56 protein-coding genes and 1 other RNA gene (2 of these 57 only partly in view) are annotated in these 54,421 nt (G+C 67.4%); 28 read left to right on the top strand and 29 right to left on the bottom strand.

The window, feature by feature from the left end; translation table 11 throughout:
* Nucleotides 1-802 carry the 3' portion of a type I glyceraldehyde-3-phosphate dehydrogenase gene (gene gap, locus DV704_RS02225; protein WP_114797908.1) on the top strand. It extends 191 nt beyond the left edge of the window, so 802 of the gene's 993 nt are visible here — the last part of the coding sequence; its start codon lies off the left edge, out of view; it ends in the stop codon at nucleotides 800-802.
* A gap of 9 nt (nucleotides 803-811) precedes the next feature.
* Nucleotides 812-1,999, top strand: a complete 1,188-nt coding sequence (gene pgk, locus DV704_RS02220) for a phosphoglycerate kinase (RefSeq protein WP_114797907.1) — start codon at nucleotides 812-814, stop codon at nucleotides 1,997-1,999.
* Here pgk and DV704_RS02215 read toward each other — a convergent pair.
* The gene (locus DV704_RS02215; RefSeq protein WP_114797906.1) at nucleotides 1,996-2,379 is read right to left on the bottom strand and encodes a metallopeptidase family protein; all 384 of its coding nucleotides are present in this window, start codon (nucleotides 2,377-2,379) and stop codon (nucleotides 1,996-1,998) included. The two genes, pgk and DV704_RS02215, sit on opposite strands and share 4 nt — an antisense overlap.
* Before the next feature lie 155 nt (nucleotides 2,380-2,534).
* On the opposite strand from DV704_RS02215, the gene pheS reads away from it, so the two are divergent.
* From pheS to DV704_RS02200, 3 genes are read left to right on the top strand one after another with little or no spacing between them, the layout of a single operon-like run.
* Complete coding sequence (gene pheS / locus DV704_RS02210) at nucleotides 2,535-3,599, top strand: phenylalanine--tRNA ligase subunit alpha (protein ID WP_114797905.1); 1,065 nt, start codon at nucleotides 2,535-2,537, stop codon at nucleotides 3,597-3,599.
* 3 nt (nucleotides 3,600-3,602) lie between these two features.
* On the top strand, nucleotides 3,603-5,957 hold the full coding sequence (gene pheT / locus DV704_RS02205; RefSeq protein ID WP_114797904.1) for a phenylalanine--tRNA ligase subunit beta: 2,355 nt from the start codon (nucleotides 3,603-3,605) through the stop codon (nucleotides 5,955-5,957).
* Between the two features lie 46 nt (nucleotides 5,958-6,003).
* Complete coding sequence (locus DV704_RS02200; RefSeq protein WP_114797903.1) at nucleotides 6,004-6,492, top strand: hypothetical protein; 489 nt, start codon at nucleotides 6,004-6,006, stop codon at nucleotides 6,490-6,492.
* On the opposite strand, the gene DV704_RS02195 is transcribed toward DV704_RS02200, so the two are convergent.
* Nucleotides 6,489-8,705, bottom strand: coding sequence for a DEAD/DEAH box helicase (locus DV704_RS02195; RefSeq protein WP_114797902.1), 2,217 nt, complete (start codon nucleotides 8,703-8,705; stop codon nucleotides 6,489-6,491). The two genes, DV704_RS02200 and DV704_RS02195, sit on opposite strands and share 4 nt — an antisense overlap.
* 4 nt (nucleotides 8,706-8,709) lie before the next feature.
* Complete coding sequence (locus DV704_RS02190; RefSeq protein WP_233498208.1) at nucleotides 8,710-9,921, bottom strand: MFS transporter; 1,212 nt, start codon at nucleotides 9,919-9,921, stop codon at nucleotides 8,710-8,712.
* Between the two features lie 31 nt (nucleotides 9,922-9,952).
* On the opposite strand from DV704_RS02190, the gene DV704_RS02185 reads away from it, so the two are divergent.
* Nucleotides 9,953-10,447, top strand: a complete 495-nt coding sequence (locus DV704_RS02185; RefSeq protein ID WP_233498207.1) for a TlpA disulfide reductase family protein — start codon at nucleotides 9,953-9,955, stop codon at nucleotides 10,445-10,447.
* A 46-nt stretch (nucleotides 10,448-10,493) separates the two neighbouring features.
* Here the strand turns inward: DV704_RS02185 and DV704_RS02180 are convergent, their stop codons facing one another.
* A complete protein-coding gene (locus DV704_RS02180) occupies nucleotides 10,494-12,701 on the bottom strand; it encodes an ATP-dependent Clp protease ATP-binding subunit (protein ID WP_114797900.1) in 2,208 nt (735 codons plus the stop codon).
* 376 nt (nucleotides 12,702-13,077) lie between these two features.
* On the opposite strand from DV704_RS02180, the gene DV704_RS02175 reads away from it, so the two are divergent.
* Nucleotides 13,078-14,604, top strand: coding sequence for a glycine--tRNA ligase (locus DV704_RS02175; protein WP_114797899.1), 1,527 nt, complete (start codon nucleotides 13,078-13,080; stop codon nucleotides 14,602-14,604).
* A gap of 2 nt (nucleotides 14,605-14,606) precedes the next feature.
* On the opposite strand, the gene prfB is transcribed toward DV704_RS02175, so the two are convergent.
* A protein-coding gene (prfB, locus tag DV704_RS02170) for a peptide chain release factor 2 (RefSeq protein ID WP_114797898.1) occupies nucleotides 14,607-15,705 on the bottom strand; the annotation gives its coding sequence in 2 pieces (ribosomal slippage) (nucleotides 14,607-15,653 and nucleotides 15,655-15,705; 1,098 coding nt in all).
* A gap of 33 nt (nucleotides 15,706-15,738) precedes the next feature.
* Nucleotides 15,739-17,112, bottom strand: coding sequence for a 16S rRNA (cytosine(1407)-C(5))-methyltransferase RsmF (rsmF, locus tag DV704_RS02165; protein ID WP_114797897.1), 1,374 nt, complete (start codon nucleotides 17,110-17,112; stop codon nucleotides 15,739-15,741).
* Nucleotides 17,113-17,132: 20 nt separating this feature from the next.
* Between rsmF and acpS the strand changes: the two genes are divergently transcribed.
* Together acpS and DV704_RS02155 are read left to right on the top strand one after the other, a co-directional pair.
* Entirely contained in the window at nucleotides 17,133-17,498 is a 366-nt protein-coding gene (gene acpS / locus DV704_RS02160) for a holo-ACP synthase (protein ID WP_114797896.1), read from the top strand.
* Nucleotides 17,499-17,632: 134 nt separating this feature from the next.
* Nucleotides 17,633-18,826 carry a maltose ABC transporter substrate-binding protein gene (locus DV704_RS02155; protein WP_114797895.1) on the top strand — a complete coding sequence of 398 codons (1,194 nt, stop codon included), beginning with the start codon at nucleotides 17,633-17,635 and terminating at the stop codon, nucleotides 18,824-18,826.
* Nucleotides 18,827-18,866: 40 nt separating this feature from the next.
* On the opposite strand, the gene DV704_RS02150 is transcribed toward DV704_RS02155, so the two are convergent.
* Genes DV704_RS02150 through DV704_RS02135 form a run of 4 tightly spaced genes read right to left on the bottom strand, consistent with a single transcriptional unit; the run spans nucleotide 18,867 to nucleotide 23,434 of the window.
* Complete coding sequence (locus DV704_RS02150; RefSeq protein ID WP_114797894.1) at nucleotides 18,867-19,997, bottom strand: zinc-dependent alcohol dehydrogenase family protein; 1,131 nt, start codon at nucleotides 19,995-19,997, stop codon at nucleotides 18,867-18,869.
* Nucleotides 19,994-20,908 carry an oxaloacetate decarboxylase gene (locus DV704_RS02145; RefSeq protein WP_114797893.1) on the bottom strand — a complete coding sequence of 305 codons (915 nt, stop codon included), beginning with the start codon at nucleotides 20,906-20,908 and terminating at the stop codon, nucleotides 19,994-19,996. The genes DV704_RS02150 and DV704_RS02145 overlap by 4 nt, the downstream gene beginning before the upstream one ends.
* A 2-nt stretch (nucleotides 20,909-20,910) precedes the next feature.
* Nucleotides 20,911-22,329: a bifunctional 2-methylcitrate dehydratase/aconitate hydratase gene (locus DV704_RS02140; RefSeq protein WP_233498206.1), complete on the bottom strand. Its 1,419-nt coding sequence runs from the start codon at nucleotides 22,327-22,329 to the stop codon at nucleotides 20,911-20,913.
* Between the two features lie 10 nt (nucleotides 22,330-22,339).
* A complete protein-coding gene (locus DV704_RS02135) occupies nucleotides 22,340-23,434 on the bottom strand; it encodes a citrate/2-methylcitrate synthase (protein ID WP_114797891.1) in 1,095 nt (364 codons plus the stop codon).
* Between the two features lie 111 nt (nucleotides 23,435-23,545).
* Between DV704_RS02135 and DV704_RS02130 the strand changes: the two genes are divergently transcribed.
* The 4 genes from DV704_RS02130 to DV704_RS02115 all read left to right on the top strand — a co-directional run bounded on the left by DV704_RS02130 (nucleotide 23,546) and on the right by DV704_RS02115 (nucleotide 27,951).
* Nucleotides 23,546-24,568, top strand: a complete 1,023-nt coding sequence (locus DV704_RS02130) for a S1C family serine protease (RefSeq protein WP_114797890.1) — start codon at nucleotides 23,546-23,548, stop codon at nucleotides 24,566-24,568.
* Nucleotides 24,569-24,683: 115 nt separating this feature from the next.
* Nucleotides 24,684-26,024: an aminotransferase class III-fold pyridoxal phosphate-dependent enzyme gene (locus DV704_RS02125; RefSeq protein WP_114797889.1), complete on the top strand. Its 1,341-nt coding sequence runs from the start codon at nucleotides 24,684-24,686 to the stop codon at nucleotides 26,022-26,024.
* A gap of 25 nt (nucleotides 26,025-26,049) precedes the next feature.
* Entirely contained in the window at nucleotides 26,050-27,549 is a 1,500-nt protein-coding gene (gene malQ / locus DV704_RS02120) for a 4-alpha-glucanotransferase (protein ID WP_114797888.1), read from the top strand.
* Between the two features lie 12 nt (nucleotides 27,550-27,561).
* Nucleotides 27,562-27,951 carry a VOC family protein gene (locus tag DV704_RS02115; RefSeq protein ID WP_114797887.1) on the top strand — a complete coding sequence of 130 codons (390 nt, stop codon included), beginning with the start codon at nucleotides 27,562-27,564 and terminating at the stop codon, nucleotides 27,949-27,951.
* A 2-nt stretch (nucleotides 27,952-27,953) separates the two neighbouring features.
* Here DV704_RS02115 and DV704_RS02110 read toward each other — a convergent pair whose 3' ends face one another.
* The 5 genes from DV704_RS02110 to miaB are packed head-to-tail and all read right to left on the bottom strand — an operon-like array spanning nucleotide 27,954 to nucleotide 31,852.
* Entirely contained in the window at nucleotides 27,954-28,337 is a 384-nt protein-coding gene (locus DV704_RS02110; protein ID WP_114797886.1) for a Mov34/MPN/PAD-1 family protein, read from the bottom strand.
* On the bottom strand, nucleotides 28,337-28,825 hold the full coding sequence (locus DV704_RS02105; RefSeq protein WP_114797885.1) for a dihydrofolate reductase: 489 nt from the start codon (nucleotides 28,823-28,825) through the stop codon (nucleotides 28,337-28,339). The genes DV704_RS02110 and DV704_RS02105 overlap by 1 nt, the downstream gene beginning before the upstream one ends.
* A 3-nt stretch (nucleotides 28,826-28,828) precedes the next feature.
* Entirely contained in the window at nucleotides 28,829-29,623 is a 795-nt protein-coding gene (locus DV704_RS02100) for a thymidylate synthase (RefSeq protein WP_114797884.1), read from the bottom strand.
* Nucleotides 29,624-29,633: 10 nt separating this feature from the next.
* Nucleotides 29,634-30,533, bottom strand: coding sequence for an FAD-dependent oxidoreductase (locus tag DV704_RS02095; protein WP_114797883.1), 900 nt, complete (start codon nucleotides 30,531-30,533; stop codon nucleotides 29,634-29,636).
* The gene (gene miaB / locus DV704_RS02090) at nucleotides 30,530-31,852 is read right to left on the bottom strand and encodes a tRNA (N6-isopentenyl adenosine(37)-C2)-methylthiotransferase MiaB (protein WP_114797882.1); all 1,323 of its coding nucleotides are present in this window, start codon (nucleotides 31,850-31,852) and stop codon (nucleotides 30,530-30,532) included. The genes DV704_RS02095 and miaB overlap by 4 nt, the downstream gene beginning before the upstream one ends.
* 97 nt (nucleotides 31,853-31,949) lie before the next feature.
* Between miaB and DV704_RS02085 the strand changes: the two genes are divergently transcribed.
* Genes DV704_RS02085 through DV704_RS02070 form a run of 4 tightly spaced genes read left to right on the top strand, consistent with a single transcriptional unit; the run spans nucleotide 31,950 to nucleotide 35,150 of the window.
* Nucleotides 31,950-32,558 carry an NAD(P)H-dependent oxidoreductase gene (locus DV704_RS02085; RefSeq protein WP_114797881.1) on the top strand — a complete coding sequence of 203 codons (609 nt, stop codon included), beginning with the start codon at nucleotides 31,950-31,952 and terminating at the stop codon, nucleotides 32,556-32,558.
* Complete coding sequence (locus DV704_RS02080; RefSeq protein ID WP_114797880.1) at nucleotides 32,555-33,115, top strand: 5-formyltetrahydrofolate cyclo-ligase; 561 nt, start codon at nucleotides 32,555-32,557, stop codon at nucleotides 33,113-33,115. The genes DV704_RS02085 and DV704_RS02080 overlap by 4 nt, the downstream gene beginning before the upstream one ends.
* Nucleotides 33,116-33,159: 44 nt before the next feature.
* Nucleotides 33,160-33,960 (top strand): molybdopterin-synthase adenylyltransferase MoeB, encoded by an 801-nt coding sequence (locus DV704_RS02075; protein ID WP_114797879.1) that lies wholly within the window; start codon nucleotides 33,160-33,162, stop codon nucleotides 33,958-33,960.
* 47 nt (nucleotides 33,961-34,007) lie between these two features.
* Nucleotides 34,008-35,150, top strand: a complete 1,143-nt coding sequence (locus DV704_RS02070; protein ID WP_114797878.1) for a citrate synthase/methylcitrate synthase — start codon at nucleotides 34,008-34,010, stop codon at nucleotides 35,148-35,150.
* 36 nt (nucleotides 35,151-35,186) lie between these two features.
* Here the strand turns inward: DV704_RS02070 and DV704_RS02065 are convergent, their stop codons facing one another.
* Complete coding sequence (locus DV704_RS02065) at nucleotides 35,187-35,624, bottom strand: DUF420 domain-containing protein (RefSeq protein WP_114797877.1); 438 nt, start codon at nucleotides 35,622-35,624, stop codon at nucleotides 35,187-35,189.
* Between the two features lie 47 nt (nucleotides 35,625-35,671).
* Entirely contained in the window at nucleotides 35,672-35,983 is a 312-nt protein-coding gene (locus DV704_RS02060; protein ID WP_114797876.1) for a hypothetical protein, read from the bottom strand.
* A gap of 68 nt (nucleotides 35,984-36,051) precedes the next feature.
* On the opposite strand from DV704_RS02060, the gene DV704_RS02055 reads away from it, so the two are divergent.
* Nucleotides 36,052-36,381, top strand: coding sequence for a tRNA-binding protein (locus DV704_RS02055; protein WP_114797875.1), 330 nt, complete (start codon nucleotides 36,052-36,054; stop codon nucleotides 36,379-36,381).
* 55 nt (nucleotides 36,382-36,436) lie between these two features.
* Entirely contained in the window at nucleotides 36,437-36,868 is a 432-nt protein-coding gene (locus tag DV704_RS02050; RefSeq protein WP_114797874.1) for a CBS domain-containing protein, read from the top strand.
* Nucleotide 36,869: 1 nt separating this feature from the next.
* On the opposite strand, the gene DV704_RS02045 is transcribed toward DV704_RS02050, so the two are convergent.
* The 7 genes from DV704_RS02045 to DV704_RS02015 are packed head-to-tail and all read right to left on the bottom strand — an operon-like array spanning nucleotide 36,870 to nucleotide 42,637.
* Nucleotides 36,870-38,480 (bottom strand): helix-hairpin-helix domain-containing protein, encoded by a 1,611-nt coding sequence (locus DV704_RS02045; protein WP_114797873.1) that lies wholly within the window; start codon nucleotides 38,478-38,480, stop codon nucleotides 36,870-36,872.
* Nucleotides 38,477-39,274, bottom strand: coding sequence for a histidinol-phosphatase (locus tag DV704_RS02040; RefSeq protein ID WP_114797872.1), 798 nt, complete (start codon nucleotides 39,272-39,274; stop codon nucleotides 38,477-38,479). Before DV704_RS02040 ends, DV704_RS02045 begins: the two co-directional genes overlap by 4 nt.
* A gap of 15 nt (nucleotides 39,275-39,289) precedes the next feature.
* Nucleotides 39,290-39,868, bottom strand: coding sequence for a hypothetical protein (locus tag DV704_RS02035; protein ID WP_114798014.1), 579 nt, complete (start codon nucleotides 39,866-39,868; stop codon nucleotides 39,290-39,292).
* A complete protein-coding gene (locus tag DV704_RS02030) occupies nucleotides 39,865-40,413 on the bottom strand; it encodes a DNA-3-methyladenine glycosylase (protein ID WP_114797871.1) in 549 nt (182 codons plus the stop codon). Before DV704_RS02030 ends, DV704_RS02035 begins: the two co-directional genes overlap by 4 nt.
* Before the next feature lie 10 nt (nucleotides 40,414-40,423).
* Nucleotides 40,424-40,915 carry a cyclic pyranopterin monophosphate synthase MoaC gene (gene moaC, locus DV704_RS02025; protein ID WP_114797870.1) on the bottom strand — a complete coding sequence of 164 codons (492 nt, stop codon included), beginning with the start codon at nucleotides 40,913-40,915 and terminating at the stop codon, nucleotides 40,424-40,426.
* 39 nt (nucleotides 40,916-40,954) lie between these two features.
* Nucleotides 40,955-41,728 carry an ABC transporter permease gene (locus DV704_RS02020; protein WP_114797869.1) on the bottom strand — a complete coding sequence of 258 codons (774 nt, stop codon included), beginning with the start codon at nucleotides 41,726-41,728 and terminating at the stop codon, nucleotides 40,955-40,957.
* 15 nt (nucleotides 41,729-41,743) lie between these two features.
* Nucleotides 41,744-42,637, bottom strand: coding sequence for an ABC transporter ATP-binding protein (locus DV704_RS02015; RefSeq protein WP_114797868.1), 894 nt, complete (start codon nucleotides 42,635-42,637; stop codon nucleotides 41,744-41,746).
* 138 nt (nucleotides 42,638-42,775) lie between these two features.
* Between DV704_RS02015 and DV704_RS02010 the strand changes: the two genes are divergently transcribed.
* The 8 genes from DV704_RS02010 to DV704_RS01975 all read left to right on the top strand — a co-directional run bounded on the left by DV704_RS02010 (nucleotide 42,776) and on the right by DV704_RS01975 (nucleotide 50,976).
* Nucleotides 42,776-43,219 (top strand): hypothetical protein, encoded by a 444-nt coding sequence (locus DV704_RS02010; protein ID WP_114797867.1) that lies wholly within the window; start codon nucleotides 42,776-42,778, stop codon nucleotides 43,217-43,219.
* A gap of 185 nt (nucleotides 43,220-43,404) precedes the next feature.
* An RNA gene (gene ffs, locus DV704_RS02005) (signal recognition particle sRNA small type) lies at nucleotides 43,405-43,498 on the top strand.
* 27 nt (nucleotides 43,499-43,525) lie between these two features.
* Entirely contained in the window at nucleotides 43,526-44,455 is a 930-nt protein-coding gene (locus DV704_RS02000) for an alpha/beta hydrolase (RefSeq protein WP_114797866.1), read from the top strand.
* A 148-nt stretch (nucleotides 44,456-44,603) separates the two neighbouring features.
* Entirely contained in the window at nucleotides 44,604-45,611 is a 1,008-nt protein-coding gene (locus tag DV704_RS01995) for an LptF/LptG family permease (protein WP_114797865.1), read from the top strand.
* Nucleotides 45,608-46,645, top strand: coding sequence for an LptF/LptG family permease (locus DV704_RS01990; RefSeq protein WP_114797864.1), 1,038 nt, complete (start codon nucleotides 45,608-45,610; stop codon nucleotides 46,643-46,645). Before DV704_RS01995 ends, DV704_RS01990 begins: the two co-directional genes overlap by 4 nt.
* Complete coding sequence (locus DV704_RS01985) at nucleotides 46,642-49,473, top strand: LPS-assembly protein LptD (protein WP_233498205.1); 2,832 nt, start codon at nucleotides 46,642-46,644, stop codon at nucleotides 49,471-49,473. The genes DV704_RS01990 and DV704_RS01985 overlap by 4 nt, the downstream gene beginning before the upstream one ends.
* Complete coding sequence (locus tag DV704_RS01980; RefSeq protein ID WP_114797863.1) at nucleotides 49,473-50,576, top strand: hypothetical protein; 1,104 nt, start codon at nucleotides 49,473-49,475, stop codon at nucleotides 50,574-50,576. The genes DV704_RS01985 and DV704_RS01980 overlap by 1 nt, the downstream gene beginning before the upstream one ends.
* 13 nt (nucleotides 50,577-50,589) lie before the next feature.
* Nucleotides 50,590-50,976 (top strand): VOC family protein, encoded by a 387-nt coding sequence (locus DV704_RS01975; protein ID WP_114797862.1) that lies wholly within the window; start codon nucleotides 50,590-50,592, stop codon nucleotides 50,974-50,976.
* Here DV704_RS01975 and DV704_RS01970 read toward each other — a convergent pair.
* Nucleotides 50,918-51,541 carry a DedA family protein gene (locus DV704_RS01970; protein WP_114797861.1) on the bottom strand — a complete coding sequence of 208 codons (624 nt, stop codon included), beginning with the start codon at nucleotides 51,539-51,541 and terminating at the stop codon, nucleotides 50,918-50,920. The genes DV704_RS01975 and DV704_RS01970 overlap by 59 nt on opposite strands.
* A gap of 124 nt (nucleotides 51,542-51,665) precedes the next feature.
* Nucleotides 51,666-52,403 (bottom strand): SDR family oxidoreductase, encoded by a 738-nt coding sequence (locus DV704_RS01965; protein ID WP_233498204.1) that lies wholly within the window; start codon nucleotides 52,401-52,403, stop codon nucleotides 51,666-51,668.
* A gap of 86 nt (nucleotides 52,404-52,489) precedes the next feature.
* Between DV704_RS01965 and DV704_RS01960 the strand changes: the two genes are divergently transcribed.
* Nucleotides 52,490-52,900 (top strand): OsmC family protein, encoded by a 411-nt coding sequence (locus tag DV704_RS01960; RefSeq protein ID WP_114797859.1) that lies wholly within the window; start codon nucleotides 52,490-52,492, stop codon nucleotides 52,898-52,900.
* On the opposite strand, the gene DV704_RS01955 is transcribed toward DV704_RS01960, so the two are convergent.
* From DV704_RS01955 to DV704_RS01945, 3 genes are all read right to left on the bottom strand, one after another.
* A complete protein-coding gene (locus DV704_RS01955; RefSeq protein ID WP_114797858.1) occupies nucleotides 52,897-53,280 on the bottom strand; it encodes a hypothetical protein in 384 nt (127 codons plus the stop codon). The genes DV704_RS01960 and DV704_RS01955 overlap by 4 nt on opposite strands.
* 17 nt (nucleotides 53,281-53,297) lie before the next feature.
* The gene (gene hspR, locus DV704_RS01950) at nucleotides 53,298-54,002 is read right to left on the bottom strand and encodes a heat shock protein transcriptional repressor HspR, fused homodimer type (protein ID WP_114797857.1); all 705 of its coding nucleotides are present in this window, start codon (nucleotides 54,000-54,002) and stop codon (nucleotides 53,298-53,300) included.
* Nucleotides 54,003-54,072: 70 nt separating this feature from the next.
* A protein-coding gene (locus DV704_RS01945; protein WP_114797856.1) for an NAD-dependent malic enzyme crosses the window boundary here: on the bottom strand, nucleotides 54,073-54,421 show its final stretch. 1,382 nt of this gene lie beyond the right edge of the window; 349 of the gene's 1,731 nt are visible here — the last part of the coding sequence; its start codon lies off the right edge, out of view; it ends in the stop codon at nucleotides 54,073-54,075.

Here is a 54,421-nt window from a genome sequence, read left to right as displayed (position 1 = left end):
CAACGGCAAGCGCATCCGGGTCTACGAGGAAAAAGACCCAGCCAAGCTGCCCTGGGGTGAGATTGGGGTCGACATCGTGATTGAGTCCACCGGCCGCTTCACCAAGCTCGAGGCCGCCGAGGCCCACCTTCAGGCCGGTGCCAAAAAGGTCATCATCAGCGCCCCCGGCAAGGGCGATATGCTCACCGTGGTGATGGGGGTCAACGAGCACATGTATGACCCCGCCAAGCACCACGTGGTCTCCAATGCGAGCTGCACCACCAACGGCCTAGCCCCGGTAGCCAAGGTTTTGAACGACAACTTTGGCATCGAGAAGGGGCTCCTCACCACGGTTCACGCCTACACCGCCAGCCAGAGCCTGGTGGACGCCGTGAAGGATGACCCCCGCGACGCCCGCGCGGCTGCCCTCAACATCGTGCCCAGCGAGACCGGGGCGGCCAAGGCGGTGGGGCTGGTCATCCCCGAGCTCAAGGGCAAGTTCGGCGGGATGGCCTTCCGCGTGCCCACCAGCACCGTCTCGGTGGTGGACTTCACTGCCGTGCTGGGCCGCGAGGTGACCAAAGAAGAGGTCAATGCGGCCATGAAGGCCGCCGCCGAGGGACCCCTCAAGGGCATCCTGGCCTACACCGAGGAACCCCTGGTCTCGATTGACCTAAAAGGCGACCCCCACTCCTCCATCTTCAGCGCCCTGGATACCCTGGTGGTGGGCAACCTGGTCAAGGTGGTGGCCTGGTACGACAACGAGTGGGGCTATAGCTGCCGGGTGGCCGACCTGACAGAGTACATCGGCAAGCGGCTCTAGGAGGCCCCCATGCGCACCCTCAACGAGCTGAACGCCAGCGGCCAGCGGGTGCTGGTGCGGGTGGACTTCAACGTGCCCCTCAAGGACGGGGCGGTCCAGGACGAGACCCGCATTGCAGCGGCGGTGCCCACCCTGAAGCACCTCTTGGAGCAGGGGGCCACCCTGGTGCTCTTCTCCCACCTGGGCCGGCCCAAGGGCTTCGACCCCGCCCAGAGCCTGGCCCCGGTGGCCCCGGTGCTGGAAAAGCACCTGGGCCGGCCGGTGACCTTCATCGGGGGCACACCCGAGCTCACCCCAGCCAGCGAGGCCACGCTGGAACGGGTGGAGGCAGCCCCGCCGGGGTCGGTAATACTGCTGGACAACGTGCGCTTTGAGGCAGGCGAGGAGAAGAACGACCCCCAGCTCGCGCAAAAATACGCCCGGCTGGGCCAGGTCTTCGTGCTCGATGCCTTCGGTTCGGCCCACCGGGCCCACGCCTCGGTCACTGGGGTGGCCCGGATTTTGCCGAGCTACGCGGGCTTCTTGATGGAAAAAGAGGTCGAAAGCCTGGGCAGGGTGCTCCACAACCCCGAGAAGCCCTACTGGGTGGTGCTGGGGGGGGCCAAGGTCTCCGACAAGATCGGGGTGATTGAGAACCTGCTGCCCAGGGTGACGGGAATGATCATCGGGGGCGCCATGGCCTTCACCTTCATCAAGGCCCAGGGCGGCCAGGTGGGCAAGAGCCTGGTGGAGGACGACCGGCTCGAGCTGGCCCGCGACCTGATGCGGCGGGCCGGCGAGATGGGGGTGCGGCTCCTTCTTCCGGTGGACGTGGTGGCCGCCCAAAAGATAGAGGCCGGAACCCCCACCCGCATCATGCCGGCCAACGCCATTGAAGAGGGCTGGATGGGCCTCGATATTGGCCCTGAGAGCGCAAAAGCCTTCGCCGAAGCCCTCCAAGGGGCTAAAACCGTGCTCTGGAACGGGCCCATGGGGGTCTTTGAGATGGACGACTTCGCCCAGGGCACCCTGGCCGTGGGCGAGGCCATCGCCCGGCTGGAGGGGGCCTTCACCGTGATTGGCGGGGGCGACTCGGTGGCCGCGGCCAACAAGCTAGGCATGGCCGATAAGTTCAGCCATGTCTCCACTGGCGGGGGGGCCAGCCTGGAACTACTGGAGCTCGGCACCCTGCCCGGCATCGAGGCCTTGAATAGCTAACGCCCTTCCCGGTAGCGGCGCAGGGCCTCCAGGTCCTCCTGTACCAGGTCGTCGCGCCAGGCCAGCGACTCCAGGTGGTGCCTGAGTTCGTGCAGCAGGGTCTCCCAGATCTCCCCCTCCCAGTCGAACCCGGGGTCCTCGGCCGCAAGGGCGGCAAACGAGCCGTAGAAGAGGGCGATGTGCCGCCCGATGCCCTCAAACCCCCCCAGCACCGAGGGGAAGCCCGGGTCGTGGTACTCGCCCAGGCGCAGCAGCTCGGGCGCCTCGGGGTCGGGTTTGGCTGCCTCCAGGATGTGAAGCCCCTGCAGTCCCCGCTTGAACTCGTCCGGAATCTCGGCCCAAAGGCGCTCAGCGGTCTCGACGAAGGTCTCGTAGGTCATGGGTCTATTCTGGCAGAGCCACCGCTTGTGTTCTGAGGGAGCCGTCGCTTAGACTTGGGGCCATGGCCAGGGGGTGGTTTTTTGGGTAGCCCGCGGGGGAGGGTTCCTCTCTCGCGGGCGGCCTCTTGGCCGCCCCAAGCCTTGATGGAGGCCAGATGGAGCTGAGCGCGGCGCTGGAAGAGATTGAGAAAGCAGAAAACCTCGAGGCCCTGCAGGGGGTAAAGGTCCGCTACCTGGGGCGCAACGGCCTGCTTACCCAGGCCATGAAGACCCTGGGCCAGCTTCCCCTGGAGGAAAGGCGGGAGCGGGGGCGGGTGCTCAACGAGTGGAAGGGAACCATCGAGAAGGCCCTGGAGGAGCGCGAGGCCGCGCTTAGGGCAAGGGCGCTGGAGGAACGGCTCTCGCGCGAGTCGGTGGACGTGACCCTGCCCGGCTACGCCTTTCCCTCGGGTGGGCTGCACCTCACCAGCCTGATCCTGGGGGAGCTTCTGCGGATTTTCCGCCGCCTGGGCTTCAGCGTGGTGGAGGGCCCCGAGGTGGAGAGCGAGTACTTCAACTTCGATGCCCTCAACATGCCTGAGTGGCACCCCGCGCGAGACATGCAGGACACCTTCTGGGTGGAGTTCAGGGGCCCCACGCCCTTCACCATCCAAGGGCCCTTCGGGGAAAGCGTCAACCACCGGGGGGGCGCGGTGCTGCGCACCCACACCTCGGGAATGCAGATTCGCTACATGATTGCCCACACCCCGCCCTTCCGCATCGTGGTGCCGGGCCGGGTCTTCCGCTACGAGGAGACCGACGCCTCCCACGAGGCCATGTTCCACCAGCTAGAAGGGCTGGTGGTGGGCCAGGGCATCACCATGGCCGACCTCAAGGGGGCCATCGAGGAGCTGGCCCGGGGGCTTTTCGGCAAGGAGGGCAAGGCCCGTTTCCAGCCCACCTTCTTCCCCTTTGTGGAGCCTGGGGTACAGTTCGCCATGTGGTGGCCCGAGCGGGGGAAGTGGCTCGAGCTGGGCGGGGCCGGCATGGTGCACCCCTATCTTTTCCGCGCGGTCGACGACTACCGAGAAGAGCGGGGGCTGCCCAGGGTCTACGAGGGAATGACCGGCTGGGCCTTTGGCATGGGGGTCGAGCGGCTGGCCATTCTGCGCTACGGCATCCCCGACATCCGCTACTTCTACCAAAACCGGCTAAGCTTCCTACGGCAGTTCAGGGGGTAAGCGGTGAGGATTGTCTATAGCTGGCTCAAGGAGTTCCTGCCTGAAGCCCCGGGCCCCGAGCGCCTGGAGGTGCTCCTGGCCGGGCTGGGCCTCGAGGTCGAGCGCATCATGCCCCTGGCCGTGCCCCACCGCCAGGTGGTCTTCGCCCGGGTGCTGGCCGTGGAGCCGCTGGAGGGCCGGGAGGTGCGCCGGCTCGTGCTGGACGCCGGGCAGGAGGTGCAGGTGGTCTCCGGTGATCCCAACGCCCAGCCCGGCATGGGGGTGGCCCTGGCCCTGCCGGGGGCCGTGCTGCCGGAGGGCAGCGTTGGGGTGCGCCGGGTGGCCGGGGTGGAGTCCTACGGCATGGTCCTCTCAGCCCGCGAGCTGGGGCTGGGCGAGTACGGAGGGGGGCTCCTGGAGTTCCCACCCGAGGCCCTGCCCCCCGGCACCCCCCTGGCCGAGGTCTTCGGCCCCGACGAGGTAATCGAGGTGGAGATCACCCCCAACCGCCCGGACTGGCTCTCGGTCTATGGGGTGGCCCGCGACCTGGCTACGCTGGGGTTCCACCTCATCGAGCCCCGCCCCCAGCCCAAGACCACCCCCCTCCCCCTGCCCTTCGGGCTCACGATCGAGGAGCCCCGGGCCTGCGACCGCTTCACCCTCTCCTATGCCCGGGGCATCCGCATAGGACCCAGCCCCCTCCAGGTCCAGCGCCGCCTCTTTGCCGCGGGGATGCGCCCCATCTCCAACGTGGTGGACGCCACCAACTACGCCATGCTCGAGCTGGGCAACCCCATGCACGCCTACGACGCGGCCTTCGTGGGGGAGGGGCTTTGGGTGCGTTTCGCCCGGCCTGGGGAACGGCTCGTCACCCTGGACGGGGTGGAGCGCACCCTGGGGGCAGGCGACCTGCTCATCGCCGTAAAAACAGGCGAGGAGACCCGGCCCGCCGGCCTCGCAGGGGTGATGGGGGGGGCCGAGGACGAGATTCGCGCCACCACCACCGCGGTGGCGCTGGAGGTGGCCCACTTCGACCCGGTGACGATTCGCCGCACAGCCCGGCGGCACGGCCTCAGGACCGAGGCCTCCTACCGCTTCGAGCGGGGGGTGGACCCGGAAGGCGTGCACCGGGCCGCCGACCGTTTCTTCGAGCTGCTGCAGGCCTGGGGGGGTGAGGGGGTAGAGGTGGCCCAGGCCCGGCTCGACCTGGACCACACCCAGCCCCCAGAGCCCATCGCCTTCCGGCCCGCCTACACCAACCGGCTGGTGGGCATGGATTACCCCGAGGCAGAGCAGCTTGGGGTGCTGGCCCGCCTGGGCTGCCGCGTCGAAGCGGGGGAAGCAGAAGGGGTCTACCGGGTCACCCCCCCCAGCCACCGGGTGGACTTGCGCATCGAGGAAGATCTGGTGGAGGAGGTGGCCCGCATCGTGGGCTACGACAAGATTCCCACCAGCCTGCCGAGCTTTTTCCCCCACCCCGACAACCTGGGGGTGGACGAACCCTACGAGGCCACCGAGCGGCTCAAGGCGGTGCTGGCCGGTCTCGGCTTCCAGGAGGTCATCAACTACGCCTGGTCCTCCCCCGAGGAGTGCGCCCTCTACAGGGCGCCTGCCCCCACCGTCTACATGCAAAACCCCCAGACCCCCGAACGCACCGCTTTGCGCACCATGCTCTACCCGGGGCTACTGAAAAACCTACAGCACGCCCTGGCCCAGGGCGAGGTGGGGCCCTTCCTGCTCTTCGAGGTGGGCCGGGTCTTCCAGCAAACCGAAACCCTCCACCTCGCCGGCCTCCTTTGGGGCGAGGCGGTGCCGGGCCTCTGGCAGCGAGGACTGGAGGGCAGCTTCTTCGCCCTGAAAGGCCTTTTGGAAACGGCGGCGCGCAACCTGGGCAGCGGGGTGCGGGTGGAAAGGGAGACCGCCCCCCACCTGCACCCCGGAATCAGCGGCGGGGTCTACTGGAACGGGGTGCGCGTGGGGCAGATGGGGGCCCTGCACCCCGCAATTGCTGAGGCGGTGGAGCTGCCCCTGGGGGTTTTCCTGTTCGAGCTGGCCCTGCCCCTGCCCAAGGGGCCCGGGGGCTTCCGCGACATGGCCCGCTTCCCCGCCAGCCTGCGCGACCTGGCGGTGGTGGTGCCCGAGGAGGTCCCCTACGCCGAGGTCGAGCGCCTCATCCGGGCCCACGCGGGGGAGTATCTGGAGCGGCTCGAGGTCTTCGACCTCTACCGGGGCCGGCCCCTGGAGGCCGGGCAGAAGAGCCTGGCCTTCCACCTGGTCTTCCGTCACCCGGAGCGCACCCTCACCGACCTCGAGACCGAGGCCTTCATGCAGCAAATCATCGCCGCGGTGGAAAGCCGGGGCTACGCCATCCGCCGCTAGGTCAAACGCCCTGCCAGAAGCAAAACCGCCCGGTATACTGCCCTTAATGCTGAGCTGGCTCGACCTGATGGCCCTTCTAGTCCTCTCGGCTGCCCTAGCCTTTGGCATACGCCGGGGGGCCCAGTTCGCCCTGGCCTTTGGGCTCGCCCTGCTGCTCTACGCCGCCGCGGCCCTTCTCCTGGGGGGCCTCCTGCCTGCCTGGGGCCTTCCCCTTTTGGCCCTGCTGCTGGGGCTGGGCGCGGCCTACCTGGCCCGGTTCCTCCCCCTCCCCCCTCTCTCGCCCCTGCTGGAGGGGCTGGTGGGCGGGGCAGGGGGCTTGGTCTGGGGGTTGTTCCTGGCCTTTACCATCTGGCTCAGCTTCCCCAGCGAGTACGTGGCCTCTACGGGGGCCCTGCGCTACCCCTCGGAGCGCATCCCGGTGGCGGTCAAGGAGGGCATCGTGAGCAGCCCCTTTGCCCGCCCGCTGTTCAACTGGGCCTCGAGCCACCCCCTGCCGCGCAGCCTGCTGCTGCCCCACGTGCACCACCCCCGCTAGTGGGCAGGGCCCACCGGATAGCGGCGGCAGAGCTCCTCGGCCAACCACAGGGCTGCCTGTTTGTCGAGGTGCTGGTTGCCGTTGCCGCACTTGGGCGAAAGGATGCAGCGAGGACAGCCCGCCTCGCAAGGGCAGGTCCTGAGCAGGTCATGGGCGGCCTTCACCCAGCGAGGAAACTGTCGGGCCGCCGCACGGGCGTAGCCCACCCCCCCGGGGTAGCCGTCGTAGATGAAGACCGTGGCCCCCCCTTCGGAAGGCAGGGGGCGGGGGTAGAAGGGATAGGAGACCCCGCCCACATCCTGCCGCTCGGCCAGCACGAAAAGGGGCAGCAGGCCGATCAGGGTGTGCTCGAGGGCGTGCAGTCCGCCGGGCAACTGGGCCTGCAAAGAGCTGCAGGGATGGAACCAGACCGCCTCGGTCTCGAAGCACAGCTCGGGCATGGCCAGGGGCACCTCCTCCAGCACCGCCTCGCTGATGTAGCGCTTCTTCACGTAGCCTGTGACCCACTCCCTGAGCCGCACCGCCCCCACCCAGACCCCGGGCTGGACCTCCTCCCCTTCCAGGACCTCGATCTCGGTCTGGGCCCTGGGCTCGGTGTAGTAGTCCTCCAGGCCCGGCAGCAGCACCACTTCGCGCTTCTCCAGGTCCAGATTGCGCACCAGGTAGCTCTCCCCCTGGTGCAAATAGACCGCCCCGGGGTGGGCCTCCCAGTAGGCCTGCCGCTCGTCCAAGCTGCCCAGCACCCGCCCACTCCCGTCCCGCAGCGTGAAGTTCCGCCCCAACCCCCGCAAAACCAGCGCCCGGTGGGGGTCGCGACTGGGCGAGTAGAGGCGCTCCCCCTTCCTGATGAGGGGCGGCAGGATGGGCAACCCAGGGTGGTACAGGGGGTCGGGCGAACTGGGCTCAATCGGCAGCTCCCGCGCGGCGCAGTGGGCGTGCAGGGGGTAGAGCACCCGGTTCGCGGGGTCGGCCACGGCGGCCTCGGGGGGGCTTTCCAGAAGCAGCTCGGGGTGGGCTTCGAAGAAGGCATCCAGCGGGTCCTCCCGCGGAATCCAAAGCACCAGTGCACGCTCATCCCCCCGCCCGGCCCGCCCGGCCCGCTGCCAGAAGGCGCTCACCGAACCCGGGTAGCCCAGCAAGATCACCCCATCCAGCCCCCCTATGTCCACCCCGAGCTCCAAGGCACTGGTGCTCACCAGCACCCGAAGGCTGCCCTCCTGCAGGGCCCGCTCCAGCCTGCGCCGCTCGGCGGCGGTGTAGCCCGCGCGGTAGGGCTTGACCCGCTCGTCTGCAGCGTAGCGGGCCACCAGCTCAGCCGTGCGGCGGGCGTTGGTGAAGACAAGAAAGCGCAGGCCCTGGGCCGCAGCGTGGCGGGCCAGGAGGGCGGCCTCGAGGTTGGCGCTGCGCCGAACCTTCCCCTCTTTATCGAGGGCCTTGGGCACCCAAAGGCCGAACTCCCGCTCGGCTCGAGCCATCTGCGCACCGACAGCGTGGAAGGTGAGGCCGGTCAGGCTGTGGGCGTGCTCGGCTGGATTGGCGATGGTAGCGCTGGCCGCAATCGCCTGGGGGCGGGCCCCGTAGTGCCAGGCCAGGCGCAAAAGCCGCCGCAGAATAAGGGCGGTGTGGCTGCCGAACACCCCGCGGTAGGCGTGTAGCTCGTCCAGCACGATGTAGCGCAAGCGGGCCAGGAAGGAGGCCCACTCGGCGTGGCGGGGCAGGAGGCCGAAGTGCAGCATGTCGGGGTTGGTGAGAAGGGCCAGCCCCTTCTCCCTAGCCTTCCTGCGCTCGCGCCCGGGGGTGTCCCCGTCGTAGGGGTAGATGCGGTCTGCCTGGCCCAGGGCCTCCCCCATCCTCCGCAGCCGGGCCAGTTGGTCGTGGGCCAGGGCCTTGGTGGGGTAGACCAGCAGGGCAGTCTCCTCTTCCAGCAAGGCCTCGAGGACCGGCACCTGGAAGACCAGGCTTTTGCCTGAGGCGGTGCTGGCCGAAATCACCACATGGGCCCCCTGCTCCAAAAGGCCAAAGGCCTCGGCCTGATAGGCATAGGGTTCCAGGCCCAGCACCTGCAACACCCCGGCAAAAGGACCCCGGTAGGCCACCTTTTGGGGCGGGCGGGGAGGCAGGAGCCTCATGTAGCGCAACTGCCCGCTATAGCCCTCCAGCGCGCACAGCCACTCGGCATAGGAGGTGTAGGGGGATAGGGCCGAAGGCAGCATGGTCTCAAACCTCAGCCTTCCTAAAAAGCAAAAGGAGGGGCAGCAGCACCAAAAGGGCGCCAAAGTAACCCAGGGCCCGCATGCCCAGGCCCTCCAGCAAAACCCCCCCCAGCAGGGGCAAGAGCACCCCGGCCAGGCTGGACCAGAACTCCAGCACCCCCACCGCCTGGCCCCGCCCGCCGGGCGGGGTGAGGTCGGCGAGGAGGGCATTGGCGGCCAGAAAGGCCCCCGACCAGCCCAGCCCCACCAGAAAAGTGCCCAGGGTAACCTCCCCATAGCTGGTGCCCAAGCCCACCAGAAGGGCCCCCAGGGCCGCTGTCCCCAGGCCCGCAGCCATAACCGGCTGGCGGCCCAGGCGGTCGGAAAGGCGGCCAATAGGCCAGGAGAAAGCGAACATGCCCATCACGTGGAGGGCCACCGAGAGGGATATCTGCGAGAGGCTGCACTCCATGGCCTTCAGGGCCAGGGCGGTCATGGCCATCATCATGACCATCTGCCCCTGGGCGGCTGCCGCGGTGAGGATAGCCGCCCAGCTCGAGCCCGCCCGCCTGGGCTCCGGCAGCGAAGCCCCGTCCTTCAAAGCCTCCGGGGGGTAGTAGCGCTCGAGCGCCAGCGCTATCTGCCTGGGGTCGGGCCGGATGCCCCACACCAGGCCGAAGCCCGGCAACCAAAGCAGGGGCAGCAAAAGCCAGGCCAGGGCAATCTCGTTCAGCGAAAGACGCTTGCCAAGCTCTTCTGCCAGCGCTACCACCAAAGGGGCCAGCCCCGCCCCCAAAAGCGAGCCCATCGCCACCAGGCTCAGCCCCTCACCCCGCCGGCTCTGGGGGTACATGTCCGCCGCCGCCACCCGCATCTGCTGGACTGCCCCCACCCCAGCCCCAAAGACCAACACCCCCAGGACGAAGAGGGCAAAGGCCGCCCACAAGGTCGCCAGGCCTACCAGCAAAGAGCCTGCCAGGGCCAGCCAAAGCCCCAGGTATAGCCCCACCTTGCGCCCCCAGCGGTCCGAGAGCTGCCCCACAGCATGGGCGGTCAAAACCCTGGCCAGCCCCATCAGGCTGGTGGTCAGACCGGCAAAAGTGCTGTTGCCCAGCAGCATCACCACCTGGAGGGCGCCCAGGGTGGGCACGAGCTGCATTCCCGCCCCGTTGATGGCCTGGGTGATGGACAGCAACAAGGTGTTTTTACGCACCAGGGGGGGAATAGGCGCGGACACGAAAGGCAGTATACGGTGCTACACTGAACCCGTGAGCAGAATCCCTTCCGCCGTGAAGATGGGGCTGGTGGGCCTCGTCGTAGCCGGTCTGGTGGGGCTGGCCCTCTGGGCTGCGCCCAGCCCCCGCCGCACCGACCTGCCCCAGGCCACCCTGGTCCGGCTGGACGGCGCGCCGGTCCAGCTTCAGCCAGGGCGCCCCCTCGTTCTTACGGTCTGGGCTACCTGGTGCAGTTACTGCCAGCGGCAGCTCCCCGAGTTCGAGGCGGTGGCCCGCGCTCACCCCAGGGTGCAGTTCGCCTTTGTCAACGACGGCGAGCCGGCCTCGCTGGTGCGGCAGTTCCACGATGCCCAGGGCTTTACCCACGCGGTGGTCTACCAAGATGCCCTGCGCGTCGTCGCCCGCGCGCTGCGGGTGAACGGGTACCCGGCCAACTTCTTCTACGACGCCAGAGGCCGGCTGGTGGGCGAGGTGCGGGGCTACATGAGCCCGGAGCAGCTCCTGGCGGCCCTGGCCCAGCTCGACTGAGGCCCCGACCAAGGGCGCCGGGCCGGGGGTTCTCCCCAAGGCCAGGTCAGGCCAGGCCCACGCTCAGCTCCTGGGTCTCGAAGGCGATGGCGCCCTCCTTGAGGGTCACGTAGAGATGGCGCCCCGGCCGGGAGAGGAGCTCGATGGAAAGGGGGTCCTCGATTTTCTCGCGGATCAGGTTGCGCAGCACGCGGGTGCTGCTCTGTTTGGGGGCCTGCTCCACCAGCCAGGAGGCCACCAGGGGGTCAAAGCGCACGAACTTCTCGCGCGACTCCAGCTCTTTGCTGATCTCCTCCAGCATGATCTGCGCCACTTGGACCAGCTCGGAGGGCTCGAGGGGCTTGAAGCGAATTACCTCGTCCAGCCGGTCCAGGAACTCCGGGGTGAAGAGGGCCTTGAGGGGGCTTTCGGTGTCCACCTCCCGGCTGGTGAAGCCGATGGCCGGCCCCACGTTGTAGCCGGTGTTGGAGGTCATGATGAGGATCACCCGGCGGAAGTCCACCGTGCGGCCCAGGCCGTCGGTGAGCCGCCCTTCGTCCAGCACCTGCAGGAAGGTGTTGTAGATGTCCGGGTGGGCCTTCTCGATTTCGTCCAGCAGCACCACGCTGAAAGGCTGGCGGCGCACCGCCTCGGTGAGGCGCCCCCCCTGCTCATAGCCCACATAGCCGGGCGGGGCCCCGATCAGCTTGGAGATGGAGTGGGGCTCCTGGAACTCCGACATGTCGAAGCGGATGAGGGCCCTTTCCGAACCGAAGAGCACCTCGGCCAGGGCTTTGGCCAGGTGGGTCTTGCCCACCCCCGAAGGCCCCACGAAGAGGAAGCTAGCCGAGACGCGGGTGCGCCCACCCAGGCCCACCCGGCTCCGCCGAAGGGCGGCGGCCAGGGCCTCCACCGCCTCTTTTTGCCCAATCACCCGCTTGTTGAGCTCTTCCTCCAGCTTGAAAAGCTTGCTGTCGTCTTTGTCGTCGATGTAAATCCCACCCCAGGAGTCCACCACGCTCTCGATGTCCTCGCGGGCCACCAGCGGGGTGCCGTCCTCATCCACCGCCACCGGAAGCCCCAGGGAGTCGTTGAGGCGCACCCGGCTCGCGGCCTCGTCGATGAGGTCGATGGCTTTGTCGGGGAAGTTGCGCCCGGGCAGGCTGCGGATGCCGATTTTGACCGAAAGCGAGAGGATTTCGTCGGGGATGACCACCCCATGGTGGGCCTCGTAGCGGGGGCGCAGGCCCCTCAAAATCTCCAGGGTCTCCTCCGGGGTGGGCTCGAGCACGATTACCGGCTGGAAGCGGCGCTCCAGGGCCGCATCCTTCTCGATGTAGCGGTGGTACTCCCCGGTGGTGGTGGCCCCGATGACCTGTATCTCACCCCGGCTCAGGGGAGGCTTGAGGATGTTGGCGGCGTCCAGGGTGCCTTCGGCCCCACCGGCCCCGATCAGGGTGTGCAGCTCGTCGATGAAGGCCACCACCTTGGCGTTTTTGAGCTCCTCGATGATCTGGCGGAGCCGCTCCTCAAACTCCCCGCGGTACTTGGTGCCGGCCACCACCCCGGCCAAATCGATGGCCACGATGCGGGCCCCGCGCAGCACCGGGGGTACGCGCCCCTCCACGATGGCCTGGGCCAGCCCCTCCACGATGGCGGTCTTACCCACCCCAGGGTCGCCCACCAGCACGGGGTTGTTCTTGGTGCGGCGGGCCAGAATCTGGATGACCCGGTTGATCTCCTCGGTACGGCCGATTACAGGGTCGAGCTTGCCCTCGCGGGCCTCCTTGGTTAGGTCGCGCCCGTACTCGTCCAGGAAGGGGGTGGCTACGGTCTTCTCCTTGCCTTCACCGGCCTGCGATAGGATGCGCCAGCGGATGGTCTCCAAATCCTTGGCGAAGTGGGTCATAATCCGGTGGGCAATGCCATCCCCTTCGCGGATGATGCCCAGGAGGATGTGCTCGGTCCCGATGACCTGGCTCGACATGTTGCGGGCCTCGGCCCCGGCCAGCTCCATAACCCTCCGGGCCCTGGGGGTGATGGCGGGGGGCTCACCGGTACGGCTCCCCTCACCCCGACCCACCAGCTCCTCCACCATGCGCCGCATGGCCTCGAGGCTCGCGCCGTACTCCATGAGGATACGCGCCGCCGTGCCCCCTTCGCGCATCAGGCCCAGAAGCAGGTGCTCTGGGCCAATCATGCTGTGACCCAGCCGGCTACCCTCTTCTCTGGCATAGTGAAATACCAACCTGGCGCGGTCGTCGTACCTGTTCAAGGGCGAACCTCCTGGTGTGTTGGACAAGTCAACATGGCGCGGTGTTCTTCCCTACCCCAATAATACAGTATGGCCCCCCTTCTCCGGTGTTTGCGCTGCACGTTACCAAGTGTTGCCCGCCGCTTGCGCTGGCTTAGAATCTGTGCTAGCTTTGAGCCTGCGCTGAACCGCAGGAGTAACCCGGCGTTCAGCTCAAGCGAGCCCGGGAGGGTGCGAGCCGGGCAGCGAAGAACCGGGCGAAGGGCGGCGGTGCTCGCCTATATGGCCAGCGCAGCGAAAAGAGGTGCCCGGGGTTTCCCCGGGAACTGGGGTGGAACCGCGGAAGTGTACCTTTCGTCCCCAGGCTTGGGCCTGGGGGCTTTTGCTTGGAGGAGACATGCCGGCCGAGACACTCGACGAACTGGTGAGTTTGTGCAAACGCCGGGGCTTCATATTTCCCGGCTCGGACATCTACGGAGGTCTTCAGGGTACCTACGACTATGGTCCTTTGGGGGTGGAGCTCAAAAACAACCTCAAGGCCGCCTGGTGGAAGGCCATGGTCTACGAGCGGGACGACATGGAGGGCCTGGACTCGAGCATCCTCACCCACCGCCTGGTGCTCCACTACTCCGGTCACGAGGCCACCTTTGCTGACCCTTTGGTGGACAACCGCATCTCCAAGAAGCGCTACCGGCTCGACCACCTGCTCAAAGAGCAGACCCCGGCGGTGCAAGCAGCGGTCGCGCGGGCCATGGACCTGGCCGAGGACACCCCCCTGGCCAGCCTGGTGGCGAGGATGCTCGCCGAGCCCGAACAGGCTGCGCTGGCGCTAAACCAGGCCCGGGTGGTGGACCCTGCCGACAGGGCCCCCGGCGACTGGACCCCACCCAGGCCCTTCAACATGATGTTCCGAACCCAAATCGGCCCGGTCGCCGACGAGGACTCGTTCGGCTACCTCCGGCCCGAGACCGCCCAGGGCATCTTCATCAACTTCAAGAACATCCTGGATGCCACCAGCCGGCGCCTGCCCTTTGGGGTGGCCCAGATCGGCAAGGCCTTCCGCAACGAGATTACCCCCCGCAACTTCATCTTCCGGGTGCGGGAGTTCGAGCAGATGGAGATTGAGTACTTCGTCAAGCCCGGCACCGACGAGGAGTGGCACCAGCGCTGGCTCGAGATCAGGCTGCAGTGGTGGGCGGCCCAGGGCCTGCCCCGCGAACGCATCCGGGTGCTCGACGTGCCCAAGGAAGACCTTTCCCACTACTCCAAGCGCACCTTCGACCTCCTGTACGACTTCCCTACCCTGGGCTATGAGGAGATCGAGGGCATCGCCAACCGCACCGACTTCGACCTGGGCAGCCACACCCGGGGCCAGGCCGAGCTCGGCATCCAGGCCCGGGTCATGGAAAACCGCCACTCCACCGCCCGGCTGGCGGTACAGGACCCCGAGACCAAGGCCTGGTTCGTTCCCTTTGTTATCGAGCCCTCCGCAGGGGTAGACCGGGGGGTGCTGGCGCTGCTTTCGGAGGCCTACACCAAGGAGAGGCTGGCCAATGGGGAGGAGCGCATCGTGCTGCGGCTCAAGCCCCACCTGGCCCCCATCAAGGTGGCGGTCATCCCGCTTGCTAGAAACAAGGAGGAAATCACCCAGTACGCCCGTCGCCTAAAGGCCGAGCTGCAGGCCATGGGTTTTGGCCGGGTGCTCTACGAGGACACCGGCAACATCGGCAAGGCCTACCGCCGCCACGACGAGGTGGGCACCCCGTTTTGCGTCACGGTGGACTACGACACCATCGGCAAGGGGCAGAACGGCAGCAGCGCCCTCAAGGACACCGTGACCGTGCGCGACCGCGACACCATGCAGCAGGAGAGGGTACCGGTCAAGGAGCTGGCAGGCTACCTGCTCGAGCGGCTGCGCTACTAGGGCTACTCCTCCTCCCCCGCCGCCACCGTCTCCCGACGGCCTGCCTTCCACTCCAACCCAGCCCAGATCAGGCTTTCCAGGTCGCCGTCCAGCACGTTCTCGGGGTCATGGCGCATCTCACCGGTGCGGTGGTCCTTGATGTACTGCTTGTCCAGCACATAGCTCCGAATCTGGCTGCCCCACTCGATGGGGCGGGCCTCGCCCCTGAGCCGGGCCAGCTCTTCTTGCTTCTTGCGGTACTCAATCTCGAAGAGCTTGGCCCGCAGAATGCTCAGGGCCAGCTCCTTGTTCTTCTGCTGGCTGCGGGTAATCTGGCACTTGACCTGGATGCCGGTGGGCAGGTGCACCACCCGCACCGCCGAGTCGGTGGTGTTCACGCCCTGGCCGCCCTTGCCCTGCGAGCGCATCACCTCGATGCGCAGATCCTCGGGGTTGATGGCTACCTCCACCGATTCGTCCACCTCGGGCATCACCTCCACCGCAGCGAAGCTGGTCTGGCGCTTGCCCTGGGCATTGAAGGGCGAGGGCCGCACCAGGCGGTGCACCCCAGCCTCAACCGAAAGAAGGCCATAGGCATTCTCGCCCCGCACGATGAACTGGGCGTGGTCGATCCCTGCCTCGGGGCCCGGCTCCAGGTCCACCAGCTCCACCGCAAAGCCCCTCCGCTCGGCGAAGCGGGTGTACATGCGGTAGAGCATCTGGGCCCAGTCGCAGGCCTCGGTGCCCCCAGCCCCAGGCTTGATGGTCACGATGGCCGCGTTCTCCGCATAGGGGAAGGCAAGCAGGGTCTGGTGGTAAAGCTCCTCCAGCGCGCGGGCGGCCCTGTCGAGCTCGGGCTGCATCTGTGCCCGCTCTTCCGCGCTCAGCTCGGGCCAAAGTTCCAAAAGCCCCTCCAGATCGGAGGCCAGCCGCCGGTAGCCCTCCACCGCCTTGCGCAGCCGGGCCACCTCTTGCGAGACCCTGCGGGCCTTTTCGGCGTCGTTCCAGAGGCTGGGGTCGTTGAGGAGGGGCTCGAGCTCCTTTAAGCGGGCTTCCTTGCCAGCGATGTCAAAGATACCCCCGAAGGGCATCCAGGCGGTGCTTTAGGGTCTCCAGCTCCACAGCACCCAAGTCTAGGGCCTGGGCCTCCTAGCGTCAAACCCTGCTTTTTCCTGGGCGCAGCACCCCCCCCTTGCGCCGCCCCCAGCCCAGGGCAAAGCTGCCGGCCGCGGTCTTCAGGGTGACCAGTGCCCACCCTTCCTCCCCCTCGGCCTCGATGGGCTGCCCCTGGGCGAAGGCCAGGGCCCGGGGGTCGTCCGGCTCCAGGGCAAAGTGGGGCCCCACCTGGGCGGGCTCGAGGTGGTGGGCCAGGGGCAAAGCCGGCAGGAAACGCCCCTTTTCCCCGTGACGGGCAGGGCGGGCCTCGCCCAGGTAAAGCCCTGGCGAAGGAGCCCTGAGGCCACTCAGGCTGGGGAGGTCGGGGGGCAGGAGGTAGAGGTGGCCCGCCCGCTCGAGGATCTCCCCCTCTGGCGGCTCCGCCAGATGGGCCTCGGCCCAGCTCTGCCAAAGAGCCAGGGCCTCGCGGGAAGGCGCAGGCACCCGCTCGCGCGGCGGGTTGGCCTCGGGGCCCTCCAGCCTGCGCAGCCGGGCCAGGTAGTGCCCCTCACCCCGCAGCCGGTGGGGCCAGAGGCGGGCGGTTCGGGCCAGCTCGGGGAGGCCACCCCCCCAGGCCGGCACCCCGGGGCTGAAGGCGGGGTGTATACGGGCCTCCTCCACCCCCCAGCCCCCCTGCTGCAGCAGCGCCGCCACGACCCCTTCGTTCTCCTCTGGCGCAAAGGTGCAGGTGGAGTAAACCAGCATCCCCCCAGGCCGCACCAACCGGGCCGCCTGCTGAATCAGACTCCTCTGCACCCGGGCCGCCCGCGCCGGGGCCCCCGGCCCCCAGTGGCGCACCACCTCGGGGTCCTTGCGGAACATGCCCTCGCCCGAGCAGGGGGCGTCCAGCACCACCCGGTCGAAGTAGGCCCCCCAGCGCTCGGCCAGGCGCTCTAAGGGGCTCGAGACCACCACCAGCCGGGCCCCCCAGCGCCCCAGGTTCTCCATCAGCCCCCTAAGCCGCCCCCCGTCCACCTCGTTGGCGATGAGCAGGCCCTGCCCTCCCATCCTTGCTGCCAGGTGGGTGGTCTTGCCCCCTGGGGCAGCCGCCAGGTCGAGCACCCGCTCGCCGGGCCTGGGGTCGGCCAGGACCCCCACCGCCTGGGCCGAGGGCTCCTGGATGTAGTAAAGCCCAGCGTAGTAGAAGGGGTGGGGCCCCGGCCGGGCTTCTGGAGGGTAGTAGAAGCCCTCGGGGCACCAGGGGATAGGCTCGAGGGGCCAGGGGCTGATGCGCTGAAAAGCCTCAGGGCTAAGCTTTAGGGTGTTGACCCGCAGCCCATAGCTGCGCTCGGACGCGGTGAGGGCCTGCAAGAAAAGGCCAAAATCTTCCCCTAAAAGCTCGGACATGCGCTTCAGGAATGCCTTGGGCAGCACAGCGCATACAATGCTAACCGATGGGCGTGGTAGCGATTGGAACCGACCTGGTGGACCTGAGGCGGCTCAAAGCGGTGTGGGAGCGGCACCCCAAGCGCTTCTTGGAGCGGCACTTCACCCCGCAGGAGCTCGCCTACTGCCTGGGCAAGGCCGACCCCCTGCCCTCGCTGGGCGCTCGCTTTGCCGCCAAGGAGGCCTTCCAGAAGTGCTGGCCCACGCCCCTGGGCTGGCGCCAGGTCTGGGTGGAGCTGGAGGGCCCAAGACCGGTCCTCCGCTTTGCCCCGGAGCTCCAAGCCCAGATGCAAGAAGCCGGCCTGGCCGCCCACCTCTCGCTGGCCCACGAAAAAAGCCACGCCCTGGCGGTGGTGGTGCTCGAGGCCCGGTAGCTTTACACCAACGCGCTTTGTCGGTAGTATATCCACCGACGCAAAAGGAGGTTCTTTTCGCAGCTTTTGGAAGCGCTGCCATACCCCGGCGTCGCACGGGCGGGCTGGCAGGCAGCCCGCCCAAGGAGGCAGAGATGAGAAAAATCCCGTGGATTCTTGTCTTCGCGTTGATGGGCCTCGCCCTGGGTCAGGGCCGGATCACGGTCTGGACCCACTACGGCGGCCCGGAGCTGGCCTGGCTGCGCCAGACCGCCCAGGCCTTCGCCCGTAGCAGCGGAACCCAGGTGGAGGTGGTTGAAGTACCCTTCAACGACCTGCAGAACAAGTTCATCCTGGGAGCCCCGCAGGGCCAGGCCGCCGACCTGGTGGTGAGCATCCCCCACGACTGGGTGGGGGCTATGGCCGCCGCCGGGGTGCTCGAGCCCATGGGCAAGTACGCCACCGCCAGCTACCTGCAAGGCCTCTCCGAGGTGGCGGTAGAAGCCCTCACCTACCGCAACCAGCTCTTCGCCCTGCCCATGTTCGCCGAGTCGGTGGCCCTCATCTACAACAAGAAGCTGGTCAGGGAGGCCCCTAAAACCTGGGAGGAGTTCTTGCGCATAGCCCAGGAGAACACCCGGGGCAACACCTTCGGCTTCCTCTACGACCTGGCCAACCCCTACTTCAACTACGGCTGGTTCACCGCCTACGGGGCCTCGGTCTTCGGACGCACCGCCCAGGGCCTAGACGCCAGCCAGACCCGGCTCGGGGGGGAAGCCGGCGTGCGGGCCGTGAACTTCATCAAGGACCTGCGCTTCCGCTACCGCCTCATCCCCGAAGGGGTGGACTACGGCGTGGCGGACAGCGCATTCAAGGAAGGGGCCCTGGCCATGATTCTCAATGGCCCCTGGGCGATTGGCGACTACAAGAAGGCCAACATCGACTTCGGCATCGCCCCGCTGCCCAACCCCCCCGGCGGCGGCCAGTGGCGGCCCTTCGTGGGGGTGCAGGGGGTGGCCATGAACGCCTACTCCCGCAACAAGACCGCCGCCGCCAACTTCGCCAAGCTGCTGGTGAGCCCCCAGAACCAGGTTGCCTTCAACCGGGCCGGCGGCCGCCTCCCGGTCTCCAAGCAGGCGGTACAGCAGCTCCGCAACGACCCGGTGGTGGCCGGCTTCTCGGCCACCGTGGCCCTGGGCACCCCCATGCCCAACATCCCCGAGATGGGCAAGGTCTGGGGTCCGTGGGGCAACGCCCTATCGCAGGCCGTCCAGCGGGCCGACAGCAACGTGGCCCAGATCGTTTCGGCCATGGTGGCTGAGATCAACCGGGGGCTCTCGGGCCGCTAGGCCCTTCCCCCAGAGGACCCCCACAGGGGGTCCTCTTCGTTTAGCCGGTGGGAACCACAATCTGCCGCACCACCTCGCCCTGGGCCAGGCGGTCAAAACCCTCGTTGATGGCCTCGAGGGGCAGGGTGCGCGAGACCAGGGCTTCCAGAGGAAGGCGCCCCGCCCGGTAAAGCGCCAAGAACCGGGCCAGGTCCCGCCGCGGATTGGACGAGCCCATATAGCTTCCCTTCAAGGTTCTCTCCTCCGCGGCAAGGCTCACCGCAGGCAGGACCAACGCCTTTTGCGGATGGGGCAGGCCCACGGCAACCGTCACCCCACCCCTCCGGGTGGCCTGGTAGGCCATGAGCATCGCCTCCACCGAGCCCGCGGTTTCAAAGGCGTAGTCTACCCCCCCGCCCGTGAGCTCCCGCACCACCCCAACGGCGTCCTCCTCCCCCGCCACCACCGTATAGGTGGCCCCCAGGGCCTGGGCCAGCCCCAGCTTATGGGGCAGCAGGTCCACAGCCACAATAGGGTGCGCTCCGGCCAGCACCGCGCCCATAACCGCCGCCAGCCCCACCCCCCCCAGGCCGAAGACCGCCACGCTGGCCCCTTCCTCCACCCTGGCGGTGTTGAGCACCGCCCCAACCCCCGTGGTGATGGCGCAGCCGAAGAGGGCCGCTTTTTCCAGGGGGATATCCCTGGGAATGGGCACCAAAGACTCCTGGGCGGCTACCGTGTACCGGGCAAAGGCCGCTACCCCCAGATGGTGGTGCAGCGGCCTCCCCTCTAAATAGAACCGCCTGGCCCCCGTAAGAAGCCGCCCCTCGCGGTTGGCCTGTACCCCCCGCTCGCACAGATGGGGCCGCCCCTGGAAGCAGTAGCGGCAGAGGCCGCACATGGGCACGAAGGAGAAGACCACGTGATCCCCCTCGGCCAAACCCCGCACCCCCGCCCCGATGGCGCGGACGATGCCCGCCGCCTCATGGCCCAAAACTATGGGCAGCGGCCAGGGGCGGGTACCATCTATGGCCGAAAGGTCGGAGTGGCAAAGGCCCGCCGCCATAACCTCCACCAGCACCTCTCCAGGTCCGGGCCCCTCCAGCTCCACCTCCAGAACCTCCAGGGGCCGGGAGGCCGCATAGGGCCTGGGCTTTTCCATCTCAAACAGCACCGCGGCTTGGGTCCTCATCCCTCACCCCCCTCAGGCAGCTCGGAGCGGGCCAGGCGGCCATCGAAGGCTTCGTAGGCGAAGTAGTCGAGCAGGGCATAAAGCTCGCTGCGGCTTTGCATCTGGGAAAGGCAGCCCGCCGTGGTGCCCTCGAGCCTGAGCCGCTGGTAAAGGTCCTCCATGGCCCTCGCCGCCACCCTGAGGGCGGAGACCGGGAAGAGGGCTATGCGGTAGCCCATGGCGAAGAGCTCCTCGGCCGGCAGAAGGGGGCTTCGACCGAACTCCGTCAGGTTGGCCAGGAGAATGGTCCCCTCCAGGGCCTCGGCCACCCGGCGAAAAGCCTCCCGGCTGGGCAGGGCTTCGGGAAAGATGGCCTCGGCCCCCGCGTCCAGGTAGCGCCGGGCCCGGGCCACCACCCCTTCCAGGCCCTCCTGCTCAAAGGCGTCGGTACGGGCAATGAGGAAGAGCTCGGGGGCCACCGCCTTCACCGCCCGAATCCTGGCCTCCAGGTCCTCCGGAGGGGCCAGGAGCTTGTGGGTGAGGTGGCCGCACTTCTTGGGGTGGAGCTGATCCTCGAGCTGCACCCCCGCCACCCCGGCAACCAGGAAGCGGCGGGCTGCCTGGGCAGCGTTCAGGGGCCCGCCGTAACCGGTGTCCGCGTCCACGATGAGGGGCAGGCCCGTGGCCCAGACCATCTCCCGGGCCCGCTCGGCCACCTCGGCAGGCTCCAAAAGGCCCAAATCCGGCAGGCCCCGGCTGGCGGTGAGGGCCGCCCCGGAAAGGTAGAGGGCCTCGAAGCCCGCCTTCTTGGCCAAGAGGGCCGAGAGGCCATCGTAGGCCCCCGGGAGAAGCAAGGGCCCCTCCTGCAGACGGGCCCGCAGGGTCTGGGCCAGCTCGGCGGCGGTCTTTGGGGGCTGTCTTAGCCAGCTCATGGTCAGGGAGCCTCAGGAGCCAGAGCCTGGAGGAAGCGGTCCACCGGCATTTCCAGCAGGTTGGGGTCGTCCAGAAGGAGGTGCTCCAGGGCCCTTGCCCGCCCCTCAGGAAGGGCCAGGCGCAGGGCCCGCTGCAGCTTCTGCCGCAAAAGGGGGCGGCTCTCCTCCCGCCGGCGCGGGTGGCCGAGGGGATACTCCACCAGCCGCTCCAGCACCCGGCCGTCCCGCAGACGAAGGCGCACCCGGTTGGGGATGGCCCGGCGGTCTGGGTCCAGGTAGGCCCGGGTGAACTCGGGGTCCTCCTCTACCCGCATCCTGGCGATGAGGGCCGGAATGCGGGGGTCGGAGGCGGTGGGCTCCAGGTAGTGCTCGTAGCGAAGCTCGCCGAACAGGAGGGCCACCGCGGTCATGTACTGCAGGGAGTGGTCCCGGTCCGCCGGGTTCTTGAAGGGCCCCGGCTTGTCGATGATGCGCTTGCCCGCCTCCTGGGTGTGGATGAGAATCTCCTCCACCTCTTCCAGAGGGTCTTTGAGCTCTTTGTGCAGGGCGAAGCCCGCTTCCACCGCGGTCTGCCCGTGGAACTCCGCCGGGTAGGCCACCTTGAAGAGGACGTTCTCCATCACGTAGCTCCCCAGGGGCCGGGCCAGCACCACCGGGGCCTTGAGCACCACCGCCTCAAAGCCCCAGGTGGGTGCCGAGAGGGCGGTGGCATAGCCGGGCTCGCCCCGGGTGGCCGCCCAGGCCAGGAATACCCCCCGGGCGGCGGCGTCCGCGGCCGCCCACGACTTGCGGGGGCCGGTGTTGGGGAAGTGGCGGTAGGTGCGCAGGGCGGCCCCATCCAGGAAAGCGTGGGACAGGGCGCTGAAGACCTCCTCCTCGCCCCCGCCGTAGAGCAGGGCCGCCACCCCGGCCGAGGCCGCCTTCACCCAGTGCACGTGGTCGAAGCCTACCCGGTTCAGAGCGTTCTCCAGGGCCAGAACCCCCTGGACCTCGTAGGCCTTGATGGCAAGGGCCAGCAGATCTTCCACCCGGTAGGGGGCTTCCCCCCGGGCCCTGCGAAGGCGGCTCTGGTGGTCGGCCACCGCCAGGATGGCCCCCAGGTTGTCCGAGGGGTGGCCCCACTCCTTGGCCAGCCAGGTGTCGTTGTAGTCCAGCCAGCGGATGAGGGCGGTGGTGCTGAAGGCAGCCCGCATGGGGTCCAGGGCGTAGGAGGTGCCGGGCACCCGGGCCCCGAAGGGGGTCTGGGTGCCCGGGACCAAGGGCCCCACCAGCTTCATCGCCTCAGGGTAGGTCAGGGCCTCGAAGAGGCAGGCCAGCGCATCGGCCAGGGCCAGGCGGGCGGTGGCGTAGGCCTGCTCACTCCCCACCCCATCCCGCAACAGATAGTGGGTGATTTCCATCAGAACGCTATCGCGCTGCACCGGACACCTCCTAGGCCCTAAAGCCCCTTGGCCCCTTGTAGAGCACCCTGGGGCGGAAGAGGCGGTTATGGGCATGCTGCTCCGCCACGTGGGCCACCAGCCCCGCGGCGCGGGCTGCCAGGAAGATGGGGGTGTACAAAGGCACGGGCACTCCCAGGGCGTAGAGCACCGGGGCGGCGTAGTAGTCGAGGTTGGGGTAGAGGCCCTTTTCCCGCTGCATCACCTCTTCCCCCCGCACCGCCACCTCCAGATAGCGGGCGGCTGCCTGATTGCCTTTCTGAGCCAGTTGCCCCAGGACCTCCTTCATCAGGGCAGCCCGGGGGTCCATGCGGCGCATGTAGACCCGGTGGCCGAAGCCCATGATGCGCTCCTTACGCCCCAGGCGCTCCAGGATAAGCCGCTCTAGGCCCTCGGCCGTCCCGGCCTCGAGCAGCATCTCCATCACCGCCTCGTTGGCTCCCCCGTGCAGGGGGCCCTTGAGGGAGGCCACCGCCCCGGTCACCGCCCCGTAAAGGTCGGCTAAGGTGGAGGCGATTACCCGGGCGGCGAAGGTGGAATTGGGCATCTCGTGCTCGCTGTAGGCGATGAGGAGCTGGTCGAAGGCTCGAGCCTCCTCCGCCGTGGGGGTCTGGCCGGTAATCATCCCCAGAAAGGCCGCGGGGAAGGAAAGCCCCGGCTCGGGGTGCCGGGGGTTCTCCCGCTGGAGGTTGGCCACCAGGATGGCGGCCTGACCGATGAGCCGGGGAGCGGCCTCCAGGTCAAGCCGGGCCTCGGCCTGGGACCCCGCCGCCTCGAACCCCCCCAGGGCCGAGATGAGGGTGCGCAGGCGGTCCATGGGGTGCATCCCCTCGGGAAGGAGCCGCAGGATGGCGAAGACCGCCTCGGGCACCCGGGCCTCGAGGAGGGCCTGCTCGAAGGCTCGGGCCTCCCCTTCCTCAGGTAGCCGTCCGTGCAGGATTAGGTAGGCCACCTCTGCATAGCTGCGCTTGTGGGCCAGGTCGATGAGGTCATAGCCCCGGACCACAATCTCCTCGTGGTCCACGTCCAGGTAGGATATCTCCGTCTCAGCGGCTATCACGCCTTCCAGGCCAGGCTGATACTCCATGTTTCACCTCCGCCGCATTCTACCCTGCAGGGCAACCGCGCGATAACTGTGTGCTCGAGCCCCCCCACCGACCTCCTCTCCCTTTAGCCTGGAGGCTAGGCGGAGGGAAGCATGCGGCGTCTTTTCTGGATTGCGGCGCTCCTGGCCCCCCTGGGCGGCCTGCTGGCCATCCTCGCCCAGCCGTCCCAGCCCCTGCGCGGGGCCGAGATTCGGAACCTGCTCGAGCCAGTCTACAACCGGGCCCTCCCCGCGGCGCTGCGCATCGAGACCATCCCTGAGGGCACCGGCTCGGGCTTCTTCATCAGCCCCGAAGGCCTGGTAATGACCGCCTACCACGTGGTGGAAGGCAGCCGCAGCCTGCGGGTGGTCAACAGCCGACGGGAGAGCTTCCCCGCCGAGCTTGTGGGCTACGACGAGTTTCGCGACCTGGCTATTCTCAAAGCCCAGGTGCGCGCCCCGGTCCCTTCCTTGCCCCTCGAGACCCGCACCGGCCCCCAGGTGGGCGAGCCTCTGCTGGCCATCGGCAACTCCCGGGGCGAGTTCATCGCCCCCCGCTACGGGGTGGTGGGCTCGGTGGAGCGGGACATCTTCCCCTTCTTCAACTCCATCGCCATCTCCACCAACATCCCCCTGGCCCCCGGCGACTCGGGCGGGCCGGTGCTCAACCAAGCCGGGCGGGTGGTGGCGGTGGTGGTGGCCATCGGACAGCCCAACGGGGTCTTCGAGAGCTACCTCTCGCCCCTGCTCGGCCTCGACCAGGTCCTGGCCCAACTGCAAGCCGGCCGCCGGCGGGACGTGCCCTACATCGGGGTCCAGCTCGCCCCCATCGACGACGAGACCGCAGCCCTCCTGGGCATTCCCAAGGAGGGGGTGCTCATCCGCGGCCTCCTGCGGGGCGGGGCTGCTGAGCGGGCCGGCCTGCGGGGCCTCAGCGTGCGGCGGGAGAACGGGCGGGAGGTGTATGAGTTCGACGTGATCCTCGAGGCCGACGGCCGCCCCTTCAACGACGTGACCGCGTTGCAGCGCTACATCCGCAGCAAGGAGGTGGGCGACAGCGTGGTCCTCACCATAAGGCGCGGCGGCCAAATTCTGCGGATTGAGCTCCGGCTCACCCCCAACCCCCTGCGCAGCTAAAAGGAAAACTTTTTCCGCCAGATAAGAAAAACGCATGTTTCTTTTACACTCTGTCCATTGCTCCCCAAAGGCCCTGGGTCTAACATTGGACCAATCACCCTAGAGGGGAGGCCATATGGAACGTCCGTCCAGGGAAGTAATTCAGGAAAACCGCGACTACACGCTGTTTTCGTGGTCGGCGCAGAGCACCGCCAACCCCATCCACATGGCCCGAGCCGAGGGGGTCTGGTTCTGGGACGGGGACGGCAACAAGTGGCTCGACCTCAACGCCCAGCTCATCAACATGAACGTGGGCCACCAGCACCCCAAGGTGCTCGAGGCCATCAAGCGCCAGGTGGATGAGCTCTGCTTCGCCGGGCCCAACTTCGCCACCGAGCCCAGGGGCAGGCTGGGTAAAAAGCTGGCCGAGGTAACCGGCCTGGCCAAGAGCTTCTTCACCCTAGGGGGGGCCGAGGCCAACGAAAACGCCATGAAAATCGCCCGGCTCTACACCGGAAGAGACAAGATCATCGCCCGCTACCGCAGCTACCACGGGGCCACCATGGGGGCCATGACCGCCTCCGGCGACCCTAGGCGCTGGCCTGTGGAGCCAGGGATTCCCGGCATCGTGCGGGTCTTCGACCCCTACTGCTACCGCTGCCCCTTCGGCAAGACCGTGGACACCTGCCGGCGGGAGTGTGTGAGCCACATCGAGGAGGTGATCGAGCTCGAGGGACCCCACACCATCGCGGCCATCATAGTAGAGGGCATCACCGGCTCGAACGGGGTGCTGGTTCCCCCCGACGACTACTACCCCCGGCTTCGGGCCCTGTGCGACAAGTATGGGATACTCCTCATCACCGACGAGGTGATGAGCGGCTTCGGCCGCACCGGCAAGTGGCTGTCCACCCAGCACTACGGCATCAAGCCCGATATCGTGACCTGCGCCAAGGGCCTCACCAGCGGCTATATTCCCCTGGGCGCGGTCATCGTCTCCGAGCCCATCGCCGAGTTCTTCGAGAAGAACACCCTGTGGGGCGGCCTCACCTACTCGGGCCACCCCCTGGCCTGCGCAGCGGCCCTGGCCAACTTAGAGGTCTACGAGGAGGAACAGATCTTCGAGAACGTGGAGGTCCAGGGGCGCTACCTGGCCGAGCGGCTCGAGGCCATGCGCAAGAAGTACGCCTGCGTAGGAGATGTGCGCTACAAAGGGCTATTCAGCGTGATCGAGCTGGTGCGGGACAAGACCACCAAGGAGCCCCTAGCGCCCTACAACGGCACCTCGCCCGAGATGCAGCGGCTGGCGGGCCACCTCAAGTCCCGGTACATCTACGCCATGACCCGCTTCCACATGCTCTGGGTGGCCCCGCCCCTGGTCATCCAGCGCGAGGAGCTGGCCTATGCCCTGGACATCATCGAGGAGGGGCTGGCTTTGGTGGACGAGATGCTGGGGGTGGCCCGGGCCGCGGCGGACTGAACAGGGGTGGTAGACTGCCCCTGGTATGCCGCTAGAGCGCTCGTTTGGGGTGCTGCTCCACCCCACCAGCCTGCCCGGGCCCTGGGGTATCGGCACCCTGGGCCCTGCGGCCCGGGCCTTCCTCGACTGGCTGGCCACGGCCGGGGCCCGCTGGTGGCAGGTACTGCCCCTGGGCCCCACCGGCTACGGCGACTCGCCCTACCAGGCCTTCTCGGCCTTTGCGGGTAATCCTTACCTAATCGACCCCGGGAGGCTGCAGCAAAAGGGCTGGCTGGAAGAAGCCCCGCCACCCATTCATGCCGAACGGGTGGACTACGGCTGGCTCTACCGCACCCGCTGGCCCCTGCTGCGGAAGGCCTACGCCGGCTTCCAAAAACGGGCCACCCCAGAGGAAAAAGCCGCCCTGGAGGCCTTCGTCAAGGCCGAGAAGGGCTGGCTAGAGGACTACGCCCTCTTCATGGCCCTCAAGGACCGCTTCGATGGGAAGCCCTGGAACCAGTGGCCCCCCGAGCTGCGCAGCCGCGAGCCCCAGGCCCTGCAGCAGGCCAAGGAGGAGCTGGCGCAGGAGGTGGGCTTCCACCGGTGGTTGCAGTGGCTCTTCTACAGCGCCTGGGCCGAGCTCAGGGCCTACGCCGAGGCCCAGGGGGTGGGCCTCATCGGCGACATGCCGATCTTCGTGGCCTTCGACTCGGCCGACGTCTGGGCCCATCCGGAATACTTCCACCTGGACGCCGCCGGCCAGCCCACGGTGGTGGCCGGGGTACCCCCCGACTACTTCTCCGAAAAGGGCCAGCTCTGGGGCAACCCCCTCTACCGCTGGGAGGCGATGGAGGAAGAGGGCTTTAGCTGGTGGATCGAGCGCTTCCGGCAGGCGCTGCGGCTTTACCACCTGGTGCGCATCGACCACTTCCGCGGCTTCGAGGCCTACTGGGCGGTGCCCTTCGGGCGGCCCGATGCGGTGGAGGGCCGTTGGGTCAAGGCCCCAGGGGAGAAGCTCTTCCGGGCAGCGGAGGCTGTTTTGGGCAAGATGCCCATCCTGGCCGAGGACTTGGGGGTGATTACCCCTGAGGTAGAGGCCCTGCGCGAGGCCTTGGGCTTCCCCGGCATGAAGGTGCTCCAGTTCGCCTTCACCGGCGAGGAAAACGCCTTTTTGCCCCACCACTACCCCGCCCACGGCAACGTGGTGGTCTACAGCGGCACCCACGACAACGACACCAGTCTGGGCTGGTACCGCACCGCCCCAGAGACCGAACGCGCCTTCCTGCGCCGCTACCTAGCCCGGGAGGGCATCCGCTGCCTTGCCGAGCAGGAGGTGCCGGGAGCCCTGGCCGAGCTGGCCCTCAAAAGCCCTGCCCGGCTGGCTATCCTTCCTCTGCAGGACCTGCTGGGCCTAGGCAGCGAGGCCCGCATGAACCACCCTGGGCGGCCGGAGGGCAACTGGGCCTGGCGCTATCCTGCTGGGGCGCTCTCCGCGGAGCTGGCCCAAAGCCTGCGGGCGCTGGCCGCGAGCCACGGGCGGGTGTAGTCTGGAAAGAGCATGCGTATAGCGGGGGTGCTGGAGACCTGCCTCTACGCCGCCGACCTGGAGGCGGCGCGCGGATTTTACCAGGGGGTTTTGGGGCTGGAGCTCTTCGCCGAGGAGCCGGGACGGCACCTGTTCTTCCGGGCAGGAGACGGGGTCTTTCTGGTCTTCAACCCCCAGGCCACCCTGCAGGAAAGCAGCCTGCCCCCCCACGGGGCCGAAGGAGCGGTGCACGTCTGCTTTCGCGTTCCGGCGGAGGCGCTGGAGGCCTGGGCCGAGCGGCTCCAAGCCCACGGCCACAAGGTAACCTGGGCCCAGTGGCCAAGAGGCCGCAGCCTCTACGTGCGCGACCCGGCGGGCAACCTGGTGGAGCTGGCCCCCGCCGCCATCTGGGGCCTCGGCTAGCCTCACTCTTCCACCACCTCCACCTCCTCCCCCTCGGGCAGCCGGTAGGCGCGGAAGCCGCCCCCCTTCAGGTCGAAGATCACGTAGGGCACCCGCCAGTAGGCCTGGGCCCGGTCGGCCTCGCTGGGGCAGGGGGGGCCCTGGGGGTGGGAGTGGTAGATGGCCAGCAGCTCCAAACCTGCCCGCTCAGCAGCCCGCAGGGCCTCGAGCAGGGCCTGGGGGTCGGCGCGGTAGGCCACCCGGGGGGTGGGGTGCCGGTTGGCCAGGGGCTGGACCCGCAGCACCCGCCCGGCCCGGCCCAGCCAGAGCCCTACCCCTTCTTCGGGCCAAACCGCCCGCAGGTGGGCCAGGGTTTGCTCGAGGCAGGCCCGGGGTACGCGCAGCATCACGCCCTCCGCTCGAGGTCCTGGTACTCAAAGGCGTAGGCGTGGCGGGCATCGGCAGGGTGGAACTCGCGGTAGACCAGGCTCCACTCTTCAGGGCGCCAGGGGGGGAAAAAGGCGTCGGCCCCCGGCACCTCCACCTCTACCCGGGTCAGGTGCATGTGCGTGGCCAGGGGCAGGAAGAGGGCGTAGACCTGGCCGCCTCCGATAATCACGAGCTCCTCATCTATCGCTAGGGCCTCCTCCAGGCTGTGCACCACCTCGAGGCCCCCCGCCCTGAACTCCGGGTCGCGGGTCAGCACCACGTTGCGCCGCTTGGGCAGGGGCCGCCCGATGCTTTGGTAGGTCCTGCGCCCCATAAGAACAGTCTTGCCCAGCGTAAGGGCGCGGAACCGCCGAAGGTCGTCGGGTAGGTGCCAGGGAAGCGCCCCCTCCCGCCCAATGGCCCGGTTGCGGTCCATGGCGGCCACCAGGGCAATCCGCCGGTCCATGGCCTAGACCGCCACCGGCGCGGGGATGTGGGGGTGGGGATCGTAGCCCACCAGCACGATATCCTGGTAGGTGAAATCGAAGAGGTTCCGCACCGCTGGGTTGAGCTCCACCCTGGGCAGGGGGCGCGGCTCGCGGGAAAGCTGCAGCCGGGCCTGTTCAAAGTGGTTCCGGTAAAGGTGGGCGTCGCCCAGCGTGTGGATGAACTCACCCGGCTCCAGGCCGGTCACGTGGGCCACCATCAGGGTAAGAAGGGCGTAGGAAGCGATGTTGAAGGGCACCCCCAGGAACACGTCCGCGCTGCGCTGGTATAGCTGGCAGGAAAGCCGCCCCTTTGCCACATAAAACTGGAAGAGCACGTGGCAGGGAGGCAGGGCCATTTTAGGCAGGTCGGCCACATTCCAGGCGCTCACCACCAGCCGGCGCGAGTCGGGGTTGTGCCTGATCTCCTCCACCACCCAGGCCATCTGGTCTATGGTCTCGCCACCGGCCCCCTCCCAGCTCCGCCACTGCTTGCCGTAGATGGGCCCGAGCTCCCCCGCCGCGTCGGCCCACTCGTCCCATATGGTCACCCCGTGCTCGTGCAAAAAGCGGATGTTGGTCTCGCCCCGCAGAAACCACAAAAGCTCGTAGACCACGCTCTTCCAGTGGATCTTTTTGGTGGTGACCAGGGGAAAGCCCTCTTTGAGGTCGAAGCGCATCTGGTAGCCAAAGATGGAGCGGGTCCCCACCCCGGTGCGGTCGGCGCGGTCTATGCCGTGCTCGAGCACATGGCGCATCAGGTCGTGGTACTGCCGCATCGCCGACAGTCTAACAGGATTTTGCCAGGATGCGCTTCAGCAGCCTGTGGGCGTAGAGCGGAGCGTAGAAGTACGCCGCCGAGCCAAAGCCGGTGAGGGCATAACCGCCGGGAATCTCCTTCAGGTAGTTCTGGTCAATCCGGTAGCGCACCCCGGCCCAGGATGCAGCGACCACAGGCCGGTAGCCCAGCAGCCTCTCGCCCTCCGAAAGCAGCCACTCCACCTCTTGTGGCTGGGTCTGGTGCGGGGTGTAGCCGGGCCGGTGGGGCAGGTAGCTGCCGCCCAGGGTGTGCCCCGCCGCGTACACGCCATACGAGCGCGCCTGCTCGAAGCGCTCCTGGGTCTGGAGCACCGAACCCGGCGTAAACCGCCCCCCCAGGCCCACCAGGTGCGCCCCGCGGGCCCCCCCGGCGTAGACCACCAGGCCCGCGTGCAGGGTGCGGGGTTCGGGGGTGCGCACATAAAGGGTGGTGTGCTCGAGCCTTTCTACCTCGGCATAGAGGATGTTCAACCCCTCGGCCAGGCGGTGCAGCAAGGGGGCGGTCTGCAGCCAGGCGGCGTTTTCCAGGTAGAGGCCCTCCTCGAGCCACTGGTGGGGGATTTTCCGGCCTTCGAGCTTTGCCTTCCAGGCCGCCCGGTCCGCCTCGGGCACGGGCCTGAGAATCCCCCGGCGTACCGGCCCGAAGCGGGGGTAGAAGTCCCACAGGGCCGCCAGGGCCTCCTCGGCCTCGGGGGCCACCACCCCGCGCTTGCCCCGCACCGGGTTCAAAAGCGCATCCGGCACCCGGCTGGCCTCGCCCAGCTCGCGGGCAACCACCAGCACTTCTTTGCCGGCCTCGTGGAGCAGCCGGGCCGCGGCCAGCCCGGCAATCCCCGCGCCGAGCACCACGATTTCGGCTTCTGCCCTCACGCCATCAAAAGGGGAATGGTAGCGGGTTCCTGGGCGCCCACCACCTCCCCCAGCAGCATGTGCGGCGTGGCCTGCTTCACCACCACTTGGTAGAGGCCAGGACGCGGAGCCTGGGCCGCCGGAACCAGGGTGGGGTGGTTGCCGCGGGTGTGGCCCTCGGCGTAGGCCTCGTCCTTGGCTGCCCCGCGCACCAGGACTTCCACCGTCTGGCCCACCCAGCGCTGGTTTCGGCGGTAGCTCCACTCCTTTTGCTTCTCAATCAGGCGCTGCAAACGCTCCACCTTCACCTCGCGGGGCAGGTCCTGGAAGTGCTTGTAGCTGGGGGTGCCGGGGCGGGGGGAGTAGATGAACATGTAGGCCGAGTCGTAGCCCACCTCGTCATAGAGCGAAAGGGTCTCCTGGAAGTCCTCCTCGGTTTCGCCGGGAAAGCCCACGATGATGTCGGTGGAGAGCACCGCATCGGGCATGGCCTCGCGGATGGCCCGGATGCGGTCCAGGTACCACTCGCGCCGGTACTCCCGCCCCATGCGGCGCAAGACCCGGTTGGAACCCGACTGCACCGGCAGGTGGATGTAGCGGCAGACCTGGGGGGTCTCGGCGATGGCGGCAATCACGTCGTCGGTGAAATTCACCGGGTGAGAGGTGGTGAACTTGATGCGGGGGATGCCCATCTGCCCCACCATCCGCAAAAGCTCGGCGAAGCTCGGGAAACCGGGCTGGTCCTTGCCGTAGGAGTTGACGTTCTGGCCCAGGAGGGTGACCTCCACCACCCCAGCGGCCCTGAGCTGCTCAATCTCGCGCAGGATGAGGTCGGGGTGGCGGGAGACCTCGGGGCCCCGGGTGGTGGGCACGATGCAGTAGGTGCAGTGGTGGTTGCAGCCGCGGATGATGCTCACGAAGGCCGAGAGAGCCCCCTTGGGAGGGGGCGGCAGGTGGTGGGTGAGCTCCTCGCGGAAGGAGAGGTCCCAAAACCGGTTTTTGGCCTCCAGGGCCTTGCTGATCTCGGTGAGGGCCCCAGGACCCAAAAGGATGTCCACCCCGAACTTGCGGGCCATCTGCTGACCCTCCTCGAGCTGGGCCAGACAGCCCATCATGCCCACCAGCAAAGGGCGCCTTTCCTTTTCCTTGCGCAGCTCGCCCAATAGCGAGCGCACCTTCTCGACGGGCTTGCCCCGCACCGCGCAGGTATTGACCAGCACAAAGTCGGCCTCCTGCCAGGTATCCACGAATTCGGCCCCCAGCGAGGCCAGCTCGCTTTTCACCAGATGGGTGTCGTACTCGTTCATCTGGCAACCGTAGGTGACAATGTGGGTCTTCATGGGCACCCCTGGGCCGACCGGAGGGATTCCGGGGCCTAACAAAACACTCTAGCAGATTGCTTGCAGGTGAAGATGCCCGGACGTAGGCTTTAGCCCAATGAACGCGCTCATCGTCTATGCCCACCCCAACCCCCACTCCTTCAACGCAGCCATGCGGGACATGGCCCTGCGCGCGCTGAGCCAGGCCGGCCACAGCGTGCTGCTCTCCGACCTGTACGCCCAGCGCTTCAACCCGGTTCTATCGCAAGAAGAGCTCCAGGGGCAGCTCGAGGCGGTCAAACCCGAGATGGAAAAACTGCGGCGGGCCGACCTGCTCCTGCTGCAGTTCCCCCTTTGGTGGTACGGCATGCCCGCCATCCTGAAGGGCTGGGTAGACCGGGTGCTGGCCTACGGATTCGCCTACGACGAGGCCCATAGCTTCGAAAGCGGCCTGCTGCGAGGCAAAAAGGCCCTGCTCTCCGTCACCGTGGGGGCCCGCGAGGCCTACTACCAAGAGGCCCCCGAGCGGAACCTGATGCGGGTGCTGGAACCCATCCACTACGGCGTCCTGGCCTACTGCGGCATGGAGGTCCTCCCCCCTTTCATCGTCTATGGCCCCTTGGAGATGACAGAAGCCGAGCGCAAGGCGGCCCTCGAGGCCTACCGCAGCTACCTGCAAGGGCTGGACGAGCTCCAGCCCCTGCGCTTTGCTAAACTGCCCCCGTGAACCAAGGCGAGGTGCGCGAGATGGTCTGGAACGCCCTGGCCCGGCACCAAGCCGCCCTCTACCCTACCCCACCCCACGGCCACCACCCCAACTTCGTGGGGGCCCGGCGGGCCGCCGAACGGCTGATGGCCCTTCCCCTCTGGCAGGAGGCCCGGGTGGTGCTGGCCGGACCCGACCAGGTGCTCAAGCCCCTGCGCGAGGCCGCTATGCAGGCCGGCAAGATGGTCATCCTGCCACACCCCGACCGGGCAGGCCAGTACCTGAGCCTAGCAGGGCTGTCGCCCTCCCAGCTCAGGCGGGTGCGGGAGGCAGCCCGGCTGGGGCAGCCCGTTGAGCTGGCCCAGGTGCCCATCGATCTGGTGCTGGTGGGCAGCGTGGCCGTGGACGAGGAGCGGGGATGGCTGGGCAAGGGCTACGGCTTTCCCCCCAAGAACCTGGAGGTGCCGGCCCCCTGGGCCACCCTGGCCCACACCCTGATGCTCTTCGAAAAACTCCCCTGCCCTGCTGAACGCAGGGTGGACCTGATCGCCACCCCCCACCGGGTGCTCGGGCTGTGAGCCGCCTTCCTTCCCGGGAAGGCCGCTTGGGATAGGCTGGAGGTATGTGGAGCAAAGAGGAGCTCGACCGCTACGCCCGGCACATCGTGCTACCCGGCGTGGGGGGGGCAGGCCAGGCCCGGCTCAGGCAGAGCGCGGTCTTGGTGGTGGGGGCCGGAGGGCTCGGCGCGCCGGCGCTGCTCTACCTGGCCGCCGCCGGGGTGGGCCGGCTGGGTTTGGTGGAGATGGACCGGGTAGACCTCTCCAACCTGCAGCGCCAGGTGCTCTACGATACCCCCTCCATCGGCCAGCCCAAAGCCGAGGTGGCCCGCTCGCGCCTGCAAGACCTGAACCCCCACATCCAGATAGAAACCCACCCGGTGCGGCTCACCGCCCAAAACGCTCTTCCCATCCTGGCCTCCTACGACCTGGTCCTGGACTGCAGCGACAACTTCCCCACCCGCTACCTGGTCAACGATGCCTGCGTACTGCTTGGAAAGCCCCTGGTCTACGGGGCCATTCACCAGTTCGAGGGACAGCTCTCGGTCTTCCACTACCAAGGCGGGCCCTGCTACCGCTGCCTTTTCCCCAAGCCGCCCGCGCCTCACAGCGTGCCCTCCTGCGCCGAGGCCGGTGTCTTTGGCGTACTCCCGGGGGTGGTGGGCAGCCTGATGGCCACCGAGGCCCTCAAGGTGCTGCTGGGCCTGGGGGAGGTGCTCTCCGGCAAGCTGCTCCACTACGACGGGCTCAAAGCCCGCTTTCACACCGTGCGTTTTCACCGACGGCCCGACTGCCCGGTGTGCGGCGAGCATCCCAGTGTAACTACACTGCAAGATTACGAGCTTCTCTGCGAGACTTCGGTGTAAAAATCCCGTTAGGGTACACAGAGGTGTAGCCTCAGTAGGGAGAAGCCATGGCAGCGACCGCAACGATTGCAAGAGGACTGGAAGACGTCATCTTCACCGAAAGCAGCCTGTGCTTTATCGATGGGGAGCAGGGCCGGCTCTACTACGCCGGGTACAAAATCCAGGACCTGGCCGAGCACTCCACCTTTGAGGAGGTCACCTACCTACTTTTGCACGGGCGACTACCCACCAAGGCCGAGCTCAAGGCCTTCAGCGCCAAGCTGGCCGCCCAGCGGGCCTTGCCGCCATCTATCATCAAGCAGATCAAGCAGTTCCCCAAAAACGCCCACCCCATGTCCATGCTGCGCACCGCGGTGAGCGAGCTGGGCATGGCGGACGAGACCGAGGCCGACGTCTCGCCCGAAGCCCTTTACGAGAAGTCCATCTCCCTCATCGCCAAGTTCGCCACCATCGTAGCGGCCACCAAGCGCCACCGCGAGGGACAGAAAATCCTAGCCCCGCGTAAGAACCTCTCCCACGCGGCCAACTTCCTCTACATGTCCAACGGTCGGGTGCCCAGCAAGGAAGAAACCAAGCTGATGGACGTGGCCCTGATCCTGCAGGCTGAGCACGGCTTCAACGCTTCCACCTTTACCGCGATTGCCACCTATTCCACCCAGGCCGACATCTACAGCGCCATTGTGGCCGCGGTGGGGGCCCTCAAAGGGCCGCGCCACGGCGGGGCCAACGAAGCGGTGATGCGGATGATTGCCGAGATTGGCGCCCCCGAGAACGTCTCGAGCTGGCTGGCCCAGCTCCAGGCCAAGCGGGGCCGGGTGATGGGGATGGGCCACCGGGTGTACAAGTCCTACGACCCCCGGGCCGGGGTACTAGACAAGTACGCCCGCATGGTGGCCGAGAAGCACGGGCACAGCAAGGAGTACGCCATCCTGAAAGAGCTCGAGCGTCAGGCAGGGGCCATCTACAACCCCAAGGGCATCTACCCCAACGTGGACTTCTACTCCGGAGTGGTCTACTCCGACCTGGGCTATCCCCTGGAGTTCTTTACCCCCATCTTCGCGGTGGCCCGCATCTCGGGCTGGTGCGCCCACATTCTGGAATACACCCGAACCGACAACCGCCTGTTGCGCCCCGACTCCCAGTACACCGGCAAGCTCGACCTGCCCTACGTTCCCCTGGCCAAGCGCTAGAAGAGGAGGACCCGGCCTTAGGGCCGGGTCCTCGGTTCAGAAGCCGATGCCCCCTGCCGGCTCCCCGTAGCGCTTGAGCACGATATCGATCACCCAACCCGTGACCGCCACATACAGCCAGACCGGCACGGTCCAGCGGGCCCAGGCCCTATGCACCGCGAAACGCCGCTTGAAGGCGTTGTAGAGGAGCCACAAAACCATGGGGCCGTTCAGGGCAGCCAGGACGGTGTGGCTGATAAGCAGGGCGTAGTAGGCTGTCCGCCACTCCTCCGGGCCGGCGTAGCGGGTGGTGCCGTAAAGACCCCACTTGAGCAGGTAGAAGACCAAAAAGAGCGCGGCAAAAGCGGTGGCCACCAGCATAACCCGGGGGTGCCAGACCCGGTCGCCACGCCGGATAAGAACGACGCCCACAATCACCGCCACCCCCGAAAGGCCGATGAAGGCGGCGGCCAGATCTCCTAGCAATTCTCCCATTGCAGTCGTTGCCTCCATGCAAAGTATGGCCTCTGCCCGAGGGACATTTATCCCTGGGCCTCTCCTGCGAACATCGGGCTAAGCCGCTCCGCCAAACGACGCACCCGTGCTTCCCTCGAGGTGCGGGCGTAGCTGTAGCCCAGCATGAAGGCCCGCTCGGCCTCCTGGGGCCTGCCCAGCTCCAACTGAACCTGGGCCAAACGCAGATAGGCCAGGGCCATCATCCCGTCGCGCTCCTTGGAGGGGCGCACCGCCTCTAAAAGGCCCAGCGAGTCCTGCAGCGATACAAGCGCCTGCTGCGGGGGACGCTCGCCGGCCTGCTGGATGAGCAAGGCCGCCTGGTCCAACAAGCGTTGCATACCTTCTTAGAGTATAGCCCCGCCCCCCTGTGGTTGACTGCGAGCGGCAGAAGGCAGAAACTTTCCCCATGACGCCCTACGAAGCCTTCCAGCTCCTCGAGCTGCGCGTCGGCCGTATTCAAAAAGCCCTCCCCCACGAACAGGCCCGCAGACCGGCTTACAAGCTCTGGATTGACCTGGGCCCCTTTGGCATCAAGCAAAGCAGCGCCCAGATCACCGACCTCTACACCCCGGAGGCGCTGGTGGGCCGGCTGGTAATCTGCGCGACCAACCTAGGCACCCGCAACATCGCAGGGTTCGCCTCCGAAGTGCTGGTGCTGGGCCTGCCCGACGCCGAAGGGCGGGTGGTGTTGCTCTCAGCGGAGCGCGAGGTGCCGCTGGGCGCCCGGGTCTTCTAGACCCGAGACATCTGCCCCCCACCCCCAGAGGTAGCCTGGGGGTGAGGTGGTTCCCATGCTGGTCAAGGACTTCATGACCCCCAACCCCCAGGTGGTCACGCCGGAGGCGAGCGTGCCCGAGGCAGCCCAGCTTATGAAGAAGGGAGGCTTCCGCCGGCTGCCGGTGGTGAAGGATGGGCGGCTGGTGGGCATCGTGACCGACCGCGACCTGAAAGAGGCCATGCCTTCCGACGCCAGCTCGCTTTCCATCTGGGAGCTTCACTACCTGATCGCCCAGCTCAAGGTGGGCGAGATCATGACCCCAGATCCCATCACCATTGGCGAGAATCTGCCCCTGCAGGCCGCAGCCAAGCTGATGCTGGAGCACAAAGTGGGGGGCCTCCCGGTGGTGCGAGAGGGGCAACTGGTGGGCATCGTGACCGTTTCCGACGTGCTCAGGGCCTACCTTGCGCGCGAGGCCGAGCTCCTGAAAGAGGCAGGGGCGTAGCTCAGGGACCCTTCTTCGCTGCTATAAGCTGCTCGGGAGGCCAGGTGTTGACCACCTGGGCGGGCGCGAGGCCGGCCTTGTTGGCGTACAGCAGACCGTAGCGGATATCGGCCAGGCCCTCCACGCTGTGGGCATCGGGGCCCAAGGAGAAGTTGAGGTGCCCCCGCCAGGCCAGCAAAAGCCGCCAGTCCAGGTCGAGGCGGGCCGGGTTGCAGTTGAACTCCACGATTTTCCGGTTCCTCACAGCCCTCTCCAGCACCCGTTCCCAGTCGGCTGAAGCCCCTCTGCGGCGCAGCAAGAGCCGACCGGTAGGGTGGCCCAGGATGCTCAGGTAGGGGTTATCCAGGGCGCGCAAAAGCCGCTCGGTCTGCTCGGCCGGTTCCAGGGAAAGAGCGCTGTGCAGGCTGCCCACCACCACCTCAAAGCGGGCCAGCATCTCCTCGGGGTAGTCGAGCGAACCATCCGGCAGGATCTCCGACTCGATGCCCTTCAGAATGCGAAAAGGCGCCAGCTCGGCGTTGAGCCGGTCAATCTCGGCCCACTGCCGCAGCACCGCCTCCACCGAAAGCCCCCCGGCATAGGCCGCACTTCGGGAGTGGTCGCAGACCACCATGTAGCGGTACCCCTGGACCAGGGCGGCCTCGGCCATCTGGCGCAGGCTGGCGCTGCCATCGGAGTAGGTGGTGTGCAGGTGGATGACCCCCTGGAGCTGGTGGGGCTCCAGGGGAGAGGCCGGGGGGTCGAGGCCGATGTGCTCCTTCTCGCGCCAGTAAGGGGGCACAAAGGGCCGCCCCAGGGCTTCAAAGACCGCCGCCTCGGTGGGGCAGGCCGGCGGCAGGGGGCCCAGGGCTTCCAGCCAGGCCTGGGACCCGGTGGCCTGCACCAGCGCGGTGCCAAAAGAAGCCGCCTCAGTGCAGAAGACCCGCAGGGGTAGCCCCTCCAGCCGGCCCTGCACCACATTACCCTGCAGGCTCTCGGCATGCTGGCCTAGGGCTTCCCGCACCGCCCCAGGGGAGGCCACCGCCACCAGGTCGAGGTTGCCCACCGTCTCCAGGCCCCGCCTGGCGCTGCCGGCCAGCTCGGCCCGCAGCCCAGCCTGTTGCAGATCGGCAAGGAGGAGCCCGGCCGCCTCCAACGCCACCGGCAAGAGCACCCGCCGCTGGCTTTGCAGGGCGTAGCGGGCAGCCTCCAGAAGGCTGGCCTCGCTCTTGGCCCCGAACCCCGGCAGGGTGCGCAGCTGCCCGGCCTCGGCCCATTGCACCAGCTCCTCCAGGCTATCCACGCCGTTTTCCCAAAGTGTGCGGATGCGCTTGGGGCCCAACCCCTGCACCCGAAAGAGCGCCAGCACCCCGGGGGGCACGCGGGCCTCGAGCTCCGCCAGGTAGGGAAACTCCCCGCTCTCCACGATGGCCTTGAGCATCGGGGCCAGCCCCGGCCCCACCCCCTTCACCCCCCGGAATCCCTGGGCGGCCAGGCGGGTAAGGTCGTCCTCCACCTGCTCCAGACTGCGGGCCGCCGCCCGGTAGGCCCTGGCGCGAAACTCCCCCTCGCCCAGGACCTCCATCAGGTCGGCGGCGTAGGCCAGCATCCCGGCCAGCTCCTTGCGGTTCATAGCTCCTCCAGCGAGTAGCGCTGCGGCCTTCCTTCCCGAAATACCACCGCCTCGCGGTAGCCCACCCTGCGCAGCAAAGCCACCGCCTCAGCAAAGCGGTAGCCCACCTCCTCTGGCCGGTGGGCATCGGAGCCCAGCACCACCGGGATACCCAGTTCAAAGGCCCGGGCCAGAAGCTCGGGGCTCGGGTAAAGCTCTGCCGCCTTCTTGCGCCAGCCCGCGGTGTTCACATCCAGGGCCAGCCCCTCTTCCGCAATCACCCGCAAAGCCTCCTCGGCCAGGTCGGCGTACCCCTCCGGGGGCCGGTAGCCCAGCACCTTGGGCAGGTCGAGGTGGCCGATGGCGTGGAAAAGACCGCTTTTGGCCGCCTCGGCCACCAGAGCGAAGTAGGCCCGGTAGACCTGGCGCAAATCTCGCTCCTCGAACTCGGCGGCGTAGCGGGGGTTGTCGAAGGGCCAGGCCCCCAGGTAGTGCACCGAGCCGATCAGGTAGTCGTAGGGGTAGCGGGCCCGGAGGCGCTGCACGAAGTACTCGGTGCCGGGGTGGAAGTCGGCTTCCAGGCCGATGCCCACGTAAAAATCGCCCGCCTCCGCCCGCAGCCGCTCGAGCGCGGCGTGGTAGAAGGGCAGCTCCCCCAGCTCCATGCGCACCTCAGGGTCGAACCAGGGGGGCATGGGGCTGTGGTCGGTGAAGACCAGGCCCTTGAGCCCAGCTCGCCGGGCCGCCTCGAGGTACTCGGCCGGCGCGCCCACCGCGTGCTTGCAAAGGGGGGTGTGCAGGTGGCTATCGTACATCGCTTGCCGATTTTCTCACACCCACCCCACCCGCACCACCCAGCCCCCGCTGCTCCAAAGCCGCACCGGCCGGCCCAGCACCCTTGCGGCTTCCTCTGCCAACCCAGCGTCTAGGGTCAGCTCAGGGCCCACCTGCTGCACCAGGGTGGGGGCTTCAGGAGGGGCAAGCTGGGGTTCGCGGGCCAGCACCGCGTCCACCTGCCAGCGGCTGGCCCAAAGCCGCTTGAGCGCCCAGAGCGCAGCCTGGCTGCCGGCCTCGAGGCCAAAGGGCGGCTCGCCTGCGTAGCGCACCAGGAGCAGGGCTTCGGGCAGGGCCTTTCGGATGGCCTCGGCTCGCTCGGGCAGCAGGTAGGACTCCCGCAAAAGCCGCTCGGCAAAGGCACAGGCCTGCTCGAGCCGCTCCTCGTCCAGCCGGGCCCCAAACACCCCCTGGAAGGCCCGCCGAATCTGCTCGGCCAGGTTGCCAAGCTGGTAGAACTCGACCTCTATGCCCACCAGCACCCAGGTGGGGGCCACCCGGAACCCCGCGCGCTCGAGGGCCTGCAACTGGGCCACCTCGCCGGTAGGGGGGGCCTGCATCAGGGGAAAAATCACCCCGCACCCCCTTCCAAAGCCCGCCACAAATACCACGCTGCGTGGGAGCGGTAAGGGCGAAAGCGCTCGCCCAGGGCCTCGAGGCCGTTCCGGCCGGCCACCCCGTAAAACCGCTGGGCCGCCTTGCGAATACCCAGGTCCTGCACCGGCCAAACATCAGGGCGGCCCAGCCCGAACATCAAGAACATCTGCGCCGTCCAGGCCCCAATCCCCTCGAGCTGGGTCAGGCGGCGAAGCACCTCCTCGTCCGGCAGGGCCGCCAGACCCTCCAGCCCCCCAGCCGCGGCGAAGCGGGAGAGGGCCTGCACGTAGCGGACCTTGGCCTGCGAAAGGCCCAGGGCCCGCAGCTCCTCGGGGGCCACCCCACCCAGCACCCCCGGCACCGGGGCATAACGGGTCCTGAGGCGCTCCCAAATAGCCCCAGCCGCCCGCGCCGAGAGCTGCTGGCCCACAATCGAGCGCAGCAAGGCCTGGTAGGGAGGCACCCGGGGGAAGGGATGGGGGGCGAAGGGCGCCGGGCCGTAGCGGCGGGACAGGGCCCGCATCGTGGGCTCTTCAAATTTCACCCTGGTCCGCCCCACGCCGCCACTCCCCCGACTTGCCCCCTGCTTTGTGCAAAAGGCGCAGTTCGGTGATTTCCAGGCCCTTGCTGGCCGCTTTGAGCATGTCGTAGACGGTGAGCGCGGCCACCGCACAGGCAGTCAGGGCCTCCATCTCCACCCCGGTTTCGGCCTTGGTCCTGACCGTGGCGGTGATGTGCACCCGGGCTTCTTCTGGCAGGAAGCGAAGTTCCACGTCTGCGCTGGTGATGGGCAGGGGATGGCACAGGGGAATCAGCTCCCCAGTTTTTTTGGCTGCTAGAATGCCCGCAAGCTGGGCCACGCTCAGGGGGTCGCCCTTCCCTACCCCGCCCTCGCGCAAAGCCTCGACCGCCTCCGGGGTAAGGCGCACGCTGGCCTCGGCGGTGGCCGTGCGCAGGGTGGCCGGCTTCTCGCTCACGTCCACCATGCGGGGCCTGCCATCCTGGAAATGGGTTAGCTTGCCCATACCCCAAGCCTACGACCAAAGGGTCGCGGCTGGAAGCCCTCAGATGTCCTTGCGCTCAAAGATGAGAAGGGCCAGAGCCGAGAAGCCCAGGGTGTAGATCACGAGCAAGGGCAGGCCCAACGAAACCGCTTCGGGCCTTACGTAAAGGTCGAGGTAGGTGGTGAGCAAAAAGGGCTGCAAGGCGGGGAAAGCCACCAGAAGGCGCATCAAAAGCAGGGTGGAAACCGCCGCCAGCGCCGCTGAGGTGGTGCTGAGAAAGATCACCGCGTACAAAAGGGCCAAGGCCGAAAGCGGCCAGAGCACCACCCCGGCCAAAATGTGGGCCCGCAACACCTCCCAAAGCGCTGCCCCTGGGGTCAGAAGCTGGCCTGTGCCGGCGAAGCTTCCAGGGCCCAAACCGGTCCCCCCCATGAAGCCGCCCAGCCCAAAGGGCAGGCCGGCCAGCAGCGAGCCCACCAGGCTAACCGCCAGCAGGAGGAAGGGGTAGGCGAGCACCACCAAAAGCTTGGCCCCCAGCAGACGGCTTCTTGGGCTCGGGCGGAGCAGGACCGATTTGAGGGTGCCCATGGAGACCTCTGCCCCCAGCACCTCGGCAGCGGCCATGGCGGTGAGGAAGGGGAAGAGGAAGTCCATCCCGGTAAAAAGCGAGAAGGCTGGAATCTGCCAGCCCGAGACCAGCTCGATCCTGTACTGGGCCCGAAGCCCAGGGGCGAAGGCCCAAAGAAAGGGCAGCACCGACGCGGCCAACAGGCCGATCTGCACCGAACGTAAACGGGCAAGTTTGCCAAACTCCCAGACTAATATCCGCAGCACAGGCCCCTTCCCTCTTCAAGCACGCCGCACCCTTTCTCGGTAGTACTCGTACAGGTCGAAGTAGTCAGGTTCCAGGAACTGCACCTGGAAGTTTTCCCGCACCAAGGCGGCCAGGGCCACATTGGGCGAACCCTCGAAGATAACGTTCACATCCCGCAGGCTCACATTTTGCACACCGGGCACGGTCTTGAGAAAAGCCGCAGCCCTGGGGGGGTCATCCACCCGCAGGCGGTAGGTCTCGCCCTTGGTCCCGAGCCGAACCTCTTCCAAAAGCCGTCCTCCCCCCAGGATGCCCACCTTGTCGGCATAGGCCGAGACCTCGCGCAGGTGGTGGGTGGAAAGGAGGACCGCCACCCCCGTCCAGGCTAGCTCGGCGAGAATTTCATGCACCTTGCTAATGCCCTGGGGGTCAAGGCCGCTGGTGGGCTCGTCCAGGATGAGGATCTTCGGTTCGTGCAGGATGGCCGAGGCCAGGCCCAGCCGCTGGCGCTGGCCCAAGGAGTAGGTGCGCACCGGCTGGTCGGCCACCGCCAGAAGCTCGAGCCTGGCCAATACCTCGCGGATGCGGGCCTCGGGCCGGGGCATCCCGGTGAGGAAGGCCACCATTTCCAGGTTCTGCCGCCCGGTGAGGTGGGGGTAGAAGGCCGCCGGGGCCTCCACCACCGCTCCCAGGACTCGCCGGGCCGCATACCCTCCGTTGTAGACGTCCTGCCCCAGCATCCGCACCACCCCCGAGGTGGGAAAGGCCAGCCCGGTGAGCAACCGGATTAGGGTGGTCTTGCCCGAGCCGTTGGGCCCAGCCAGGGCGTACACCTCGCCCGGGCGCACCGAAAAGCTGATGCCCTCTAAAACAGGCTTTCGCCCGTAGCGCTTGGAAAGCTGGATGGCCTCGAGGGCCGCCACCTCCATGGGAGTGATTATACGCAACCGAATTTGGTCAAATAACCCTGCCTGGGCCCCCTGTTGGGCTAAGCTAATCTTAGCTGAGCCCCATGCCAACCGGCTAAAGCCCTCCCCCAAACATGTGAGCCAGCGGAAGGGAGTATTATGAACAAGGCCTCAAGGCTGAATTTCGCCCTGGTTTTGCTGGGTCTATCGATAGGCCTCAGCCAAAGCCGCTCGCAGCTCGACGGTTATCTGACCGCCCAGGCCCGCAGGTACCAGCAGAACAACCTTATTCATCCAGCAGCGCAGGAGCTGTTCAACCGGGTGTACGACCATCTGTACCAGGGCAGGAGCCAGTTCGTGCGCGTACGGCTCGAGGCGGGTCGTACGTACTGGATCACGGCCGCCTGCGACGACGACTGCGACGACCTTGACCTGACCCTCTTCGACGAAAACAACAACCTGATCGACGCCGACACCGCACCCGACGATGAGCCTTTGGTCAGGGTCACACCCATCCGCACTGCCCAATTCCGCTACCGGGTAGACATGGTCTCCTGCAAGGTTGAACCCTGCGCCTACGTAGCGGGGATCTGGGTGCGCTAGAGCAAGGGGACCAGGCTGCTAAGGCACCCTCCGCCCGCGAAGCTCCTCGTTGGGCAAGAACAAGATAAAGCCTGGCGAAATCAGAACGAAAAAGAGGCGTTTCGCTCGAATTTTAGGGGTGACTGTTCCCGCTGCAAAAAAGGCCCCTTGCACCCGGGGGGCATTGTGCTATGCTTGGGTTCGCGTCCTCGGTCTGACGCGGCGCACCAGCGTGAACCGGGTCAGGGCCGGAAGGCAGCAGCCCTAAGCGCCACGGAGCGGGTGCCGTCAGGGAGCCGGGGGCGCTTTTTTTTATAGTGTTGGTAGATGAACGCTGACTTTAGCCAAATTCAACGAGAAATATTTGGCTTGTACGGGCAAAAACGCCTGGAAGAAGCCCTCATGCAAACCCGCCGGGCCCGCCGTCATTTTCCCGGTCAGGCCGCCCGCCTCACGTTCTGGGAAGCCTGTTTTTTGTCGCTTCTGGAGCGTCCCCAAGAAGCCCTGGGGGTTTTACAGGCGGGGCTGGAAGAGGGGTTGTGGTGGAATCCGGAGCGCCTCCAGCAGGATGCCGACTTGGCCGGCTTGCAAGAACTGCCCGAATTCAAGACCCTGCTCGAGGTCTGCCAGACCCGCAAACAGCAGGCTCAGCTTATGGCCCAGCCCAGGCTCCGGGTCTTTCCGCCGCCCAACCCCAGCACCCCAGCCCCCCTGTTGCTGGCCTTTCACATGCGGGGGAGCAACCTGGAGGAAACCGCTCCCCACTGGCAGCCCCTTAGCCAGCACGGGGTGCTGCTGGCCCTGTTGCAGTCGGGCCAGGTGGAGGGGCCCTGGGGGTATTGCTGGGACGACTACGCACAGGCCAAACAAGAGGCCCAGCAGGCCTATACGCTCCTACAGACCCAACACCCTCTCTCTCAGACCCTGGTGCTGGCCGGGGCCTCGCAGGGGGCCGGGCTGGCGGTACGCCTGACGCTGGAACAGGCCCTGCCCAGCCGGGGGTTCGTGGCGGTGGTGGGCGCTGGGGCCCTGGAGCCTTTGCTACCGCACCTCGAGGCTGCCGTGCAAAAAGGGCTCAAGGGGGTTTTCATCACCGGGGAAGACGATCCCGCCAGAGCCCACATTACCCTGGTGGCCAACGAGTTGAAGGCCCAGGGATTGCAGGTGCGGCTCGAGGTGGTGAAGGGCCTGGGGCACGACTACCCCCCGGATTTTGCCGAGCGGCTCGTGGAAGCCTTGCGGTTTGTGCATGAATAAAGCTTGATAAAAGCCCCACACGCCGGTTTTCGGGCTAACCACGACCGGTCAAAGCCCATCCCAAACTGCCCGAACCCCTCGAGACTATCGCTGTGGAGGGTCAAATTGGCCGCTTCTCACCGAAGCGCACCTTATACTTCGCTCTGGAATGTTGCAGCGTTATTTGTTGCGCGAAACGTTGTCGTTGTATCTGCTGGGGGTGCTGCTATTCGTAGGTCTGATTACCTTCGACCTGCTCTCCTCGCTCTCGGGGGCTTTCTTGCGAGCCAAAACCCCACCTAGCGAAATAGCCCTGATAGTGGCCTACCGGGTGCCCCACACCCTGGGCATCGCCCTGCCCTTGGGCCTGGTCTTCGCCCTGCTGGTGGCGCTGGCCCGCTGGATCCGCCAGTCCGAGCTCAAGGCTGCCTACGCCGGAGGGGTGCCCCCCCTGCGCTTTATCGGACCTGTGCTGCTGGTGGCGAGCCTCGTGGGGGGGGTGGTCTTCTTGAACGAGGGCTGGGTCAAACCCATTGCCCAGGAGCGCTTCGAGGCCTTGCAGTACAAGATTTACTATGGCTCGGAGCCCTCTGGGGTGCTCAGCGAGCGCACCTACACCCCCAAAGGGCTCGGGGTCTACTACGCCCAGCGCATCTACCCCTCGGCCGAAGGAGCCCGGCTCGAAGGCATCCGGGTGATAGAGCCCGGCGGGGCCATCTGGAGCGCAGAACGGGGCACCTGGTTGGAAGGGGCCTGGCGGCTGGAGAACGCTTACCGCGTAGACCCCAGCGGCCAGGTCTTCCAGGAGGCCGTTCACCCCCTGCCCTTTCCCGTGGGGGTGGAACCCAGGGCCCTTTCCTATGAGGCCATGCCCCTGCCCCAGCTCTCCGCTGCGGCCAGGGCCGACCCCGCGGCGGTTTTTCCCCTGGCCCGGCGCTACGCCAACGCGGTGGGCACGGTGGTGCTGGCCTGGCTGGCGGTGGTGGTGGGACTTGCTTTGCGCGAGGCGGCCTGGGCCTTCATAGCCGTAGTAGCCCTTATCTTCGGCTACTGGACGCTCTTCACCTTCTCAGCCCAGCTCGCCCGCTTCGACCTGTGGAGCGCCTACGGGGCCTGGCTGCCCAACCTGGTCTACGGCGTTTTGGCCCTCCTGGGCACTTGGAGGCTGGCCCGATGACCACCCTTGACCGCTACCTGGTGCGCGAGGTGGGGGCCTCGCTGCTGGGGGCGCTGGCGGTGGTGGTGCTGGCCCTGCTGGGCGGGGCTTTGTATGAGGTGCTGGCCCCCCTGCTGGCCCGGGGGGCCGACCCGCTGGTGGTGAGCCAGTACCTGGCCTTCCGGGTGCCCGAGGCCCTGGTGCGGGGAATGCCGCTGGCCTTCTTGTTCGCGCTTTTGCTGGTGCTCTCGCGCATGGGCGAGGAGTCGGAGCTCAAGGCCATGCTGGCGGGCGGCATCCCTAAGCTGCGGGTGCTCTTCCCCATCCTGCTGATGGGCACCCTTCTCTTCGGCCTGGCGGTTTTGGCCGCCGACAGCCTGGTGCCCAGAAGCCTGCAGCAAGGGCAGAGCGTCCTGCGCCAGGCGGTGTTGCAAAAGCCGCGGGCCCTGCTGCAGCCGGGGAGCCGGCTGGTGGATGCCTACGGGCGCATCGTGTATGTGGGCCAGGTGGGCGAGGGCGTTGGGGAGGTGCGGGTGATTACCGCCGAGGAGGTGCTCATAGCCCAGCAGGGCCGCTTCCAGGAAGGGGCTCTGGTGCTCTCGGAGGGGCTGCGGGTAACCTACGAGGGGGCCCGGCCCCGCACGGTGGCCCGCTTTGAGCGGGCGGTGGTGCCCCTGGTGGAGCTATCCCTCGAGCCCCCCGGGGGGCTTTTCAGCCTCACTGTGGCCGAACTGCGCCAGCGCATCGCCCAGTACCGCGCCCAGGGCCTGCCCTACCACGCCGAGCTCACCGCGCTGCATCGCAAATGGGCCGAGCCGGCGGCGGTCTACGCCTTCGCCCTCTTCGCCGTGGGGCTGGCCTTTTTTCTGCTGGGGGGCAGCCGCAGCCTGGGGATGCTGGGGGTGGTGGTGCTCACCTTCATCTACTACGCCACCTGGAGCGTGGGGCGGATCATGGGCGAGCAGGGGGTGATCCCGCCCCTTTTGGCCGCCTGGGGGCCCAACCTGCTCTATGCCATTGCCGGGCTGGTTCTTTTGCGGGTAGGGCGGCGATGAGGTGCTGGGGCCTCCTCGTTTTGCTTCTTTTGAGCCTGGCTTCGGCCCAGGAAGGGGGAAAGCGGCTAAAAATTCTGGAGGCCGAGCGGCTGGAGCTGCGCAACGAAGAAGGAGAAGAGCTCATCATCCTGCTGGGTAACCCGGTGCGGATGGACCGGGATGGTGAGCGCATCGAGGCCCCCCGGGTGGTCTACAACCGCACCCGCAAACGCCTGCTGCTTCTGGGCGGGGTGCTCTACCAGGACAAGCAGGGTCAGCGCATCGAAGCTGCTGAGCTGGAGCTTTACACCGGCGACGAGAGCTTTGAGGCCATCGAGGTCAGGATTGAGTCGGGCGACTTCTACCTCACCGGCCCGGTCTGCCAGCGGGCTGCAGGGCAGATCCTGCTGCAGCAGGGCTACCTCACCCCCTGCGAGCGCTGCGAGCACGAGGTGGCCGACTACGCCTTCCAGGCCCAGGAGGTGCTGCTCTACCCCGGCGACCGCATCATCGCCCGGGGGGTCTGGGTTTTGCTGCGTGGGGAGCGGACTTTGTACCTGCCGGTGCTCCTTTTCTTCCTGAACGAGCGGCGCCCCAAGCTGGAGTTCGGCCAAAGCGACGCCGATGGGGTGTTCGTGCTGGCCGACCTGCCCTACGTGAGCGATTTTGGCATCGGGTTCACCCTGCTGCGCTACTTCGAGCGCCGGGGATGGGGCTTCGGCTTCGACCACTTCGGGGTAGGGGCCGCGGCAGAGCGCTACCAGTTCCTCTACCTGCCCCCGCCCGCCGGGGTGGTCCCGCCTGACAGCGACCCGCGCAAGGATGGTATTTTCAAATATCGTTTCAGCTACAAGCTGGAAGAGCCCGGCTGGCGGCTGGAAGGTCTGGTGCTGCGCGACGACGCCCCCCAGGTTGAGCCCCGCTTCCTGGCCGGGGCAGGGGGGCAGCCCGACTACACCACCTTTCTGCTGGAGGCCGCCACCCGCCAGGGCGAGCCCCTCTACCGCTTCACCCTGGACGGCTACATCGACCACAACCCCCTGGCTCCCCCCAACGAGCGCTCCACCCCCCAGCGCCTGCCAGAGGTGGAGGTGAGCTTTCCCCGGGGGCTCGAGGGGGAGTTCCGCCTCACGGGCCGGCTTTTGCTGGGCTACTACCAAGCCCCGTCCAACCCTCTGAACCGCTCCGCCAGACGGCTTGGCCCCTACATCGGCGCCGGACGGCTTTGGGTGGAGCACCGTGAAAGCTACCGGCCTGCTCCCCCGTGGCCGGGCCTCAGCTTCAGCGTGGAAAATACCTTCATCGGGCGCTACTACAGCACCCAGAACCAGGACGAAAACGGCAACCCCACCGAGTTTGAGCGGCTCATCCGCTGGGAGACCCGGGCCAGCCTGGGCCAGCGCCTGGGGCCTTTTAGCCTGAACCTGAACGCCAGCCGCAGCGTGGTGGAGGGCGAAACCCCCTTCCAGTTCGACTACGAGCGGCCGCGGAGGGCAAGCTCCATCGAGGGCAGCCTGGGCTTCAACCCCGACCCCCTCTTCTCCCTCACCGCGCGGGTGAGCCGCGACCTGGAGAACAACCGCTTCGACCCCCCGGCCGAGCTGACCCTGGGCTCCAGGCCCCTCCCCTGGCTCAACCTCACCGCCCGGGCTGCTCGCGACCTGGAGCAGGGGCGCTGGGACCTGCTGCGCTCCAGCCTGGCCCTCACCCCTGCCCCCTTCAACCTGAACCTGGTCTACGAGCGGCAGCTCGAGCTGGGCCTCGACCGCCTCCTAAGCCTGAACCTGGGCTACAGCCCCCTTCCCTTCAACTTCTCCTTGCGCACCGCCTACCGCTACTGGGACGTGCAGGAAAAGGAGAGCCGGCCCCCCGCGCAAATTCCCCTCATCGCCCGCTTCGACCCCCTGGACCTCTCGGCCAGCTACAACCCCCCCGGCAACACCCTGGCCCTCGCCCACAGCCGCGACCTGAACAACGGCCAGGCCATCCGCACCGAGGCCAACCTGTTCTTCCAGGACCCCCCCAACAGCCTCCGCCTGCGCCTCGGCTTCACCCACCCCTACACCCCCCTCCCCTCGACCACCAACCCCAGCCCCACCCCCACCCCGGCCCTGCTGGACGGGCTGTTCCAGCTCACCCTGGGCCTCCACACCCTGGCCTTCGCCCCCACCATCGGCTTTGCCCCAGGCAGCGAGAGCCGCTTCCGGCTGAGCTACCTGTACAGCGCCGACCTGCTCCAGGCCGACCTGCTTTGGGGCTACCAGGGCGGCGTCTTGCGCAACCCCCGGCTCAACCTGCGGCTGGCGGTGCGCGAACCCGAGCTCTTTCTGAGCGAGCTCTCGGCCGAGTTCCACTTCCCCGAAGCGGAAAATCCCCTGACCCCGGAGGACGACACCCTGGCCTTCCTCCGCTTCCTGCGTCTAAATGGGGAGTGGGAGGTCTGGCCTGCCCCGCTGCGGGCCGAGGACCCCCCGGGCCTTTCGCTGCAGGGCTTCTTGAGTCTGGAGCGCCGCCTGGATGGCCGTTTCCGCGTGGCCCTCAGGGAGTTCGGCCCCACCTTCAGCTTCATGGGCCTGGAAAAAACCCGCCTCTTCTTCCGCATCGTCTACAACGCCCCCGAGGAGGGGCGGGAATTCCTGCTGCCCAACCTGGAGGGCACCCTGCTCCGCCCCCGCTTCGAGGTGGTCGTCGACCGCTGCTGCTGGGCCTTTAGGACCAGCCTGGACACCCTCAAGCAGGAGCTGCGCTTCGCCTTCGCCCTGGGGGGCAACGCCGCGGAGTTCCTGCTCAACCCCACCAACCTGGTTCTACCGGGCAACATCCGCCTGCCCGTGCCTGGAGGCCGCTGATGCGCAAAACCCTCCTTCCCCTTCTCCTGCTCCTCGCCGGCTGCACCGGCAGCAGCGAGGAACCCACCCGGGCCCTGCTGGCCGTGGGGGTTGCCACCCTCACCAACAACCAGCCCGGCACCCCCGCCGAGATTCGCTTCTACGAGACCCGCACCCTGCAACCCGGGAGCACCGACCCCCCCCGACGGGTGGGAAGCTGGCCCTTGGATGCAGCACCGGTGGCCCTTTTCTACCGCCGCAGCCTGGAAGGGGGCAACGACCAGCTCTGGGTGCTCACCCCTGACCGCCTGCGGCGCTACAACGCCAGCCTCCTCCGTCTCGACAGCGTGGGCAGCCCCAGCTTGGACGGCCTGGACGTGCCCCTCAACACCGACTGCAGCCGGGGCTATTTGCGCCCGGGGCAAAGCCGCCTGCTTTTGGTCTGTCCCCCCACCGACCAAAGCCGGCCCATCGAGGCCTACCAAGCCTGGCTCATCCCCTACAACGCCACCACCCTGCCCGATTCCATCAACTTCTCCGACCCCAACCTAACCCGGCTGGATGCACCTGCCCGGCTGGCCCTGGGGCCCAGCGACCAGCTCCTCTACCTCACCCCAAGCCAGATGGGCCGCTACGACTTCACAAACCCCTACCTCGAGCGCACCTTCACCCGCAGCGCCGCCACCCCCACCGACCTGATTTTCGCCGGCAACCTGGCGCTGGGGCTGATGGACGACAACGACCCCACCACCACCGACACTGCGCTTCTCACCTGGAACCTGAACCCTGGGAGCGAGGTGCAGTTCTTTCGCGACAGCAACATCGCAGCCCGCCGCTTCGCCAACGGGGCCCCGCCTCTGCTGGTGCTGGGCACCGGCCTGGCCCGCTTTGCCGAGGGGTTCCAGATTCCTCCGGAAAGCGTTTTGTCCCGAAACACTCGCTACCTCGCCGCCACCACGGCCCAGGACCAGTTCCTCTACCTCACCCGGCAGGATAGCCCCGCCCTTAGCGTCATCGACCTCACCCTCAACCTCGCAAGCCTGAGCGCCTCCGCCCTGCGCACCTCCTTCCTGGGCAGCTTCCAGGAGCGCCTGGTAGACCTGGCCTTCATCCCCGTGGAGTAGGTACCCTGGGGCCATGCGAATTCACCACGTCGCCCTGGTCGTGGAAGACTTGGAGAAGGCCGCCCAGCCCTACCTGCGGCTGGGGTATACCCTGGAGGCCCAGGGCCGGCTGGAGGGGCTGGAGGTTTGGATGCTCAAAAGTGGGGCAAGCCGCATCGAGCTTCTGCAACCCATCCAGCCCCACACCGCCGCGGCCCGCTTTCTTCGGAAGCGGGGGCCTGGGCTCCACCACCTCGCCCTCGCCACCCCCCATTTGCAGACCACCCTCGAGCACCTGGCGGCCCAGGGGGCCCCTCTGCTCGAGCCCAGCCCCCGCCCGGGCCTTGGGGGGCCGGTGGCCTTCATTCATCCGCGCTGGGCGAGCGGGGTGCTTTTGGAACTGGTCGAGACCCCCGAATAAACGGGTGATAGGTCCGCCAGGCAGCCAGCATCAGGGCGAAGCCCAGCCCGGCCAGCAGCACCAGGTAGACGTAGCGCTCCAGATGGGGAATCCTAGAGCCCACAAAGTAGGCCAGCAGGGTTAGGCCCTGGGTCCAAAGGAGGCTACCCATAAAGCTCAGCAGGAAAAAGCGCGGCCAGGGCATCCGCACCGCGCCGCACAAAAAAGGCACCATCGCCCGAAAGACTGGAACATAGGGGCCCAGCAAAAGCGAAAGGGGACCAAAGCGGGCCATAAAACGCCGGGTGCGCTCCACGTCCTCCTCCCGCACCCGGGCCCTTCGCAAAAGAGCTGGACCCAACCTGTGACCCAGGTAATAACCCAGGTTGTTGCCCAGCACCGAGCCCAGCAGAAGGGCCAGCAGAGCCGGCGAAAGCCCCAGCTTCCCGGCTGCAGCCAGAAGCCCCACTGCAATCAATAGCGAATCGCCCGGCAGGAAAAACCCCACCAAAAACCCGGTCTCTACGAATACCGTGGCGAAAATTCCCAGATACCCAGCCGCCTGCACGTAAGCCGATATGTCCACACCCCCACCCTACGGCATGGGAGCAGCGCCAGGCAACCCACCGGGCCTACGGGACGGGCGGACCTCCACAAACCAGGCCCGGCAGGAAGAGAACCCCGGGTGCACCCTCAAGCGCTTTTGGGGGCTAGCGCGGTGGAAAGATCTGCAGCTCCACCACCCGGCCCCTGGGGCTGCGGCTTGCCGCATAGACCAGGCTTTCGCCGATTTCCATGGGGTCCACCCAGGCCATGGGGTCGGCCTCGGGCATCTCCTTGCGGTTGGCCGGGGTGTCCACCGCCCCCATGGGGTAGACCACCGCCACCCGGATGGCGGTGCCCGCGAGCTCGGCGTCAAGCGAGCGCAGGTAGGTGGCCACCGCCGCCTTGGCCGCAGCGTAAAGCGCCACCCCCGGGCCCACCCCATTCCAGGCCGCCGCCGCCGAGATGCCGGCGATGAACCCGTCCTTCTGCGCAAGGAGCTCCGGGATCACCGCCCTAGTGGCGTAGAAAAGAGTGCGCATGTTGAGGTCGAACATGCGGTCGTAGAGGCCCGGCTCGCTGTCCTTCACCGGTGCATAGGCGAAGCCGCCCACGGTGTGAATCAGCCCGTCCAGGCGGCCCATCTGGGCCTTGACCTGCCTCACAAGGTGCTCGGCGTCGGGGTAGTGGGTCAGGTTGGCCACGTAGGCCCGGCCCCCATAGCGCTGGGCCCGCTCCTGAATGGTGGTCTCGTAGGCATCGGCAAAGGCCAGCCTCGCCCCTGCCCGGGTAAAAGCCTCGGCTATGGCCCCCGCAATGGCCCCGCCCCCTCCGGTAAGGATGTACACCTTGCCCTCGAGGCTGTGCATGTTCTGCATTATCTCCCCTCCTGAGAACCCCGGCATGTCTTTAGGCTCACATTCGGGGCCATCTGCCCCTCAGGGGATAAAATACCCTTGGTTCTCGGGCCCAGGCCCTGTAAAGGAGAGATATGGCAACCAAAAAGGTCGTGCTGCACCGCCTATCGGGACACCGCTTCGTGGGCATCAACGAGCAGGGTGACAAGGTGATGGTGGATGGCGACCAGCCCGCCACCGGCCTGCGCCCCATGGAGCTTTTGCTGGCCGCTTTGGCCGGGTGCACCGCCTACGACGTGGTGGACATCATGGAGAAAAAGCGCCAGCCCCTGGCCCGCTACCGGGTGGAGGTGGTGGGCGAGCGGGCCGAGGAGCACCCCAGGCGCTATACCCATATCGTGGTCACCCACTACGGCAGCGGGCCCAACGTGACCAAAGAGGCCCTCGAGCGCGCGGTGGAGCTCTCCCACACCAAGTACTGCTCGGTCTCGGCCAACCTCAACGCCGAGATTGAGACCCGGGTGGTGGTAGAGCCCTGGGACTAGAACTCGTTGCGGGCCGCCACCCAGTCCAGCCAGACCTGGCCCCGCGCCCCCTTGTAGCGGAAGACCACGTCGTAAAGGTTGGCGTCCACCGGATGGCGCAGCTCCTCGCTAAAACGCCCCTGGTAGCGCTTGCGCAGGGCTGGTGCCTTCTCCCCGCTGCGGCGAATCTCTACCTCCAAGCTCCCCTGCCGCAGCTCCCCGCTGACCTTCACCTTGATGAAGGGGCGGAGGCCCGTGGCCCGAACCTGGTTGGCCGCCTCGCCCGTGTAGTTCCACAGGAAAACCGGCGTAAACGGCGCGTAGCCTACCGCCAGGCCAAAGCGCTCCGCGTATAGGTAGACCCCCAACCCCACCAGAACCAGTACCAACAGGGCTCGCACTCCCCCAGTATACGGTCCTAACCGGCCTGGGGTTTGGCCTTCCTCAGGCCCATCTCGCGCAACAGCGCCAGGCGCAGCCGGGCTATCTCGGCCTCGATTCGGTTCTGCTGGGCGTCCAGCTCCTCCCGCAACCGGATGATCTCCTCCACCCCGGCCAGGTTGACCCCCAGCTCCTGGGTCAGCCGCCGAATCTCGCGCAGCTTCTCCACATCCCGCTCGGAGTAAAGCCGGGTCTTGCCGGAGGTGCGGCGGGGGGTTACCAGGCCCTCCCGCTCGTAAAGCCGCAGGGTCTGGGGGTGCATCCCCACCAGCTCGGCCGCCACCGAGATGATGTAGACCGGACGGTCCTTGTCGTGGAGGGGCTGGCTTGGGCGCTCCCCCGGCGCTGGAAGGGCTGGGGGGGTCTTGAGGGCCTCGAGCCGCTCTCCCAGCTCGGCCTTGAGCCGCTCCACCTCCTCGCGAAAGCGCTTCTCCAGGGCCCAAAGCTGGTCCCTGAGGCGCATGATCTCCTCCACCCCGGCCAGGTTGACCCCCAGCTCCTGGGTCAGCCGCCGAATCTCGCGCAGCTTCTCCACATCCCGCTCGGAGTAAAGCCGGGTCTTGCCCCCCGAGCGCTTAGGCTTGATGAGGCCCTTGCGCTCGTAAAGCCGCAGGGTCTGGGGATGCATGTCCACCAGCTCAGCCGCCACCGAGATGATGTAGACCGGACGGTCCTTGTCCATATGCCCTGGGGCTAAACGCCCTTGATGGCTATTTTATAGGAAAACCTGATGCCGAAGTTCGCAGGTCTGGTTAGCGTCCCTGGCCCAGGCGGTAGGGCAGGTAGCGGGGGTGCCAGAAGCGCTCGGCCACGTAGGCCTGGATGGCCTCAAAGCTCAGCCCCTGAACGCGCTCCTCCCGGGCCAGGCCTTCCTTGAGGGCCTGGCGGATAACCCGCGCGGCCACGTACTGGCTTACCTCGCGCAAAGCCTGGGTGGGGGGATAGATGCGGTCGGGGTAGTGCTTGGCGGTGTAGTCGTAGAGGGCGTAGGCGGCCTCGAGCACCATCCCATCCGAAACCTCGCGGGCCTTGGCCAGCACCGCCCCAAAGCCCAGGCCGGGGAAGATAAAGGCGTTGTTGCCCTGGCCGATGGTATAGACT

Origin of the sequence: Meiothermus sp. QL-1, assembly GCF_003351145.1 — a bacterium.
Taxonomy (GTDB): domain Bacteria; phylum Deinococcota; class Deinococci; order Deinococcales; family Thermaceae; genus Meiothermus.
This window is presented reverse-complemented; position numbering and strand designations above follow the sequence as displayed.

Coding starts and splice junctions, on each gene's coding strand:
- DV704_RS02100 (WP_114797884.1), bottom strand. CDS start 29,623: ATGCGGCAGTACCACGACCTGATGCGCCATGTGCTCGAGCACGGCATA.
- DV704_RS02010 (WP_114797867.1), top strand. CDS start 42,776: ATGAACAAGGCCTCAAGGCTGAATTTCGCCCTGGTTTTGCTGGGTCTA.
- DV704_RS01975 (WP_114797862.1), top strand. CDS start 50,590: ATGCGAATTCACCACGTCGCCCTGGTCGTGGAAGACTTGGAGAAGGCC.
- DV704_RS02065 (WP_114797877.1), bottom strand. CDS start 35,624: ATGGGAGAATTGCTAGGAGATCTGGCCGCCGCCTTCATCGGCCTTTCG.
- DV704_RS02200 (WP_114797903.1), top strand. CDS start 6,004: ATGCTGAGCTGGCTCGACCTGATGGCCCTTCTAGTCCTCTCGGCTGCC.
- DV704_RS02115 (WP_114797887.1), top strand. CDS start 27,562: ATGCGTATAGCGGGGGTGCTGGAGACCTGCCTCTACGCCGCCGACCTG.
- malQ (WP_114797888.1), top strand. CDS start 26,050: ATGCCGCTAGAGCGCTCGTTTGGGGTGCTGCTCCACCCCACCAGCCTG.
- DV704_RS01965 (WP_233498204.1), bottom strand. CDS start 52,403: ATGCCGGGGTTCTCAGGAGGGGAGATAATGCAGAACATGCACAGCCTC.
- DV704_RS02075 (WP_114797879.1), top strand. CDS start 33,160: ATGTGGAGCAAAGAGGAGCTCGACCGCTACGCCCGGCACATCGTGCTA.
- DV704_RS02060 (WP_114797876.1), bottom strand. CDS start 35,983: ATGCAACGCTTGTTGGACCAGGCGGCCTTGCTCATCCAGCAGGCCGGC.
- DV704_RS02125 (WP_114797889.1), top strand. CDS start 24,684: ATGGAACGTCCGTCCAGGGAAGTAATTCAGGAAAACCGCGACTACACG.
- DV704_RS01995 (WP_114797865.1), top strand. CDS start 44,604: ATGTTGCAGCGTTATTTGTTGCGCGAAACGTTGTCGTTGTATCTGCTG.
- DV704_RS01960 (WP_114797859.1), top strand. CDS start 52,490: ATGGCAACCAAAAAGGTCGTGCTGCACCGCCTATCGGGACACCGCTTC.
- DV704_RS02045 (WP_114797873.1), bottom strand. CDS start 38,480: ATGAACCGCAAGGAGCTGGCCGGGATGCTGGCCTACGCCGCCGACCTG.
- DV704_RS02105 (WP_114797885.1), bottom strand. CDS start 28,825: ATGGACCGGCGGATTGCCCTGGTGGCCGCCATGGACCGCAACCGGGCC.
- DV704_RS02215 (WP_114797906.1), bottom strand. CDS start 2,379: ATGACCTACGAGACCTTCGTCGAGACCGCTGAGCGCCTTTGGGCCGAG.
- DV704_RS02085 (WP_114797881.1), top strand. CDS start 31,950: ATGAACGCGCTCATCGTCTATGCCCACCCCAACCCCCACTCCTTCAAC.
- DV704_RS02150 (WP_114797894.1), bottom strand. CDS start 19,997: ATGAGGACCCAAGCCGCGGTGCTGTTTGAGATGGAAAAGCCCAGGCCC.
- DV704_RS02175 (WP_114797899.1), top strand. CDS start 13,078: ATGCCGGCCGAGACACTCGACGAACTGGTGAGTTTGTGCAAACGCCGG.
- pgk (WP_114797907.1), top strand. CDS start 812: ATGCGCACCCTCAACGAGCTGAACGCCAGCGGCCAGCGGGTGCTGGTG.
- DV704_RS02030 (WP_114797871.1), bottom strand. CDS start 40,413: ATGCGGGCCCTGTCCCGCCGCTACGGCCCGGCGCCCTTCGCCCCCCAT.
- DV704_RS02040 (WP_114797872.1), bottom strand. CDS start 39,274: ATGTACGATAGCCACCTGCACACCCCCCTTTGCAAGCACGCGGTGGGC.
- acpS (WP_114797896.1), top strand. CDS start 17,133: ATGGGCGTGGTAGCGATTGGAACCGACCTGGTGGACCTGAGGCGGCTC.
- DV704_RS02050 (WP_114797874.1), top strand. CDS start 36,437: ATGCTGGTCAAGGACTTCATGACCCCCAACCCCCAGGTGGTCACGCCG.
- DV704_RS02130 (WP_114797890.1), top strand. CDS start 23,546: ATGCGGCGTCTTTTCTGGATTGCGGCGCTCCTGGCCCCCCTGGGCGGC.
- DV704_RS02155 (WP_114797895.1), top strand. CDS start 17,633: ATGAGAAAAATCCCGTGGATTCTTGTCTTCGCGTTGATGGGCCTCGCC.
- hspR (WP_114797857.1), bottom strand. CDS start 54,002: ATGGACAAGGACCGTCCGGTCTACATCATCTCGGTGGCGGCTGAGCTG.
- DV704_RS01980 (WP_114797863.1), top strand. CDS start 49,473: ATGCGCAAAACCCTCCTTCCCCTTCTCCTGCTCCTCGCCGGCTGCACC.
- pheS (WP_114797905.1), top strand. CDS start 2,535: ATGGAGCTGAGCGCGGCGCTGGAAGAGATTGAGAAAGCAGAAAACCTC.
- DV704_RS02110 (WP_114797886.1), bottom strand. CDS start 28,337: ATGCTGCGCGTACCCCGGGCCTGCCTCGAGCAAACCCTGGCCCACCTG.
- DV704_RS02145 (WP_114797893.1), bottom strand. CDS start 20,908: ATGAGCTGGCTAAGACAGCCCCCAAAGACCGCCGCCGAGCTGGCCCAG.
- DV704_RS01985 (WP_233498205.1), top strand. CDS start 46,642: ATGAGGTGCTGGGGCCTCCTCGTTTTGCTTCTTTTGAGCCTGGCTTCG.
- DV704_RS02070 (WP_114797878.1), top strand. CDS start 34,008: ATGGCAGCGACCGCAACGATTGCAAGAGGACTGGAAGACGTCATCTTC.
- DV704_RS02195 (WP_114797902.1), bottom strand. CDS start 8,705: ATGCTGCCTTCGGCCCTATCCCCCTACACCTCCTATGCCGAGTGGCTG.
- moaC (WP_114797870.1), bottom strand. CDS start 40,915: ATGGGCAAGCTAACCCATTTCCAGGATGGCAGGCCCCGCATGGTGGAC.
- DV704_RS02015 (WP_114797868.1), bottom strand. CDS start 42,637: ATGGAGGTGGCGGCCCTCGAGGCCATCCAGCTTTCCAAGCGCTACGGG.
- DV704_RS01990 (WP_114797864.1), top strand. CDS start 45,608: ATGACCACCCTTGACCGCTACCTGGTGCGCGAGGTGGGGGCCTCGCTG.
- miaB (WP_114797882.1), bottom strand. CDS start 31,852: ATGAAGACCCACATTGTCACCTACGGTTGCCAGATGAACGAGTACGAC.
- DV704_RS02000 (WP_114797866.1), top strand. CDS start 43,526: ATGAACGCTGACTTTAGCCAAATTCAACGAGAAATATTTGGCTTGTAC.
- DV704_RS02135 (WP_114797891.1), bottom strand. CDS start 23,434: ATGGAGTATCAGCCTGGCCTGGAAGGCGTGATAGCCGCTGAGACGGAG.
- DV704_RS02055 (WP_114797875.1), top strand. CDS start 36,052: ATGACGCCCTACGAAGCCTTCCAGCTCCTCGAGCTGCGCGTCGGCCGT.